Source organism: Prosthecochloris sp., from assembly GCA_015482705.2.
Lineage (GTDB): Bacteria > Bacteroidota > Chlorobiia > Chlorobiales > Chlorobiaceae > Prosthecochloris.
This window is the reverse complement of the sequence record JADMLA020000028.1, coordinates 1-57,671: the sequence shown is the minus strand read 5'-3', so window position 1 is coordinate 57,671 and position 57,671 is coordinate 1. Positions and strand designations below refer to the sequence as shown.

Annotated in this window: 50 protein-coding genes (1 of these 50 running past the window's edge); 40 read left to right on the top strand and 10 right to left on the bottom strand. The window is 45.9% G+C overall.

Annotation, left to right across the window (positions count from 1 at the left end; all coding sequences use genetic code 11):
* From QZ209_RS06915 to QZ209_RS06905, 3 genes are all read left to right on the top strand, one after another.
* Nucleotides 1-177, top strand: partial view of an HAD-IIIA family hydrolase gene (locus QZ209_RS06915; protein ID WP_294346246.1) — the 3' end only. It extends 342 nt beyond the left edge of the window; 177 of the gene's 519 nt are visible here — the last part of the coding sequence; its start codon lies off the left edge, out of view; the stop codon is at nucleotides 175-177.
* A 176-nt stretch (nucleotides 178-353) separates the two neighbouring features.
* Entirely contained in the window at nucleotides 354-2,240 is a 1,887-nt protein-coding gene (gene htpG / locus QZ209_RS06910; protein ID WP_294346245.1) for a molecular chaperone HtpG, read from the top strand.
* Between the two features lie 38 nt (nucleotides 2,241-2,278).
* Nucleotides 2,279-3,154 (top strand): VIT1/CCC1 transporter family protein, encoded by an 876-nt coding sequence (locus QZ209_RS06905; protein ID WP_294346244.1) that lies wholly within the window; start codon nucleotides 2,279-2,281, stop codon nucleotides 3,152-3,154.
* On the opposite strand, the gene QZ209_RS06900 is transcribed toward QZ209_RS06905, so the two are convergent.
* Nucleotides 3,151-4,722 (bottom strand): bifunctional aminoglycoside phosphotransferase/ATP-binding protein, encoded by a 1,572-nt coding sequence (locus QZ209_RS06900; protein WP_294346243.1) that lies wholly within the window; start codon nucleotides 4,720-4,722, stop codon nucleotides 3,151-3,153. The two genes, QZ209_RS06905 and QZ209_RS06900, sit on opposite strands and share 4 nt — an antisense overlap.
* 212 nt (nucleotides 4,723-4,934) lie before the next feature.
* On the opposite strand from QZ209_RS06900, the gene QZ209_RS06895 reads away from it, so the two are divergent.
* From QZ209_RS06895 to QZ209_RS06880, 4 genes are all read left to right on the top strand, one after another.
* Nucleotides 4,935-5,402 (top strand): universal stress protein, encoded by a 468-nt coding sequence (locus QZ209_RS06895; protein ID WP_294346242.1) that lies wholly within the window; start codon nucleotides 4,935-4,937, stop codon nucleotides 5,400-5,402.
* A gap of 58 nt (nucleotides 5,403-5,460) precedes the next feature.
* Nucleotides 5,461-5,736, top strand: a complete 276-nt coding sequence (locus QZ209_RS06890; RefSeq protein WP_294346241.1) for an OadG family protein — start codon at nucleotides 5,461-5,463, stop codon at nucleotides 5,734-5,736.
* Nucleotides 5,737-5,794: 58 nt separating this feature from the next.
* A complete protein-coding gene (locus tag QZ209_RS06885) occupies nucleotides 5,795-7,624 on the top strand; it encodes a biotin/lipoyl-containing protein (RefSeq protein WP_294346240.1) in 1,830 nt (609 codons plus the stop codon).
* Between the two features lie 96 nt (nucleotides 7,625-7,720).
* Nucleotides 7,721-9,274, top strand: a complete 1,554-nt coding sequence (locus QZ209_RS06880; RefSeq protein WP_294346239.1) for a sodium ion-translocating decarboxylase subunit beta — start codon at nucleotides 7,721-7,723, stop codon at nucleotides 9,272-9,274.
* A 124-nt stretch (nucleotides 9,275-9,398) separates the two neighbouring features.
* On the opposite strand, the gene QZ209_RS06875 is transcribed toward QZ209_RS06880, so the two are convergent.
* On the bottom strand, nucleotides 9,399-10,601 hold the full coding sequence (locus QZ209_RS06875; protein ID WP_294346238.1) for a leucine-rich repeat domain-containing protein: 1,203 nt from the start codon (nucleotides 10,599-10,601) through the stop codon (nucleotides 9,399-9,401).
* A 442-nt stretch (nucleotides 10,602-11,043) separates the two neighbouring features.
* Between QZ209_RS06875 and QZ209_RS06870 the strand changes: the two genes are divergently transcribed.
* From QZ209_RS06870 to trxB, 5 genes are all read left to right on the top strand, one after another.
* The gene (locus QZ209_RS06870; protein ID WP_294346237.1) at nucleotides 11,044-13,473 is read left to right on the top strand and encodes a glycosyl hydrolase family 65 protein; all 2,430 of its coding nucleotides are present in this window, start codon (nucleotides 11,044-11,046) and stop codon (nucleotides 13,471-13,473) included.
* On the top strand, nucleotides 13,433-14,521 hold the full coding sequence (locus tag QZ209_RS06865; RefSeq protein WP_294346236.1) for a glycosyltransferase family 4 protein: 1,089 nt from the start codon (nucleotides 13,433-13,435) through the stop codon (nucleotides 14,519-14,521). Before QZ209_RS06870 ends, QZ209_RS06865 begins: the two co-directional genes overlap by 41 nt.
* A 117-nt stretch (nucleotides 14,522-14,638) precedes the next feature.
* Entirely contained in the window at nucleotides 14,639-18,202 is a 3,564-nt protein-coding gene (gene dnaE / locus QZ209_RS06860) for a DNA polymerase III subunit alpha (RefSeq protein WP_294346235.1), read from the top strand.
* A 93-nt stretch (nucleotides 18,203-18,295) separates the two neighbouring features.
* Nucleotides 18,296-18,625 (top strand): thioredoxin, encoded by a 330-nt coding sequence (gene trxA, locus QZ209_RS06855; protein ID WP_110023540.1) that lies wholly within the window; start codon nucleotides 18,296-18,298, stop codon nucleotides 18,623-18,625.
* Between the two features lie 156 nt (nucleotides 18,626-18,781).
* Nucleotides 18,782-19,720, top strand: a complete 939-nt coding sequence (trxB, locus tag QZ209_RS06850; protein WP_294346231.1) for a thioredoxin-disulfide reductase — start codon at nucleotides 18,782-18,784, stop codon at nucleotides 19,718-19,720.
* Nucleotides 19,721-19,734: 14 nt separating this feature from the next.
* Here the strand turns inward: trxB and QZ209_RS06845 are convergent, their stop codons facing one another.
* Nucleotides 19,735-21,225: a sigma-54 dependent transcriptional regulator gene (locus QZ209_RS06845; RefSeq protein WP_294346226.1), complete on the bottom strand. Its 1,491-nt coding sequence runs from the start codon at nucleotides 21,223-21,225 to the stop codon at nucleotides 19,735-19,737.
* A gap of 297 nt (nucleotides 21,226-21,522) precedes the next feature.
* Between QZ209_RS06845 and QZ209_RS06840 the strand changes: the two genes are divergently transcribed.
* Nucleotides 21,523-21,741, top strand: coding sequence for a hypothetical protein (locus QZ209_RS06840; RefSeq protein WP_294346223.1), 219 nt, complete (start codon nucleotides 21,523-21,525; stop codon nucleotides 21,739-21,741).
* 43 nt (nucleotides 21,742-21,784) lie between these two features.
* Here QZ209_RS06840 and QZ209_RS06835 read toward each other — a convergent pair whose 3' ends face one another.
* The 3 genes from QZ209_RS06835 to trmH form a co-directional block, all read right to left on the bottom strand.
* Nucleotides 21,785-22,657 carry a hypothetical protein gene (locus QZ209_RS06835; protein WP_294346183.1) on the bottom strand — a complete coding sequence of 291 codons (873 nt, stop codon included), beginning with the start codon at nucleotides 22,655-22,657 and terminating at the stop codon, nucleotides 21,785-21,787.
* A gap of 129 nt (nucleotides 22,658-22,786) precedes the next feature.
* On the bottom strand, nucleotides 22,787-23,152 hold the full coding sequence (locus tag QZ209_RS06830) for a hypothetical protein (RefSeq protein ID WP_294346180.1): 366 nt from the start codon (nucleotides 23,150-23,152) through the stop codon (nucleotides 22,787-22,789).
* 123 nt (nucleotides 23,153-23,275) lie between these two features.
* Nucleotides 23,276-23,926, bottom strand: coding sequence for a tRNA (guanosine(18)-2'-O)-methyltransferase TrmH (gene trmH / locus QZ209_RS06825; protein WP_294346177.1), 651 nt, complete (start codon nucleotides 23,924-23,926; stop codon nucleotides 23,276-23,278).
* A gap of 102 nt (nucleotides 23,927-24,028) precedes the next feature.
* Here trmH and QZ209_RS06820 point away from each other — a divergent pair, with 102 nt between their 5' ends.
* From QZ209_RS06820 to QZ209_RS06795, 6 genes are all read left to right on the top strand, one after another.
* On the top strand, nucleotides 24,029-24,439 hold the full coding sequence (locus QZ209_RS06820; protein ID WP_294346174.1) for a hypothetical protein: 411 nt from the start codon (nucleotides 24,029-24,031) through the stop codon (nucleotides 24,437-24,439).
* Between the two features lie 293 nt (nucleotides 24,440-24,732).
* Nucleotides 24,733-25,434, top strand: a complete 702-nt coding sequence (locus QZ209_RS06815) for a PHP domain-containing protein (protein WP_294346171.1) — start codon at nucleotides 24,733-24,735, stop codon at nucleotides 25,432-25,434.
* A gap of 30 nt (nucleotides 25,435-25,464) precedes the next feature.
* Nucleotides 25,465-26,544, top strand: coding sequence for a metallophosphoesterase (locus QZ209_RS06810; RefSeq protein ID WP_294346169.1), 1,080 nt, complete (start codon nucleotides 25,465-25,467; stop codon nucleotides 26,542-26,544).
* Between the two features lie 260 nt (nucleotides 26,545-26,804).
* On the top strand, nucleotides 26,805-27,644 hold the full coding sequence (locus QZ209_RS06805; RefSeq protein WP_294346167.1) for an SdiA-regulated domain-containing protein: 840 nt from the start codon (nucleotides 26,805-26,807) through the stop codon (nucleotides 27,642-27,644).
* Between the two features lie 107 nt (nucleotides 27,645-27,751).
* A complete protein-coding gene (locus QZ209_RS06800) occupies nucleotides 27,752-30,484 on the top strand; it encodes a BamA/TamA family outer membrane protein (RefSeq protein ID WP_294346165.1) in 2,733 nt (910 codons plus the stop codon).
* 132 nt (nucleotides 30,485-30,616) lie between these two features.
* Nucleotides 30,617-31,705 (top strand): adenylate/guanylate cyclase domain-containing protein, encoded by a 1,089-nt coding sequence (locus tag QZ209_RS06795; RefSeq protein ID WP_294346162.1) that lies wholly within the window; start codon nucleotides 30,617-30,619, stop codon nucleotides 31,703-31,705.
* Nucleotides 31,706-31,799: 94 nt separating this feature from the next.
* On the opposite strand, the gene QZ209_RS06790 is transcribed toward QZ209_RS06795, so the two are convergent.
* Nucleotides 31,800-32,990 carry a Pycsar system effector family protein gene (locus QZ209_RS06790; RefSeq protein WP_294346160.1) on the bottom strand — a complete coding sequence of 397 codons (1,191 nt, stop codon included), beginning with the start codon at nucleotides 32,988-32,990 and terminating at the stop codon, nucleotides 31,800-31,802.
* Nucleotides 32,991-33,338: 348 nt separating this feature from the next.
* Between QZ209_RS06790 and QZ209_RS06785 the strand changes: the two genes are divergently transcribed.
* A complete protein-coding gene (locus QZ209_RS06785) occupies nucleotides 33,339-34,112 on the top strand; it encodes a phosphatase PAP2 family protein (RefSeq protein ID WP_294346157.1) in 774 nt (257 codons plus the stop codon).
* Nucleotides 34,113-34,129: 17 nt separating this feature from the next.
* Here QZ209_RS06785 and QZ209_RS06780 read toward each other — a convergent pair whose 3' ends face one another.
* The 3 genes from QZ209_RS06780 to QZ209_RS06770 form a co-directional block, all read right to left on the bottom strand.
* Complete coding sequence (locus QZ209_RS06780) at nucleotides 34,130-34,798, bottom strand: HAD family hydrolase (RefSeq protein ID WP_294346153.1); 669 nt, start codon at nucleotides 34,796-34,798, stop codon at nucleotides 34,130-34,132.
* Nucleotides 34,795-35,454 carry a class I SAM-dependent methyltransferase gene (locus QZ209_RS06775; protein WP_294346150.1) on the bottom strand — a complete coding sequence of 220 codons (660 nt, stop codon included), beginning with the start codon at nucleotides 35,452-35,454 and terminating at the stop codon, nucleotides 34,795-34,797. Before QZ209_RS06775 ends, QZ209_RS06780 begins: the two co-directional genes overlap by 4 nt.
* Before the next feature lie 62 nt (nucleotides 35,455-35,516).
* Nucleotides 35,517-36,974: an SLC13 family permease gene (locus QZ209_RS06770; RefSeq protein ID WP_294346147.1), complete on the bottom strand. Its 1,458-nt coding sequence runs from the start codon at nucleotides 36,972-36,974 to the stop codon at nucleotides 35,517-35,519.
* Between the two features lie 181 nt (nucleotides 36,975-37,155).
* On the opposite strand from QZ209_RS06770, the gene QZ209_RS06765 reads away from it, so the two are divergent.
* The 20 genes from QZ209_RS06765 (at nucleotide 37,156) to QZ209_RS06670 (ending at nucleotide 57,360) form a co-directional block, all read left to right on the top strand.
* The gene (locus tag QZ209_RS06765) at nucleotides 37,156-38,001 is read left to right on the top strand and encodes a lysophospholipid acyltransferase family protein (RefSeq protein ID WP_294346144.1); all 846 of its coding nucleotides are present in this window, start codon (nucleotides 37,156-37,158) and stop codon (nucleotides 37,999-38,001) included.
* Between the two features lie 9 nt (nucleotides 38,002-38,010).
* A complete protein-coding gene (locus QZ209_RS06760; protein WP_294346141.1) occupies nucleotides 38,011-38,670 on the top strand; it encodes a GNAT family N-acetyltransferase in 660 nt (219 codons plus the stop codon).
* Between the two features lie 38 nt (nucleotides 38,671-38,708).
* Nucleotides 38,709-38,960 carry a hypothetical protein gene (locus tag QZ209_RS06755; protein ID WP_294346140.1) on the top strand — a complete coding sequence of 84 codons (252 nt, stop codon included), beginning with the start codon at nucleotides 38,709-38,711 and terminating at the stop codon, nucleotides 38,958-38,960.
* A 158-nt stretch (nucleotides 38,961-39,118) separates the two neighbouring features.
* On the top strand, nucleotides 39,119-40,231 hold the full coding sequence (locus QZ209_RS06750; protein WP_294346138.1) for a putative porin: 1,113 nt from the start codon (nucleotides 39,119-39,121) through the stop codon (nucleotides 40,229-40,231).
* A gap of 173 nt (nucleotides 40,232-40,404) precedes the next feature.
* Nucleotides 40,405-41,223, top strand: coding sequence for a phosphate ABC transporter substrate-binding protein (locus QZ209_RS06745; protein ID WP_294346296.1), 819 nt, complete (start codon nucleotides 40,405-40,407; stop codon nucleotides 41,221-41,223).
* Between the two features lie 223 nt (nucleotides 41,224-41,446).
* Entirely contained in the window at nucleotides 41,447-42,580 is a 1,134-nt protein-coding gene (locus QZ209_RS06740; RefSeq protein WP_294346135.1) for a substrate-binding domain-containing protein, read from the top strand.
* A 184-nt stretch (nucleotides 42,581-42,764) separates the two neighbouring features.
* Nucleotides 42,765-43,583, top strand: coding sequence for a phosphate ABC transporter ATP-binding protein PstB (gene pstB / locus QZ209_RS06735; RefSeq protein WP_366515757.1), 819 nt, complete (start codon nucleotides 42,765-42,767; stop codon nucleotides 43,581-43,583).
* Nucleotides 43,584-43,604: 21 nt separating this feature from the next.
* Nucleotides 43,605-44,993, top strand: coding sequence for a phosphate ABC transporter permease subunit PstC (gene pstC / locus QZ209_RS06730; protein WP_294346130.1), 1,389 nt, complete (start codon nucleotides 43,605-43,607; stop codon nucleotides 44,991-44,993).
* The gene (pstA, locus tag QZ209_RS06725) at nucleotides 44,986-46,305 is read left to right on the top strand and encodes a phosphate ABC transporter permease PstA (RefSeq protein WP_294346128.1); all 1,320 of its coding nucleotides are present in this window, start codon (nucleotides 44,986-44,988) and stop codon (nucleotides 46,303-46,305) included. The genes pstC and pstA (QZ209_RS06725) overlap by 8 nt, the downstream gene beginning before the upstream one ends.
* Nucleotides 46,306-46,442: 137 nt before the next feature.
* The gene (locus QZ209_RS06720; protein WP_294346125.1) at nucleotides 46,443-47,606 is read left to right on the top strand and encodes a PstC family ABC transporter permease; all 1,164 of its coding nucleotides are present in this window, start codon (nucleotides 46,443-46,445) and stop codon (nucleotides 47,604-47,606) included.
* 29 nt (nucleotides 47,607-47,635) lie between these two features.
* Complete coding sequence (gene pstA, locus QZ209_RS06715) at nucleotides 47,636-48,985, top strand: phosphate ABC transporter permease PstA (protein ID WP_294346122.1); 1,350 nt, start codon at nucleotides 47,636-47,638, stop codon at nucleotides 48,983-48,985.
* Nucleotides 48,986-48,991: 6 nt separating this feature from the next.
* Entirely contained in the window at nucleotides 48,992-49,852 is an 861-nt protein-coding gene (gene pstB, locus QZ209_RS06710) for a phosphate ABC transporter ATP-binding protein PstB (protein WP_110023579.1), read from the top strand.
* A 19-nt stretch (nucleotides 49,853-49,871) separates the two neighbouring features.
* A complete protein-coding gene (gene phoU / locus QZ209_RS06705) occupies nucleotides 49,872-50,558 on the top strand; it encodes a phosphate signaling complex protein PhoU (RefSeq protein ID WP_294346111.1) in 687 nt (228 codons plus the stop codon).
* Nucleotides 50,559-50,811: 253 nt separating this feature from the next.
* Entirely contained in the window at nucleotides 50,812-51,558 is a 747-nt protein-coding gene (locus QZ209_RS06700; RefSeq protein WP_294346107.1) for a PhoU domain-containing protein, read from the top strand.
* Nucleotides 51,559-51,708: 150 nt separating this feature from the next.
* Nucleotides 51,709-52,113, top strand: coding sequence for a DoxX-like family protein (locus tag QZ209_RS06695; RefSeq protein WP_294346106.1), 405 nt, complete (start codon nucleotides 51,709-51,711; stop codon nucleotides 52,111-52,113).
* Nucleotides 52,100-53,380 (top strand): hypothetical protein, encoded by a 1,281-nt coding sequence (locus QZ209_RS06690; protein ID WP_294346104.1) that lies wholly within the window; start codon nucleotides 52,100-52,102, stop codon nucleotides 53,378-53,380. The genes QZ209_RS06695 and QZ209_RS06690 overlap by 14 nt, the downstream gene beginning before the upstream one ends.
* Before the next feature lie 9 nt (nucleotides 53,381-53,389).
* Nucleotides 53,390-54,673, top strand: coding sequence for a pentapeptide repeat-containing protein (locus QZ209_RS06685; protein ID WP_294346103.1), 1,284 nt, complete (start codon nucleotides 53,390-53,392; stop codon nucleotides 54,671-54,673).
* 113 nt (nucleotides 54,674-54,786) lie between these two features.
* Nucleotides 54,787-55,650: a glycosyltransferase family 2 protein gene (locus tag QZ209_RS06680; protein ID WP_294346101.1), complete on the top strand. Its 864-nt coding sequence runs from the start codon at nucleotides 54,787-54,789 to the stop codon at nucleotides 55,648-55,650.
* A gap of 109 nt (nucleotides 55,651-55,759) precedes the next feature.
* Nucleotides 55,760-56,023: a Nif11-like leader peptide family natural product precursor gene (locus tag QZ209_RS06675; protein WP_294346099.1), complete on the top strand. Its 264-nt coding sequence runs from the start codon at nucleotides 55,760-55,762 to the stop codon at nucleotides 56,021-56,023.
* Nucleotides 56,024-56,079: 56 nt separating this feature from the next.
* Entirely contained in the window at nucleotides 56,080-57,360 is a 1,281-nt protein-coding gene (locus QZ209_RS06670) for a hypothetical protein (RefSeq protein WP_294346098.1), read from the top strand.
* Nucleotides 57,361-57,671: the final 311 nt, after the last annotated feature.

The following is a 57,671-nucleotide window of genomic DNA, read 5'->3' as shown; positions in this document are numbered from 1 at the left end:
GATGACGTCAACGATTTCGGGATCATGGATGCCGTTGCCGTTGAAGGGTTGACTGCTTGTCCTGGAGATGCCACTGATTTTGTTCGTCCTGTGGTTCACTATATTTGCAAGACCAACGGAGGAGATGGTGCTTTTCGTGAGTTTGCCGAACTCTTGATACAGTTGAGGCGTTCCTGAAAAGATCGTTTTTTTGTAGAAAGTGGAAATGTAATGTGCTGTTCAGGGTTTGGTATATTATATTCCCGCTGTTAATGTTAGCCACAATTTCTCAGATAACGGCGCGGAGCACTGTTGGTTTGGGTCTGTGCATGGATAATTTTTACCCCAAAAAACTGAAAACAAGACAGAAAAGGATGAGCGAAAAAAAACAGCAGAAAGTACAGGAGTTCGAATACAAGGCAGAGATGAAACAGCTTTTGAACCTTATCGTTCATTCGCTGTATACACATCCTGAGATTTTTCTTCGGGAACTGATATCCAATGCTTCTGATGCATTGAATAAAGTCCATTTCAGTCAATTGACTGAAAACGAGGTCCAGTCCGAAGGAGAAGAGTTGAAAGTTACCATTACGCTCGATGAAAAAGAGCGCTCATTTATTATCGAAGACAATGGTACCGGGATGAGCGAGGATGAGCTGATCGCAAATCTCGGGACAGTTGCCAAGTCCGGCACACTTGGGTTCCTGCAGGCTTTAAAAGAGCAGCAACCTGACAAGAACGGTATCGATGCCAATCTTATCGGCCAATTTGGCGTCGGTTTTTATTCTGTTTTCATGGTTACCGATGAGGTTACCGTCGAGACGAAGACAGAAGATTCTCAGGGGTGCAGGTGGCGTTCATCTGGTGAGGGAACCTATACGATAGAAACCATCGATCGGGAAAAACGCGGTACGAAGATATCGTTTATTCTCAAGGAAGATGCCAAAGAGTTCGCTGAAGAGTTTCGGGTTGAAAACATCATCAAGAAGTACTCCAATTTTGTCGATTTTCCGATCTATCTCGATAACAAGAAAATCAACAGTATCACAGCTCTCTGGCAGCGGCCGAAAAGTGAAATCAAAGATGAAGAGGTCAATGAGTTCTACAAGTTTATCTCGGTTGACTATCAGGAGCCGCTGGATTATCTCCATCTTTCTCTGGAAGGTGCTGTTACTTTCAAGGCTTTGCTTTTTCTTCCCAAAGAAGCACCGATGGATATGCTTTACCAGCAGGGCGCTCTCGAGAACCATGGTCCACAGCTTTACGTCAGAAAGGTTATGATCCAGCATGAATGTAAGGATCTGCTTCCTGAGTATCTTCGCTTTGTAAAAGGGGTTGTAGAGACTGAAGATCTTCCGCTGAACGTGTCACGCGAGGTTGTTCAGAACAGCCCGGTCATGGCGAAAATCCGTCAGATTCTTACCACCAAGATCATTGGTTGGTTCGAGTCACTCGCCCAGGACCATAAAGAAAAGTTCCGTCAGTTTTACAAGGCATTCGGTCCGGTGGTCAAGATTGGACTCAATACCGACTTTACCAATCGTGACAAGCTTATCGAACTTCTGAGGTTCGAGAGTACTACAACCGAAGATGGTGAATTTGTGACGCTTCGGGAATATGTAGATCGTATGGTTGACGATCAGAAGGAGATCTACTATCTGTCAGGTGATAACCGGCAGCAGATGTTATCGAACCCGAACCTGGAATATTTCCGTAAAAAAGGTATCGAGGTGTTGCTTCTGGTGGATCCGGTCGATGTTTTTGTTATTCCTTCGATTAACGAGTATGACAAGAAACCTCTCAAATCCATTGAAAAAGCGGATATCGATTTCAAGGCCGGAGAAGATGAGGAAAAGGATGCACTCGGTAAAAACATGATCGAACCGGTTCTCAGGATTTTCAAAGAGGCTCTTGGGGACAAGGTGGAAGATGTGATTGAGTCTCACCGCCTGGTTAATTCTCCGGTCACATTGGTTTCCGGAAAAGACGACATGGATCCGCAGATCGAAAAAATGCTGAGAATGATGAACCAGTCGGATGCCTCGGGGAAAAAAGTGCTGGAGATAAACCCTTCCCATGCGGTTATTAAAAATCTCGCAAGTCTTTGCATGCTCAACGAAAATGATCCGATTATTCGAACAACCATGAATCAGCTTTATGAGGGGGCTTTGCTGCTCGAGGGTAATCTGGAAGGCACCGCGGATTTTGTCTCGAGAATGAATGATATCATCGAAGCGGCTACGAAACAGGCAAAGGCCTGAACCGTTTTTTTCAACATAGGCGACAATCAATCCATAAAGTGAAAAACCTGAAAGAAGTCAAGCCAGCGCACATTCTCGCTCTTCAGAAAAGCGAGCTGACCGAGCATTACATTTACAAGCGTCTCGCATCGAGCGTCAGCGGTGTGAAAAACAGACGGGTACTTGCCCAGATCGCAGATGATGAACTTCGTCATTACAACATCTTGAAAGGATATACTCGTCAAGAGGTAAAGCCGAGTAAGATGAGAATCTGGTTTTTTTCGATGGTCAGTTCCCTTTTAGGTTTGACGTTCGGCGTGAAGCTGATGGAAAAAGCTGAAAAAAATGCAGGAGATATCTACGGGCGCCTGCCTTCTTCTTTCAGGGAGCTGCAAGGTATTATCAGTGATGAGGAAGAACATGAGCAGGCGCTTATTGCGTTGCTCGACGAAGATCGTCTCAAATATACGGGGTCGGTCGTTCTCGGGCTCAATGATGCTTTGGTCGAGCTCATGGGCGTCTTGGCCGGTTTGACATTCGCTCTCCAAAATTCTCGTTTTGTCGCTCTCACAGGGATCATTACCGGCTTTGCAGCTGCGTTGTCCATGGCTGCTTCGGAGTATCTTTCAACAAAAGCCGAACCGGGAACGAAAAACCCCATAAAAGCGGCATTCTATACAGGAATGGCATATATCGCAACCGTCATTCTGCTCATTACACCTTTTTTTGTCGTCTCCTCTCTCTATGTCGCTCTCGGAACCGCATTCGTGGTGTCCATCTGCATTATCGCGTTCTTTAATTTTTATGTTTCGGTTGCGAAGGATATACCGTTCAGGAGCAGATTCATGGAGATGGTTGCGCTCAGTTCCGGCGTAACGGTGCTGAGTTTTCTTGCCGGGATGATAGTGAGGGTGGTTTTCGGAGTGGAAAGCTAAACTCTATTTTCACCCTGTATGCGACGCACTGTTTCTGCAATGCCTTTCTCTATCGATGAAAGGGATGATGTGTCGATGGTGATCGTTCTGTGCTGTTCCGTGGCTGAAAATGGTAAGAAACGCCGGATCTGTCGACGGAGTATGGTTTTATCAGCTTCTGACGGATCGTTGCCTGCAGTCTGTCGTTCGCCGACTCGTTTTTCGAGAAGTTTTTCGGGAGCATGGCAATGAAGGATGACGACGGGAATGTTTTTTTGTTCTCCTAAACTGACGAAACGTTTCCGTTCATCCTCATTCAGAAACGTTGCATCGATGATGACCGGGTAGCTGTTCTCCAGACATGTTCCGGCTATGTTGTGTAGTTTCGAATATGTTCTCTTCGAGCTTTGAGCTGAGTACATCGCCTTGTTTTTCTCCGGGTCGCTTTTTTCGAGAGGCTTGAGCCCGAACAGTCTTTTTCTTTCTATATCCGAACGAACATGTATTGCGGGCATCCGTGATATGAGTTTCTTGGCCACGGTGGTTTTGCCGCTTCCGGAAACTCCGCAGGTGAGGACCAGTCCAAATGGTGCTGGTGTGATATAGGAGAGTGCCGTCGAAATATAGGAGCGGTGCTCGGTAAGTGTTTTTTCTTTTTCGTGTTGATTTTTTTCTTGAAGATGGCGTATGGCGGTGACTTTCGCTCGCACCATCGCCCTGTATGTTTTATAGAATCTTAAAAGGGCGAGCCCTTTGTAATCTCCGGTCAGTGAAAGGTAGCGGTTGAGAAAGCTCGATGCATGTTCTTTGTGGTTGCTATGCTCAAGGTCCATGACCAAAAACGCTATTTCACTGAAAACATCAATCGTGCTGAGAAACGGGTTGAATTCGATACAGTCGAAAATCATCACCTTTCCTTTCCAGAGTACCATATTTCCTGTATGCATATCACCATGACACTCTCGTATCGCTCCTTTGGATTTCCGGAATAAGAACTCCGGCATGAGCCGCTTGTATTCTTTTTCAGTCCATTGTTTGAGTTTTTCAAGCTGTTTTTGTTCCTGTTGATCCTTAGTCAGACGTTCGGCTTCGGTAAAGTTGTCACGTATGGGTTTTATGATGATTTCAGGGCGGCCGTACGGAGTATCTGGCTCGGCTACACGAGTCGAATCGTGGAATGCAGCGACGATGTTGCTTATTTCGGCTATCTGTCTGCTTGTGATTTTCCCTTGTCTAAGGAGGGTATCCAGTTCAAGTTCACGGTCGAACTGTACCATTTTTACAGCATAGTCGACAATTCTGCCTTCTCCTCCGACTTTTATCGTACCGGCCTCTTGTGTGACAGGAACCACATCGAGATATATCTCACTACACAGCCTTTTATTGCGTTGGAGTTCTTCGTGGCAGAAATGTCTCCGTTTTTCAAGTGTAGAAAAATCCAGAAATCCGAGGTTGACTGCCTTTTTGATTTTATAGGCATATGTGCCTGTTAGAAAAACGAGTGAGATATGTGTTTCGACGATAGCGATATCTTCGACCCGATGAGGATAAGCTTCAGGGTTTCGAAGAGCATTTTCGACAGTAGTCATGTGTTTGTTGGGACACCTTTCAGGCATATGCCAGCAAGTGTTTCTTTTTCGTGAACGATAAGGATAACGGCTGGTTTAATCATAAAAATTATTGTAGATTCAAGGTTTATTAAAATAACAAACTGTGCTTTAACGGCAGTGAGAAAAAGGGATAAAAGTAATAGTTCATTGTTGCGCAAGTTTGCAAACAAAACAAAAAAGATTGACCCTGCATGATACAGTTGTCTAAAATTCTATGCCCTACCGACTATTCGAAAACTTCAGACAAAGCAGTACGGTATGCAATCGAGCTTGGCCGAAAAGTCGGTGCTCATGTGCGTTTTCTTCATATCATGCAACCTGAAAACATAGCCGAAAAAACAGCTTACAGTTACGGTGTCTCCAAAAAAGGCGGTAAGGCAGAGGTGGTTTCCGAAGAGTTCAGAAAGCTTTTGATGGAAGAAAAGAAAAAAGGGCTTTCAGCCGATATTCTCATACTCAGAGGAAATCCCTATGATGAAATTATTGAACAAAGTAATGCTTGGGGGGCAGATCTTTTGGTTATGGGTTCCCATGGGAGAAGCGGTCTGACCCGTATTCTCATGGGTAGCGTCGCTGAAGCCGTGTTTCATGCCCTCGATATTCCGGTTTTGCTGGTTAAGCAGAATGCCGCCGACAAGGCGATGCAAGATTACTCCTGAACATGAATGTTTCTCACACTGAGCAATAATCTCCTTAATAATCAACACCTCACATTTTATGATTACCGACGGCTTAATTCTTATGGTTGTGGGAATGGTTGTTGTTTTTCTTTTCCTGCTTCTGTTGAATGTCTTGATATCAGGGCTTTCATGGCTTCTCAAGGATCATGCATTGCAGGAAGAACAGCGGTTGCTCGAGGCAGAGGCTGCGAAAAGAAAGAAAAAGAATTCAAAAAAGATATCCGGTCCGGCTCTTGTTACAGAAGGTGGAGAAGATCCAGGCAGGATAACGGCGGTGATTTCTGCAGCGGTTCATGCGCACAGAAACAGGTGACTTCGCGCCGATTACTTTCTAACCAATAATTTATTACGAATCACGAAAAGAAAGGCTCATGAAAAAGATAAAGTTTATGGATGTGTCCTTTCGTGACGGGTTTCAGTCCTGTTACGGGGCAAGGGTAAAAACCGATGATTTTCTGCCGGTGCTTCAGGCAGCCGTTGATGCAGGTACGGATAACTTTGAAATCGGGGGAGGTGCCCGTTTCCAGAGCTTGTATTTTTATTGCCAGGAAGACGCTTTCGATATGATGGATGCAGCCCGGAAAGTCGTAGGGCCGGATATCAACCTGCAGACTCTTTCAAGAGGTGCGAATGTTGTGGGATTGGTTTCACAGTCACGTGATATCATCGACCTTCACGCTAAGATGTTCAAGAAACACGGGATTACAACCATTCGGAATTTCGATGCGTTGATGGATGTTCGTAATCTTGCGTATTCTGGCCAGTGTATTCATAATGCCGGAGTCAAACATCAGGTTGTTATCGCTTTGATGGGTCTTCCTCCCGGCCTGAATGAGAAATACTGCCATACACCGCAGTTTTATCTCGATAGACTCAAGGAAATTTTAGATGCAGGGATACCGTTCGACAGTGTCGCATTCAAGGATGCTTCTGGGACGACAACTCCAAGAATTGTTTTCGATGCTATCAAAGGTGCCCGGAAAATACTGCCTCCGGAAACGATTATTCAGTTTCACACTCACGATACTGCCGGAATGGGGGTTGCCTGTAACTTCGCTGCAATCGAGGCCGGTGCGGATATTATTGATCTGTCTATGGCACCGGTGAGCGGGGGGACGGCTGAAGTCGATCTTCTGACAATGTGGCATCGTCTTCGCGGAACCGATTATACTCTGGATATCGACCATGAGAAGATCATAGAGGTCGAGGCGATGTTTATCGACCAGATGGAAAAATATTATATGCCTCCTGAAGCGAAAGAAGTCAATCCTCTGATTCCGTTTTCACCCATGCCGGGCGGCGCGCTGACGGCAAATACGCAGATGATGCGCGATAACAATTCGCTGCATCTTTTCCCCGAGGTTATAAGGAATATGCGTGAAGTCGTCGCCAAAGGCGGTTTCGGCTCTTCGGTAACACCGGTTTCACAATTTTATTTCCAGCAGGCTTTTGCCAATACCGTACAGGGAAAATGGAAAAAGATAACGGAAAGCTATGGTAAGATGGTACTTGGCTATTTCGGGAAAACGCCGGCCGTACCTGATCCGGAAATTGTAAAGCTCGCATCGGAGCAGCTCGCGCTCGAGCCGACGACAGAGGATGTTCATGATATAAACGATAGGAATCCTGAGCTCGGTGTCGAGTACAACAAGAAAATTCTCGAAAAAGAAGGTCTTCCTGCAACCGATGAGAACATTTTCATTTCGGCAACCTGTGGGGCGAAAGGAATAGCGTTTCTCAAAGGTGATGCACCACTCGGGATTCGTTATAAAAAGGATGTCGAGGCTGCGGCTTCTGCCAAACAGGAAACGAAAGCTTCTACAAAAACCGAATCGTCAGCATCGAAGTCGTCTTCTTCTCCAGGAAACTATACGGTTACCGTCGACGGAAAGGCATATAATGTGACCGTTGCTGAAGGGAGCGGAGCAGTTCAGGCCGTTACCCCTGCTGCGGCGGCGACTCCTGCGTCAAAAGAGCCGACAGGTGAGGGCGTTCCGGTTGAAGCGGCAATGCCTGGAAATGTTGTTGCAATCGAAGTCGAAGTCGGAGATAACGTCAATGAAGGTGATGATGTCCTAGTCATCGAGGCCATGAAGATGGAGTCTCCGGTAAAAGCGCCAAAATCCGGTACTGTTATTTCCATTGACGTGTCCCCCGGAGATACGGTTGCTACAGGTGATACGCTCATGTTCATCGCTTAAGCGGAGTTGGCTGACGGTATGAAAACGCCTGTCTCTTTCTGGGGGGCAGGCAAAGATCATGGTTTTTAACTGTTTAACGGTTTATCAAAAAAATTTATGCGTACGTTCATTCTTGTGCTGCTGTCGGTAGTTTTTTTCGGCACAACGGCTCGTGCTGAGGATTTCTTTACTGAAAACGAGGCGGGAATTGTGACGCTTCAAGCTCCTATGGAGCTGGAGCTTGTCACGGTGCCCGTCAAAGACAGTCGTACTCTCCGGGTGGGGGATGAGGTTCATGTTGGTGATTTTCTCGGATTGTTTGCCGATAAGGAGCATAAAAAAATAACGGTATCTTCAGGTGTAACAGGGCGTTTGGTTTATATCCATCCTGAGCTTTATTCCAAGTATACTCGTGTTCCTCAAGGAACCGAGCTGCTCAGGATCGAAAAGCAGCCCTTACTTGTCAGCGCAAAGGGATCGCAAAGTACAGCTGAAGGCCTTTCAATAGGAAAGGTTTTTGGGAATCTTGTGGAAAGCACCGGTATTTATGCATTGATCAACGATAACAGATTGAGCTGGACGGAGGGTTTTGGCCGTTTGTTTATGATCAGTATAGGTGCTTTGCTCATTTATCTGGGGATTGCCAAAGGATTTGAGCCTTTGTTACTTATTCCTATAGGTATGGGGGCTGTTTTATCGAACATACCGCTGGCCTACATCAATGACGAGGGTGGAATTCTGCGTTATGTGTATGATGTGGGCATAGAGACCGGAGTGTTTCCGTTGATTATTTTCATGGGTGTGGGAGCGATGACCGATTTCGGTCCGATGATTGCAAATCCCAAAACCGCACTCCTGGGAGCAGCTGCACAGTTCGGTATTTTTTCGACGTTGATAGGTGCGCTTCTTCTTTCCCAGTATGTCCCCGGTATCGAGTTTTCAATGAAAGATGCAGCTTCGATAGGTATCATCGGAGGAGCGGATGGTCCGACATCCATTTTTCTTGCATCGAGGCTCAGTCCACAACTTCTGGGCAGTATCGCCGTAGCGGCATATTCCTATATGGCTCTGGTGCCGATTATACAGCCGCCTATCATGAAGCTGTTTACCAGCGAAGCTGAACGTTCGATCAAGATGAGTCAGCTTCGCTATGTATCGAAGCGTGAGAAAATTCTTTTTCCGGTTATCGTCATTATTCTCTGTGCATTGCTTCTTCCTTCTGCGGCTCCTCTTATCGGTTTTCTCATGTTCGGCAACCTGATGAAGGAGTGTGGTGTCGTAGATCGTCTGAGTGACACGACCCAGAACGCTTTGATCAACATCGTGACAATTTTTCTCGGACTCGGTGTCGGGAGCAAGCTCTCTGCCGAAAAGTTTCTAAACCTCGAAACGCTCGGTATCATCGTGCTCGGTCTTATCGCTTTTTCCTTCGGCACTTCTTCCGGAGTGATCATGGCCAAGTTCATGAATATCTTTCTCAAGCAGAAAATCAATCCTCTGATCGGTTCTGCAGGGGTCTCTGCCGTACCGATGGCCGCTCGTGTTTCAAACAAGGTGGGACTGGAATCCGATCCTCATAATTTTTTGCTTATGCACGCTATGGGACCCAATGTGGCCGGGGTAATCGGTTCTGCGGTTGCTGCAGGAATTCTGCTTTCGGTCTTTCTGTAGAGGGCTGGCATTATCAAAAAGAGGCTGTCACAAAATGGCAGCCTCTTTTATTTTGGTCAGGTAATCTCGTTAGCGCGTTAGCGATTATGCCGGGGCCTGATCCCGCCAAAGTATGTCCCTTTGCTTATTGCTTCAATATGATTTCACAGTCGGGGTGCAGTTCGAGAAACTGTTCAAGTTCTTCACTGGCAATCTGGCCAGCCGACAACTCGATTTTCTCAAGATTTTCGAGATGCATCAGAGGTGCGATCGAGGTGACTCCAGTATTGGCAAAAGAAATTTCTTCGAGTTCCGGTAGTTCTGCAAGAGGGGCCAGTGAATCGATCGGAGTCTGATTGAAGCTCAGTTCTCTGAGATTTATAAGCCCGGATAGGGGTTCTAGAGTGCCGATAGATGTCCGGCTGCAACGGATATATTCAAGGTTTTCCAAATCGCTGAGCGGCGAGAGGTCATCGATTTGGGTATTGTTGAAGCCCAGTTCTATAAGATTTTCAAGTTTTTCAAGTGGCTCGAGTGAGGAAACGTTGGTTTTGTAGCAGCTGATTTTTTCCAGTTCGGTCAATCCGGAAATCGGTGAAAGATCGTTTATCGCCGTTTCAGAACAATAAAGCTCTTCGAGATTGACGAGATTCGTAATTGGGGCGAGACTGCTTACCTCTGTGCTGGATATCCAAAGCAATTTCAGACTGGTAACGTTGCTGAGAGGTTCCAGTGAGGAAAAGTCGCAGTCGAATGCATAAAGCCGCTGCAATGCTCTGAGATCTTTAAGTGGTTCAAGGCTTTCAATCGGGGATTCGTCGCAGCGTAATTGTTGCAATTTTTCCAGAACACGTAATGGCGCAAGACTGTGTACTCTTCGGTTATCACATCTCAGATGTGTAACATTGAAAAAATCGAGCAACTCCTGATCAGAGGGGGGGTCGGAAAGTTTCAGCGTGGCTTTCACCACCTCTTTCCAGTCGGTGTTCAGTTTGTTCCACCATTCCTGCCGTTTTGAACGATCCTGGAGAAGCTGTTTGCGAGGCAATGAAAAAACAGGCGCATCGATCAGTTTTCCCCCTCTTTCTGCAGTGACATGGCAGGTGAAATCTTCGTCATTATTTGGTGTTGGTGTCTGCATTTCGCAGCAATTCAGCTTGTCGACTACACATCGGGTGTACCAGTCAGCCTTTTTTTCTTCAAGGATTTTACAATGCTTTTCCTGTGATTGCTCATCAAGAGATGAAATGTCCTCAAGAATATCGTTTCCGCATCGTGGACAGACAGCGCTTTGGTCGGTCAGAGGATAGTTGCAGACAGGGCAGTTGTTGTATATATGCTGTTTCAAAGTCGGGGTGGATGTTAAAGTTGTAAAGCAAATCAGTTACACTCAGCCCTAATTATAACAAAAAAATGAATGAACCATATGGCCAGGATGTCTCTAATAATCTGTCATGTTCCCTAATCGCTTTTTCGAGCTTAGCCTTCGGGGATTGAAATTCTGATTTCTCTCGATGCACCTGGCTTGTGTCAAGATGATATCGACCTGCAATTATTGCATAAGATTTTTTCTCTTTTGCATTGTTTCTGTGTGCTGTATACAGGACGTACAAGGACAAGGAGTGACCGTGGGAACGATAAGGCAGGGTATTTTTGTTATAGCTAAACACGAAAAAACGAAAAGTTTCATATCCTCATCGAGTATACTCTTCGTTTCTTTCGTAGCAACATCCCCCGTTGAAACGTGCAGTTACCGGTATTTTTTTCAGATTTGAGCATCTGGAGAACCTATGAACACGCAGAGTGACGATGTCCGTGATGACCGTTTCAGAGAAGATCCTGTTTTTCTGCTCGACTTTTCGCCGAAGCAGTGGCTTCTAAGACGAAGCGGTTACAGCAATCGCCCGAAACGGTTGCAGGTCAACGAAACGTTGATGACGATCGGTAATGGTTATCTCAACATCAGAGGTAGCCTGGAAGAACTGCCGCCCGGCAGTTACAGGGGAATGTATATCAATGGAATATATGACGGGTCCGAAGCGGACGTCGAGGAGTTGGTAAAATGTCCTGTCTGGACCGATGTTTCGTTGTGGATCGATGGACTGAAAGTTTCCCTGCCGGATTGCAAAGTGATTCGTCACGAGCAGATGCTCGATATGAGAAAAGGGATTCTTCATCGGAAATCAAGATTTCGACTTCCAAACGGAAAAATTGTAACGTTTGCGACAACAAAACTTGTTTTTCTGCATAAGGTGCATTGGGGTTATATGAGGGTCAGGATTGTACCGGAAAACTTTTCGGGTAAGATTAGGATACTAAGCGGTTTGAACGGAGACGTTCTCAACCGTGGATTTTTTCCGGGGGAACAACTCAAGCACCTCCACCTCGAACGTATCGAACGCGGACGTGACCTTATGTATCTGGAGATGAAAACCAGAGAGCACGGCATACGTATTTCCAATGCAGCGTCATGGCGAATTGTCGATCGTGACAGGGCTGCCATTACGTGGGAGCCAAGGATCTATGGGGAGAAGTTTACCAGCGAGATGACGCTGGATGTGAAAAAAGGTGTTTCCTATGAGTTTGAAAAATATGCTGTAGTCTATACAAGCAGGGAGATTCCGGAAGAACGAATGTTCAGCGGGACTATCTGTGGTTTGAAATCCTATCTTCGCAACGGGGCTTACAGGGAAATTGCCAGTCATATCAAACTGTGGAAAAAGTCTTGGCAGCAGGCAGATATCGTCATAGAAGGGGATCGCAACGCACAGCTGGCCATACGTTACAATATGTATCAGCTTCTGATAAACGGTCCGAGGCATCGAGGGAGTATAGGGGCGAAATTTCTCAGTTCTGAAGGATATCTCGGACATGTTTTCTGGGATACGGAAATCTTTATTTTTCCGTTCTATCTCTACAATTTTCCCGAGATAGCGAAAAACATGCTCATGTACCGGTATGAAACGTTACCCGGTGCGATAAAGAATGCAGAGCGTTCCGGTTACAAAGGAGCGAAATATGGCTGGGAAACCGCTACGACCGGAGAAGATGTCACTCCGAGATTTGCATCGAAACTTGAAAGAACCATAAATCTTATCTATACCGGTGCAGAGGAGGATCATATCGTATCGGATGTCATTTATGCCGTGGAACAGTATTTCAGGGTAACCGGCGATGAAGAATTTTTGCTCGAGTATGCTTTGGAAATGGTTTTTCAAACTGCACGTTTCTGGGCGAGCCGTGTTGCTGCATCAGGGGAAGTATTCGAAATAAAAACAGTTATAGGGCCAGACGAATTTCATGAACATGTGGATAACAATGCTTATACCAACTTCCTTGTGAAATGGCATTTAAGGCTCGCAGCAACTCTGTTCGAATATTTCAGTCACCGTGACGTTGAGGGGTTTGCGGCATTGTGCAAGCAACTCGATCTGCAACGAACAGAAGTCGGTCAATGGATGGATATCAGTAACAGACTTAAGTTCAACATCGACAGTTCTTCCGGACTTATCGAACAGTTCGACGGTTATTTCGATTTGAAGGATTATGTGATAACGCGACACGATCGTAAAGGAGGGCCGGTTCTTCCTCAGGGGATCACCTATCGAAATATCAGTAAGACACGATTGATAAAGCAGGCTGATGTGCTGATGATGTTTTTGCTTTTCCCTCATGCCTTCAGTGACGAGGTCAAGCGGGTCAACTACAACTTTTATGAAAAAAGAGCGTTGCATAAATCATCTCTCAGTCATTGTTCTCATGCGATGGTCGGCCTTACAGTTGGAAACCGCCAGCATGCGTATCGGTATTTCATGAGGACGGCATTGGTTGATCTGGAAGATTTACACGGTAACACCGAACTGGGAATACACGGGGCTGCTGTAGGTGGTACATGGCAAACTGTTGTGAGAGGTTTCGGTGGATTGACACTCAAGTCTGACAGGATTGTACTGAAACCCTGGTTGCCGAAAAGATGGAGGCGCTTGTTATTCAAAGTTCACTGGAGAGATCGTATCATCAAACTGGAAATATGTCACGATAATGTTTCGGTTTTCATCGAAGCCGATGTCGAGATACCGGTTCCGTGTACTTTTTGGGGTAGGTGCTTTACTATTTCTACGAACAAGCTGTACAAATTTAACTATGACCCGATTCTGTGTGTAAAATCTGGAGGATGTGATGAAACCCCTTCGCATTGCGCAAATAGCGCCGTTGATTGAAAGTGTTCCGCCAGCAAAATACGGTGGAACCGAAAGAGTTGTCTATTCCCTTACCGAAGAGCTCGTCGGGCGGGGACATGATGTCACTCTTTTTGCCACCGGTGATTCCCGGACATCCGCAAAACTGTGTTCATTGGTCGAGAGGGGACTGCGGCTCGACGGGAAGCAATCTGCAAGCGTTGTCAGTTCCTTACTCGAACTTGCACATGTATACCATGAGATGAGCCATGAGTTTGACATCATTCATTCACATGTAGATATCTTCACCTTACCGTTTGCGGCAACGTCGATGATTCCAACAGTACTTACGCTGCATGGTCGTCTCGATATGCCTTTTCTTATCAGAATGCTGCAGATATATACAGATATGAATTACGTTTCCATCAGTAACGCTCAGCGTTTTCCTGTACCAAACGTCAACTGGGCAGGAACGGTATACCATGGTTATCCTCCTGAATGTTTTCCATTCAATGAATCGCCATCTGACTATTTTCTTTATTTGGGACGTTTTTCTCCTGAAAAAGCACCCGATCAGGCAATTCGCCTTGCAAAGGCTTGCGGTATCCCTCTGAAAATTGCAGCGAAAGTCGATCCGGTCGAAGCGGATTATTTCAACGAGCACATCAGACCCATGCTGGACGATCCTCTCATTGAATACGTTGGAGAGGTTATGGAAAGCGACAAGATAAAACTGTTGAAAAATGCCAAAGCACTGCTCAACACCATTGATTGGCCGGAACCTTTCGGGCTTGTTATGATCGAAGCTCTTGCTTGTGGTACTCCGGTCATAGTAAGGGGCTGCGGTTCATCACCAGAAATCATAAAGCATGGCAAGACAGGATATGTCTGCAGTACGGAAGATGATTTCAAACAAGCAGTTAACGATATAGAGAAAATCAAAAGAAAGGCTTGTAGAAATGATTTTGAAAAACGTTTCAGTCATAAAACAATGGTTGACGGTTATGAAAAAATTTATTTCCGCCTGCATCAAAGTCGAACACGGCAAAGAGTACTGCCTCTGCCTCGTAGAATGGTCTCCTCGGGTTGATAAATGATTTGAAAATGTTATACTGCATTGCCCGTAGAGAAACCCGCCTTCAATGGTGTTTTGTAGTCGAAGAGCTTTTTCCTGAGCGGCTAATTTCTATGTAAAATGATGACCGAAATGGATTTTGTGCATTTGCATACACATACTCATTTTTCCATGCAAAGCAGTCCTATTTTTCCTCAGGAGCTTTTTGCCGCTTGTCAAAAGAGTGCAATGCATACTGTCGCGGTCACCGATTATGCAGCAACATTCAATATGCCTGAGCTGTTCAGTCTTGCCGATGAAGCTGGTGTCAGACTGATTATAGGGAGCGAAATATATCTTCTCGAGCGTGATGCATATCATAACGGCAAGAATTTTTCTTCTCCATCTTTGATATTGCTGGTCAAGAATGAGGAAGGGTACAGAAACCTCTGTGTTTTACTTTCGAAAGCCGCTCGTGAAGGCTTTAGCAATGGCGTGCCTCATGTTGACAGTAACTGGCTGGCAGATGCCAGTGATGGATTGGTATGTCTCTCTGCTTACTATGCCGGCCGTATAGGTAGAGCGTTGCTGGCTGGTGATTTCGAGGAGGCGACATCGTTTACGACTTTCTACAAGGATATCTATGGTGAAGATTTTTTCCTCGAGTTGCAGCGTCATCATACTCCATTCGATGAAACGCTCAATGCCGATACGATTCGACTTGCAGAAGAGAACGGTGTAAAACTGGTGGCTACAAATAACGTTCATTATCTCGAAAGAAAAGATGCTGATCGTTACCGGGCTATGGTCGCTATTAGAACCAAGGAAAAGCTATCCAGCAATCAGCTCCAGTGTCTACCGAACAGTGAAAACTATTTCAAGTCTTCAAAAGAGATGGCTGCACTGTTCGACGACGCTCATGGAGAACTTTCCAATACGCAACGTATCGCTCAAAAGTGTACGTATCGTTTTCGCAAGGAGGAGCCGAAGCTTCCTCATTTTCCTTTGCCAGAAGGATTTGACGACGAGGTTCAGTATCTGAAACATTTGACTTATGAAGGCGCAAAGGAAAAGTACGCTGATCCTGAATCTCAGGGCCTTTCGGAAAAAATGGTCAATGAGCGGATTGAAAAAGAGCTGGAAACCATTTCCAGTATGGGATTCAGTTCCTACTTCCTGATTGTCAGCGATCTTATTGCAGCGTCACGCCATATGGGGTATTCTGTCGGACCGGGAAGAGGGTCTGCAGCCGGGAGCATCGTTGCCTTTCTGACAGGTATTACAAGCATCGATCCATTACGTTATAAATTGCTCTTTGAACGTTTTCTCAATCCCGAACGGGGGTCGATGCCGGATATCGACATTGATTTTACCCCGGTCGGGAAGCAAAAAGTTCTTGAATATACCGTCGAGAAATACGGTGAAGAAAGTGTCGCAAAAGTCGTTGCGATCGGCACGCTCGGAGCAAGAGCTGCAATCCGCGACGCTGGACGTGTGCTCGAAGTACCGCTCAATGTTGTTGACCGGCTCGCCAAACTTGTGCCGGGTAAGCCTGGAATAACCTTGAAAAAGGCGCTCGATGATGTCGGTGAACTCAGGGATATGGTGAAGAGTTCTTCAAGAAACGCCAGTTTAATGGATTATGCCCAGGCTCTCGAAGGAAGGGCGAGGAATGTTTCGATGCATGCAGGTGCGGTTGTCATTACCAACGGCAGGCTTGATGAACAGGTGCCTCTGTATGTCTCCAATAAAATCGAGACGGAAGAGCGTAAGTATGCCGATGAGATGAAGCAGGACGAGCTTGAGCGTGGTGCGGCTAAATCCAGCAGTGATGATAAACAGGTTGTGACGCAGTTTGACAAAAACTGGATTGAAAACGCAGGGTTGCTCAAAATCGACTATCTGGGACTTGAAACTCTTGCCGTTATTGATGAAACACTTCATCTGATCAGAAAAAGACATAACGTTTCTGTCGACTTGGAAAAGGTTGCTATGGATGACAGAAAAACCTTCAGGATTTTCCAGGAAGGTAAGATGGCTGGGATTTTCCAGTTTGAATCCCAGGGTATGCAGAATTACATGACGAAACTTCAACCGACACAGATTGGTGATATCATCGCCATGAGTGCACTCTACCGGCCAGGGGCTCTCAATGCCAAAATCGATGAAAAACGAAATGCGGTAGATCTGTTTGTCGACCGGAAGCATAACCGTGAGCCGATAGACTATATGCATCCGATGCTCGAGGATATTCTCAAGGAGACGTATGGAGTTATTGTGTACCAGGAACAGGTCATGCAGATCTCACAGGTCATGGGTGGTTTTTCTCTGGCTAAAGCGGATAATCTTCGCAAGGCAATGGGAAAAAAGAAGCCGGAGATCATGCAGAAATTCAAGGCGGATTTTGTCGAGGGTGCGGTTGAGCAGGGCGTTCATGATAAGCTCGCCAACAGGATTTTCGACCTGATGGCCGAATTTGCCGGGTATGGTTTCAACAAAAGCCACTCGGCGGCATACGGGGTTCTCGCATATTGGACAGGATACCTGAAAGCACATTATCCGGCTGAGTTCATGACGGCCATTTTAAACAGTGAAATTGGTGATGCCCCAAGAATGAAGCACCTGACCGATGAAGCCAAGGGGTTCAATATCCCCGTTCTTCCACCATCGGTGAATAAGAGCGATGCATTGTTTGCCATCGAGGAGGTCGATGGAAAAGCGATGATACGTGTTGGTCTGAATGCCATAAAACAGGTCGGTAATGCCGCTCGAGCGGTTGTGTCATCCAGGTTGCTGAGGAAAAAAGACTTTATCAACCTATTTGACCTGACCGCATCGGTTGATTTGCGTGTTATGAACAGAAAAGCGCTTGAATGCCTCATTCTGGCCGGTGCTCTCGATGATCTTGATCAAGACAGGGCGAAACTGCTTGCCAATATTGACAAGGCGATCCGCTTCGGTCAACTTCAAAACAAGTCGGTAACGCTTGGCCAGTGCGGTTTTTTCAGTGATGAATCCAACGAAGCGATTCATGATTCACTGTACCCTGAGATGGATGCTGCACAACCGATGCCTGAAAGCGAGAGACTACAAGCGGAAAAAAAGCTTGTCGGTTTTTATCTGAGTCGCCATCCTCTGGAGCCGTATCGCCGTGACTGGGAAGCTTTTGCAAATCTTCCTCTCAGCACCAGGAGTGTACAGCAGGCAAGACAGTACAAAGTTATCGGTGTGGTTGTTTCAGTACGTCATCATCAGGACAGAAAAGGAAAACAAATGCTTTTCGGAAGCATAGAAGACTTTACCGGAAAAGCTGATTTTACCGTCTTTGCCAGTGTTTATGAGCAATATCGCCATCTTCTCAAACCTGAAGAGGTTTTGATGCTTATTGTAGAGGCTGAAGTCAGTGGAGGCATGCTGAAGTTACTTGTCAGGGAGGTTGTTCCGATAAAACAGGTTCGTGAAACCTGTATCGACAAGGTCATTTTGAAAATCGATGCCGATGACCCGACCGAACTGGAGAAGTTAGAGAGAGTCAAAAAGGTTTTGGAAGAGCATAAAGGTGGAACTGCGGTTGATTTCGAAGTCAAGGTACAGGCGGCTGAAAATATTGAACTCTTACATATATTTGCACGGAGAAGTCCTATCGATGCCGATGAAAAAACGCTCGGTGAACTTGAAAATATTCTCGGTCCTGATAATGTTAAGATTGCCGGGTAGCTTTAATAGGTATTTTTTATTACTTTCATCACTGTTTAGTTGTATTGTCATGAAGTCTGAGTTTTCTACAATCACCCTTAAAACATATATACAATGAGTGGACAATATCTGACTGCTACGGACCAGAATTTTAAATCCGAGATTCTTGACTCTGACAAGGTAGCCCTTGTTGATTTCTGGGCTGCTTGGTGTGGCCCTTGCCAGATGCTCGGCCCTGTGATCGAAGAACTTGCAGGTGAGTTTGAGGGCAAGGCTGTTATATCCAAGCTCAATGTTGACGAAAATCCGAATACCGCAGCACAGTATGGTATCAGAAGCATTCCTACCATGTTGATTTTCAAGAATGGTGAAGTCGTCGACCAAATGGTCGGGGCTATGCCAAAAAACATGATCGCCGAGAAAATCAACGCACAAATTGCCTGATTGTAATATTGAAAACCGGATTTTCCGATCCGGTTTTATCGCTTCGGCACTGCTCATGAAAAAGCTGCTGACTGCTGTTCTTTTGTAAAGATTAGCAGTCAGCAGCTTTTCTCTCATAATCTCTATATCATTTCAAACAACAAGTTACGCAGGAAAATGGAGAAAGAAACCCGAGACGTAGTGATTATCGGAACAGGTCCTGCCGGCCTTACCGCAGCTATATATGCCAGCAGAGCAAACCTCAAGCCCTTGGTGGTTGATGGCGAACAACCTGGTGGACAGCTTATGATTACCTCCGATATTGAAAATTATCCTGGATTCCCTGAAGGGATACGAGGGCCGGAAATGATGGAACGGTTTCGTGAACAAGCAACGAGGTTCGGGGCGGAGTTTATTCACGGCAGCGTCAGCGAAGTTGATTTGTCCAGAAGTCCTTTCTGTATTTATCTCGAAGATGGTGCCCGGGAAATTCTCACCAGAACGCTGATTATCGCGACAGGTGCGAACGCGAAATGGTTGGGGTTGCCTTCTGAAGAAAAATATCGGGGGAGAGGTGTGTCGGCGTGCGCGACATGCGATGGTTTTTTCTTCAAAGATAGTCAAGTGTATGTTATCGGAGGTGGGGATACTGCGATGGAGGAGGCGTTTTTCCTGACCCGCTTTGCCGAAAAGGTGACCGTTGTCCACAGGAGAGAGGAGTTTCGTGCTTCGAGGATCATGAGTTTGAGGGTGGAAAAAAATCCAAAAATCAATCTGGAACTCAATCAGGTTGTTGATGAGATTCTCGGTGATGGACAGAAGGTTACCGGTGTCAGGCTGAAAAACCTCAAAACGGGAGAGTTGAAAGAACATTCCTGCGATGGAGTCTTCGTGGCTATAGGGCATACTCCGAACTCTGAAATTTTCGAGCGTCAACTCGATATTGACGAGTATGGTTATATTGAAACCGCAAAAACGTCTACCGAAACAAATGTTCAGGGGGTTTTTGCCTGTGGAGACGTACAGGATTATACGTACCGTCAGGCAATAACGGCTGCAGGGAGTGGCTGTATGGCAGCGTTGGATGCTGAAAAGTACCTGGAATCAATACGGTAAAGCTTACGCGAGTACTATAAACCTTTCGTTACCGAGAACGAAAGGTTTTTCTCTATTCCGAATTTTTTCAATTTACGATACAGGGAAGAGCGGCTTATACCAAGTATTTCAGCGGTTTTTGTCTGGTTTCCTCCTGCCAGTTCGTAAGCTTTGAGTATTGTCTGAAGCTCGGCATTTTTCAACAACAGTGTGTTTCCTCGCTCGGGCACCGTTGTCTCCGGCAAGGGTTTGTCAGGTGCTCTTTGTTCTTGTGGTCCGGTAAGAGCGGGGATTTCGACATGTGGTTGATCGGATGGCGATCGAGCTGCTCTCTCTTCCTGTGAGTGAGCGTGAGGGAGGAGAGGAACCGAGGTTATTTCATCACCACTGCGATTTATTGCCGCTCTGCGAACGATGTTCTGGAGTTCGCGGATATTGCCCGGCCAGTCATATTTCGAGAGATTTTCGAGGACAGAGGCGCTGAATGAGATCGATTCAATATTGTTTGCAGTACAGAAGCTATCAAGAAAATGATTCGCCAGAAGCGGAACATCTTCTCTGCGATCTCTGAGCGGGGGGATGAAGAGTGGATATTCTTCAAGCCGGTAATACAGATCGGCACGGAAGGTTTTATTTTTTATGGCATCGGAAAAGTTCCTATGTGTTGCTGAAATGAGCCGGAAATCGATACTTTTTTCTTTTTTTTCCCCAACTTTTCTGATTTTTCTTTCCTGGAGAACCCGAAGAACTTTTGCCTGGATGTCAAGGCTCATATCACCGATTTCGTCGAGAAAAATCGTGCCACCATCTGCCTGTTCAAAGAAACCTGTATGGTCACTGTTTGCACCGGTAAAAGAACCTTTCACATGCCCGAAAAGCAGGCTGTCGGCAAGCTCGTTGGTGATCGCTGCGCAGTTTATGGTTACGAAAGGGCCGTTTTTCCGCTTACTTCCGTTATGAATGGCTTGAGCAAAGAGTTCTTTACCCGTTCCGCTTTCCCCGATTACCAGGACGTTGACCTCGGTTTCCATCACCTGCATTGCCTGTTCGATACATCTTTTCAAGGCAGAACTTTCCCCATAGATGCGTCTGAAGATATTTTGCTGTTTCAGCTCCTTTTCAAGAAGCTGAACCTTTTTTTTCAGGCTTGACTCGGAAAGGGCGTTACTGACCGTTATTTCAAGCCGATCGTTTTTTACCGGTTTGGTAAGGTATTCATAAGCTCCCATTTTAATACACTGGACTGCCTGACTGATGTCATCTGAAGCAGTAATCATGATGACTGGCAGAACCATGTCGTTTGCCTTGAGATACGAGAGCACCTCCATTCCGTTTTTCCCCGGCATGTTCAAATCAAGAAGCAGAAGATCGACTTTATCTGAATTCAGGGTGTGAATACAGGCTTCTCCATCATTGGCCGTAAGAGCTTTATAACCCAGCTTTGTAATGACGTGGCTGATCAGTGTCCGCATAACCGAACTGTCGTCGGCAATCAAGACATTGGGTTTTTCTCTTTTTGTATTCATTGGGGGTGAATAAACATGATTGTTGTTGCTATGTGAAATATATCATACAGGTTAGAGTGAAACAAACATGGAGAAAGTATGCTCTTGCTGCTTATTGTGCGTTGGATGCACATTTTGCTGTCTCATTTGTGGGTGTGCGTTTCCGGAACAGTTGTGTTGTTATGGCGCTATCGGCTTGATTTCTTTATCAATCAGACTCATAATAATGGGCGAATTGATGAGCTTGAAGGTTTGGTACGATATTTGCTGAATGGTTGTGAAAGGTTTTTTTGAAACTGTACATAACCGGAGATAGCCATGTTACCTATCGAAAAAGTAAGGGAAATTCATAACAAGCTCGATGCATTACAGAAACTCATCGATAAGATTCAGTCAGATATCAACTCTTTTTCCGGTTTGTTTCCTGAAGATCATCGACGAGTAGAGGAAATACTCGATGCGTTACATGAAGACATTCTTGTTCTTGAAAAAGGTGCAGAAGTGATTACAGGCATTATGGCGGGAAAACAGGAATAGGGAGTGGGGTATTGAATCAGGTTACAATGTATCCAGGAAATTCTTATTGGATATTCAATGTGATTGTGAACAGTTCATTTTTTGTTTCATTGACCAAAAGTAATTTATTGTTATCGGTGAAAACAACTGACTCTATCTGTCCCGCACCTTTCAGACCCACTTTCATTTTTCTGCCCGAGAAAAAATCATCACCAGGAAAGTCGTAAAATATCCAGAGTGATTTGTAGGTGAGCACGACCAGGATTTGTTCATCATCCGATATATCGGCAGCCGTAACGTAACCCTCTATCGGGAAAGAGGTTACACGGGTTAGGTTGTTGACTGTGTTTTTTTCTTTCCTGTCAAGACGGTAGAGGGTTGTGGATGCATCGAACAGTCTTTTGGTAAGCAGGTAGAGTTTCTTTTTGAAAATGAATGCTGCCTCGCAATCATAGATCAGCCTGTCGGGAGAAACGAGTTCCTGGTCAGGATAACGTATACGAATCAAGTCTGCTTTTTCTGAAACATCGCCGTTGAGGTGTGGTTCGGGAATTGTATAAATTTGCAGCTCTTTTCTTCGGCTGTAGTTGTTTCCAACATCACAGATATAGAGATTTCCCGAATGGTCTATCGCCAAGGCTTCCCAGTCCTTGTTTTGAACGCCAGGGATCGAGATGCTTTGGCCCGATACGGAAACTACCTTGCCTTTGGTATTGATTGGTACAATTGCCGGTGGATTTCCCGAATCATTTATTGCCCAGTATACATCTCCGTGTCGTTTGCTTTTTACCAGGCCGGAGATTTCAAGGCCGGCTTTTTTTTCTACATGACTTATTGGGTTGAGAGAAAGAGAGTGGTTGCTGTTTTCCTTGTCGCTGCATCCTGATGCGACAAAGCCGGTGAATATGGAGAAAAGCAGAGCGATTATCGGTGGCATCGGGATCATGAAAAGAAGCTCAGGAAAGACGTTGGATACGGGTTTTCGGTGTTGGTTGTTTCGACAACCTTCGAAAAAATATCATAAACATCGGCCGGAAACAAGCTCTACTCTCTGAGACGGTATATTTCAGCATTCCGTAACCGTTTGTTTTCCCTCACTGCAAATGAAACAACGGTAACTTCCCGGACCTTGTTGGTTACCGAGATGAGCATGCAGTGCCCGGAGCAGCTCATCGATTTCTCGAAGAAGATGCCGGTGTTCAAATGCAAGAGAAATGAGAAAAAGGGGAAAGGTGATGTGCTCCCTTCTCAGCTTTTTCAGAACGTTCCCCATCGCTCTTGTAACATGTGGGAACCAGTGGGTATGTTGCTGCTGTGTTTCAGTTTTGTCCGTATTGTCATCAGTAACTTTATAGTCACAAGAAAAGAAAAAGTCCTCACTGTTTGTCCATTCTATGACTATACGGTAGGGTTTCACTTCTTGCTGTGACATAGGCACAGTGGAAAAGTTGCCGGGCGGGTAAGCGTATTCTTTTTTTTATATACAAAGATTTCCCTTTGCTTGCGAGCGGGGTTTGTTACACTTCGGTGAACTGTCACCGCTAAAGGCTCAGATCTATGTGATTATTTTCCCTTTGCTGTCGAGTTCAGGGTAGGAACGGCCCAGTCGAGTCATTTTGTCGCTGATGACAGGGTAGGAAAGTTCAAAGATGCGCTTTTTCATATATTCAGCAGGAAGCCTCGGATGGTTGTAAAATCCGGCTTCAACTCTCTGACGCTGTGCTTCGAACAGGATGACTGCGGCAGCTACAGAGACATTGAGTGATTCAACCATACCTTGCATGGGAACATAAATGAAATGGTCAGCTTGTGATGCAGCACTCTCCGAGGGTCCGAAAAGCTCAGCACCCATGACGATCGCTGTTGGCTTTGCATAGTCGATGTCTCTGAAATTGACCGCTTCTTCATTATAATGAGCTACAAGTATTTGCATCTTTTGACTTCTAAGGGCTTGATAGGCGGTCTCTATATTTTCATGTAAAACAAGGTTTACCCATTTGTTCGAGCCTCTTGCAGCTTTCTGACGGTTTAGTATGACATCGTTTGATGAGACTGCATGTATGGTTTCGACGCCAACAGCATCACAGCTTCTTATGATTGCCGATAAGTTGTGAGGTTTGTTCACATTATCCATGAGGACAGTAAGGTCAGGCTGCCGTAAAGAAAGGAGCTGTTTGATTTTTGAGAATCGTTCAGGACTGATCAATGTTGGTTTGGTTTTTTGATTTTTCGGATTACGATCAAGATTGTTTGCCGTTAAAAAAGATCGAAACCTTTAATTCATCTTTTTTGAAATAAGTAACCCAACTTGTTCAATATTACGAAGATGAGGGAGTTTCTCAAGTTTTTTCTGGTATTGCTGGTTTTGTTTGCAGGATCGATTTCCATTTTTCTCCATATCCTGAAATCTGGTTTGAACGATTTCATCAAAGAGACTCTAAACAATCCTTTGGAAGCAACGGTCGATTATCAGGAGACGGATATATCTCTATTCAAGGCATATTCTGGTGTGAGCATCACCTTTCGTGACCTCCTGGTTACGACGAAGAGTGCCGAAAGTAGAGATATGTTGACAACGGTAGATCGCTTATCCGTTACTTTTGAAGCGTTGTCGATTTTTTCAGAGGAATTGACGGTTCATTCACTGAGGGGTGAACGGTCGAGGATTACTATCGAAACCGATAGTGCCGGAAACTGCAATTGGGATATTTTGCCATAAGCCACTTCCCGGCAAAATGCTCGTAACACGACCGACTTTGCTTTTTCTGTCCGCGATTTCAAGAAAAAGGATGCAGCCATAACCTTTTATGATAAGACCAATGGGAACAGTGTGCTTGCAGAAGGTCTGAACCATGACATGTCAGAAGAACGCTCGAAAGATCCCAAGTGTTTTTCACAGGGACAGTTTTCAGGAAGTTCACAAGGTTACCGATATACTGCAGAAGTTTATTCCTTACATTTTTGCTTGACAAGAGAGGATTTCATTGGTTAATGACAAGCAGAGAGAGTGCTATGCAATGGCTTTACTGTGATTTTCATATTCATACAACGTGGAGTGACGGCCAATGTTCCCTCGACAGGGTCGTTGAGTTATATGGGACGGCTGGATTTGACGTTATCGCGATTACAGACCATGTGCTCGATAGTAAAAGCATCGTAAACAGTGGAAAAAGAGAATCCGAACTCTGTGCTGTCAGTAGAGAGGGGTTTTCCGATTATCAGCAGGCCTTGTGGGCGGCTGCGAGGCGGGCGTGGGAGAAGTATGCCATGCTGTTGCTACCGGGTATTGAAATAACCAACAATACATCCCGTTATCACATCCTTGCACTCGATATCAAGGACTATATATCTCCAGACCTCGATGTCGATACCATCATTGAAAAAACAAGAGCGCAGCAGGGTATTTCCATTGCATGTCATCCGTATGTGAGAAATCATTCGGGTGAAGAGCCTTCGGTATATCTCTGGAAAAACCATGAAAGGCTTGCGACAAAGTTCGATGCCTGGGAGGTAGCTAATCGTGATGATCTCTTTAATGTTGTTGGTTTGAAAAAGTTTAATTATATCGCTAATTCAGATTTTCACGAAGAACGACATTTGCTTTCCTGGAAAACGCTGCTGAGATGTGAGAAAAACATCGAGGCAGTCAAGGAGGCAATAAGAAACAATGACAGAGTATCCCTTTTTCTTTACAGAGGCGGAAAAATCAAATGATCTACCGTTTTCAAGCGGGCCGAGCCGGGTATGAAGCTGCTTAACAACAATGACAAGCATCCGCATCTCGAACGTCTGCTGAAAAGGTCAAAAAATATTGATCTTGACGGAGAATCGAGGATTCTGATCCTGAGCGACTTGCATATGGGCAACGGGGGGAGACGTGACGAGTTCAGGCACAATGCTCCCCTTGTCGATGCTGTGATGAGCAAGTATTATCTCCCGGAAAAGTATAGTCTCATTCTCAATGGTGATATTGAAGAACTTTTTAAATTTCCTCTCGATGATATCGTTGCTCAATGGCGGCATATTTATCAACTCTTCCTTCGTTTTAACGAAACAGGCTTTTTTTTAAGAACCATTGGCAATCACGATGCTTCGCTCCAGGATGAAAAAGATTACCTTTTGGCGCCTTTTTTGCTCGAATCACTGAAATTGTCCTATCGTGAAGAGAATATTCTGGTTTTTCACGGTCATCAAGCGTCGGTTTTCCTCTGGGAAACATATCCGGTCGTCAGCCGTTCGATAGTCTGGTTTTTACGCTACGTAGCTAAACCGTTCGGTATCAGGAATTTCTCGATCGCTTACAACAGCCGTCGCCGCTTCGCGATTGAAAAATCGATTTATGATTTTTCCAATAACGCGAAAATTGTTTCGGTTATCGGTCATACACATCGACCTCTTTTCGAATCGCTTTCCAAGGTTGATTATCTCAACTATCGGATCGAGGAGCTCTGCCGTGCATTTCCTGCCGCACAAAAGCAAGAACGAGAAATAATAAAAGATAAAATATCGACTCTCAAAGAAGAGCTGGCTGCCTGTTACGAGCAGGGGAAAAGAATCGGCTTGCGGAGCGGGGTATACAATAACCTGACTATACCCAGTGTTTTCAATTCAGGGTGTGCGATTGGCAAAAGGGGAATCACCGCGCTGGAGATAGATCACGAAAAGATACGCCTTGTTTACTGGTATAACGGTAAACAGAGCCGGAAATTTTTAAGTGATCGAGACAGCCGTCCGATACGGCTCGATGGAACAAGTTATTACAGGATTGTGTTAAATGAAGATCACCTTGATTATGTTTTTTCCCGTTTACATCTGTTGGCGTGACGTAAACTTAGGATATCTACAGGGGCCCCAGGATATGTTTCGTAAAATCAAAACCTCTGTTTGACAGGTCAACCAAGAGAATGACTGAAAAGGGTATACAAAAAAATATTATAACTAGGGTTGAGCGCTTGATTTCGCGGATTAATATCTCGAGTGCCAGCTAAACCTGATATCCATACATGAGAAGATTGCAGTTCTTTTTGTTTCTATTCATTTCATTTTCTGTATTTTTTTATGACTCTTTGTCTGCAGAGGAGTCAATGCTTGCGAGGTATGATCTCGATAATCCGGAGAGTCATGTGAAACTCGCTCCGGTGCTGAAAGAAATTTCAGGAATCGCCGTGACCGATGATAATCGATTGTTTGCCCATGATGATGAAAAAGGGACGGTTTTTCAGCTCGATATGAAAAGTGGCAAAATTATCAAGCATTTTTCACTCTTTGAAGAACGCTGGTTCGGACAGGATCCGGTCATGGAAGACTTTGAGGATATTGCAGTTTCAGGCAAACAGTTTTATATGGTATCCAGTGCCGGGGTCATTTATGGGTTTCGAGAGGGAAATGATGGAGAAAAGGTGGATGCTGTCAGGCATGAAACATTTCTGAATGATCTCTACGATGTCGAAGGGCTTTGCTATGATCCGGAGTCAGATGCTTTGTTGCTGGCCTGTAAAGAATACCCGAAAGAGTTTTCATTGCAGCGGCTGGTCTTCGACAAGGAAAATTCAAAGCGTAAAGAGAAGCCGGTTTATTCGTTTTCACTGAAAAGCATGTCGCTTGACAAAACCCCCAGATTTCTTATTGACAGCAAGTTTTTGAAAAAAAAGAGCGCTAAGAAAAAATTCAAACCTTCGGCTATCGAACGGCACCCTCAGTCGAAGACATATTTTGTCCTGGCAGCAAGGGGAAAGCTTCTTGTGGAAATAGATCCCCAAGGGAAGATTATCGATGTCGCCCGTCTTCCGTCAAAAGATCATGCTCAACCGGAAGGCCTTGCTTTTACTGCCGATAACGAAATGCTCATCAGTAACGAAGGTGTTGGTGGGAATGCAACGTTGCTTCGGTACTCGATGCGAAAGCAGCGTCCAGCCATACAGTAAGCCGTTTATTAATTTATTTTTACGAAACCTGTCTATTTCTCGCTCGTACTCATGATTTCAGGCGAATCAGGGAAGGATTCAATATCGGGAAGATTATGAGATTTTCATTGAAAAGATATATTGCGGCGGAATTGGCCATCATCGTGACCTCGTTATGCTGGTTTTCGATTGGCAGTGCACAGCCCAAGAAGATCCCCCAATCTGTTATTGGCGATCGTAAAAGTGTCAAGGTCGTTCCTGGAGAACACTACAGTGCAGGAGCTTTGCACCGTATGCTTCTCGGAGATCATTGGCGTTCGCTCTGGGCTTCTCCGATGAATGTCGAGGTTCTTGACTTACAACGTTTTGCCGGTGGCCTGAAACCGTATAAAAAAGGGGGAGGCTTTCAAACAATCAGCCTTCGTTTCAGGGCTTCTGATGGAAAAGAGTATCGTTTCAGGACAGTTGACAAAGATCCGGCAAGGGGAATGCCGGAAAAGTTACGCGGTACGGTGGTTTCAGCTGTTGTTCAGGATCAGGTGAGTTCATCGAACCCGGCAAGCGCTGTTATTGTTTCTCCTCTGCTCGATAGGGCTGGAATTCTCCATGCTCCTTCCAAGTTTGTCGTTATACCTTATGATCGTGAACATCTCGGGAAGTATTACGAAGAATTTGCCGGTCTCCTCGGCACGATTGAAGAGCATCCTGACGAAAATGACGGTCCGGTAAATGCGTTTGCAGGGGCGGACAAGGTTGTCAAAACCTATACCATGTTTGAGGCGCTTGAAAAAGACAACCGGAACCGGGTGGATGCCGAGGCCTATCTCAAGGCTCGTCTTATCGATCTTTTTATTGGTGACTGGGACAGGCATACCGGCCAGTGGAGATGGGCTGGCTTCAGGGAAAATGGAGGTATTGTTTGGAAGCCGGTACCTAAGGATCGAGACAATGCCTTTTCACGTCAGGATGGTGTGTTTTCATGGGTGTTAACCCAGATTATTCCACGTATAGAGGGTTTCGGTGATGACCTCGATGAGGTTTACTTTCTATCCTGGTCGGGTCGCCCTCTCGATCGTCGTATTTTTTCCGGGTTGTCACAGACCCAATGGAAAAATGTGGCAACCGAACTGCAAGCTCTCTTAACGGATGAGCTTATTACCGACGCTGTACGTCAAATGCCGCCTTCGATGTATGCAGAGGAGGGAGAGAAAATCGAGTATGATCTCAAGGTCAGGCGCGATTTGCTGAAAGATGCGTCGGATGAATTGTATCGAATCTATGCAGAGGATGTCGATATTTACACCAGTGACAAGCCGGAATTTGCAAAGATAGAACGTAAAAGCGACGGTACCGTTGCCGTGAAGATTTACAGAATGCAGGATGATTTGGCGTCCCGTGATGCAGTCCCTTTTTATTCGAGAGTATTCGAGCCGCAGCACACTTCCGAGATCAGGCTGTATCTGGAAGGTGGAAACGATTATGCCGTTATCGATGGTATCCTTGCTGAAGATATCGATGTTCGGGTTATCGGTGGAGAAGGTAAAGACAAAATCATTGACAGGGTGGCGGCTTCAAGAGGCGGTTTCAGCACGAGAGCCGGAAACTATTTTTATGATCAAGGGCCGGAAACAGTGTTCGGCAAAAGCGAATTTACGGCTGTTGATAACAGTGAGATCGACAAACCGATTGACGAACGCGCAAAATATGATTTCAAGACCAGAGATTACGGGCGTGAACTGGACGCGTCGATTGCGAACCTCAGATTGGACTACGCTCCGGAATATGGTGCTTTTCTTGGGTGGGGGGTCGTTCTCGAGGATTATGGGTTTCGCAAGGATCCATACAATTACAATATGGAGCTGAGCGGTGGTGTTGCTTATGATCCGGGATCCGAGTTTCGCTATAAGCTCGAGTACAGGGGGGATTTTCGTTCATTTATCGATGATACGGAACTGCTTCTCGAAATTGGAACCACCGAGCTCGAGGTGATCAATTTTTATGGTTTCGGAAATGAATCGTCCTTTGATACATCTCTGTATGATGAAGATGATTTCGAGATAAAGCAACAGTTGACCTGGATACGTCCGACGCTGCATTTTCCCGCCGACTCCGAATTTCAGTTCAGGACCGGTATGGAGGCAAAATTCGTCGATCTCGAGGTTGATCCGGGTTCACGGCTGGAAACCATGGCACCCTATGGCATCGATGAAGATTTTGTCGGCAGGATTATTGCTGGTTTTCGCTATGACAACCGTGACTGCGGTAAAGGAATCATGCTTTCACCAAGAAAACAACTCGGTAGACTTGCACGTGCAAGGTCTTCGTGTGCTACAGCTGCGTTGAGTGGTATGGTACTGGACGTTGAAGGAGGGTACTATCCGGAGTTTTTTGGAAACAGTAATTCATTTTGGAAAGTGAAGGCCGAAGGGACAGCTTATCTCCCTTTGCCGTCGTTGCCTTATTCGAGGCTTGTTTTGCGGGCAGGAGGGGAAAAAATCTGGGGAGATTTTCCGTTCTACGAAGCAGCGTATATCGGAGGTTCGGAATCGATTCGTGGTTATGACAAACAACGTTTTGCAGGCGATGCTTCTCTCTATGCCAATTCCGAGTTCAGGGTTTACCTGGGTACGTTTAAATTTCTCGTTCCCGTTATGTTCGGGCCCCTCGCTTTTATAGAAACAGGGCGGGTTTTTTACGATGGTGGAGATTCCGACAGATGGCATACCGGATATGGTGGTGGACTTTGGTTTGGCTTTATCGAGCCGCGTTATGCTTTGAGCATCGCCGTTGGCAGGGGTGTTGACAGTGCGAGGCTAACCGATGATATCGGAATATACGTGAGAACCGGATTCAGTTTTTAAGTAATTCTCCTGGCAAGTGGTTTGTTATAATTCTACCTTGTTTTTGATCCGCATTCCCCCCTGAGGAATTCCTCAGGGGGGACGTTTGTTTTGGCTCTGGGCACGAGTTGTCCAACTACATGATTTTTTATTATGCGAACACCTCTGAAGATATCCAGAAATCTGAAAAGTATAGGGCGGATCATCTTCGGTTTCATGATGGCGCTTTATATTTATCTGGCTTTTTTAAAGGCACTTAGCCATACATGCGAAGAGTTTGTATACTCTAACGACTACTTTGTTTTTGTCCTTTTCACCGCTGTTGGATTTGTTGTGGGTGCCGTTGTTGCTGTATCGGATGTTTTTTTTCTTTCCAGGATTACCAGTAACCTCAATTTTCTTCTGACTCTTTTTGTCAGAACGGTATTCTATGTCATTATCGCATTGATGGTATTAGTGTTTTTTGTGATTTGGGAAGAATATCAATTACTTGGCGGGACAAACGTTTTTTCTTCTGAAAGATGCCTCAGAACATTTTTTTTCGGGGAGTTTTTTGTGCTGATTTTGTACTTGACCATAGTCGGAATCGTAATAAATTCTTTTCGGCTCGTTGTCCAGAGAGTGGGAGAAAAAAATTTCTGGAATGTCGTTGTGGGAAGGTATCATACTCCTCATGAGGAGGAAAGGGTTTTCATGTTTCTTGATCTGTACAGTTCGACCGCCCTTGCCGAAAGCATGGGGCACGAACGTTACCACAATCTTCTTTATGATGTTTTTAATGATATTGCCGAACCGATTACAACATATGGTGGTGAAGTCTATCAGTACGTTGGCGACAGCGTTGTTATTACCTGGAGAATTCAGGATGGCACAAAACGGCTCAACTGCATTCGCTGCTTTTTTGATATCTTGAAACGTATTGATAAACGGGCCGGGGAGTACGAAAGGCGTTATCAGCACGTTCCGCATTTGAAAGCAGGTTTACATGCAGGCAAGGTAATGGCGGGTGAGGTCGGTGTGGAAAAGAGGGAAATTGTTTTTCACGGAGATACGGTCAATACAGCCGCAAGGATTCAGGAAGAGTGTGTTGCAATGGGTGAGCAGATTCTTCTGTCGGAAGAGCTTCTTTTTCTTTTTCCTGCAAGACAGCTGAAGAAATTCGCTACACGTTTTAAAGGAATCATTTCTCTCAAGGGCAGAATATCGCAAATCGCTCTCTATACCATCAGCGAAGTGGAGTAAGCCCTTGCCGCATCTGTTTTTTTGTGCTTCATGTCGTGCGTCATATGTTCGTATCGTTCTGTACAACCGATGATAAGTACTGTTTCGTGTGCGTTCAGTTGGTGAATGCGTAAGCATAAAGACTGATTGAAATAATCAGGCCAACCATGAAAATTTCATAGGAAAGTTTGAGATACTTGTATTTTTTATCGAGGACTTTCCCGAGATAATAGGTATCACGTATCATGTTGGTAATATAGTACGGTTTATCCTTCAGCATCTCTTTGACTCCCCATTCGTATTGATCGAGATCGAGATTGACAAAAGATCCGAAAAACAACAGATTCGCTTTTCTGTTCTTGATATCTTCTATGGTTGTTTCATGTCGTGTCACTTTCGGGCGTGTGGCGAGCACGGATGTGATAATTGTTGCAACGCAGGTGAAAAGCATCAGAAAAGTCGGTATGATGAGATCGGGAAGCTGATCGAGTTTGCGGACAAGAAGAGAAATGATGATTGAAAAAATAAGTGAATTTGTCTGGATCATAATGTTTGCTTTCTGATCCACGATAGCGCTGAAACTCACATGATTTCTGGAAGATGTCCGGTAATACACTTCCATATTTCGTTCGACGCCCCTGTTTTTTGTTGCATTTTCCTTGTTTTTCTTTTTGGCTTCTTTCTTCTGTTGCTTTCGGAGTTGTTCTTTATGTTGTTCATGTTTCAGCAAAACAAGGTTTTCCTCTTTTTTGCCCTTGAGACTTTCTTGTGCAAATGCAGTGAAAAAGCTGTGTTGGAGAAAAAAATCGATATTGAGCTGAAGCCATTCACTATCGGAAAAGGGCAAACCTCTATTATTTTCGAGTTCGATTCTGAGAAGCTCGCTTTTCTTCTTATAGTGGTCTGAGCCAAGGTTTGCAAGATCGGCATCACAGACAATCTCCTGAAGCTGATTCGAGGGAGACTGTGGGATTTTTGTCGCATGAATACAACCCTTGATGATTTCTATCGTTTCCTTGTCAACGCCTTTCTCGACAAGAAAACTTTCGGCGATTTCAGCACTTTTTTCTTCATGTTCAATAGCGGATTCTATATAACCGACATCATGAAACCAACATGCAATCATGACAAGCAGAACGGACCGTTCGGGCAGGCCTGTTCCTCGCGCAATCTCCCGTCCGACTGCGACGGTCTCTTTAGTGTGTGTTAAATCGTGATAAACGCCTGTGTTACGCTTTCCGCTTTCTTCGAAACGCTGTGAAACATAAGCTGATACTTTTTCGAGAAGTGTGTTATTGACAGTCATTGCGCTATATTGACGGTACTGTTGACAGTATGGTATCTTCCTCTATTAACTTTTTGTTCAGCGACATGATTCCATTTTACGATGACACGATGGAATCGCAAAAATCTGACCCTTTTATCAGGAGCCTGGTTTCTTCGTTCTCAATGTAACTGTGTGCTGTCTCGAATGTGCAATCGATCACGACTGTTAACCGAGGTACCTGTATAAGAATTTAGGGACTACTTTCGAATAAAATCAAAGGGATTTTTTGTTATAGGGACTGTAATGAATGTTATGAGCTGTTTGTCGAGACTTTCCTGTTGTTTCACGGTAATGTTTTTTTTGCTCTGCACATCGTTTTTTCTCGGTATGTCGTCAGCCGAAGCCGAAAACCGTTCGACAGGCGAAATACTCGAAGATGATGTCGCTCGTTTCACTCATGATTTCAGGGATATCTTTTCTTCCCCTGTACATTTTGACGGCAGTGATTGGATGACGGTTTTTGCGGTTGCTGGTGCAGCAACTGCCTCCATGGTATTGGCCGATGACCCTGTTCGGGAGTATATGCTCGGCAATCGTTCCGGCTTTATGGATGATTTGGTTTCTGTCGGTGATTACTATGGAAAACTTACTACCGGTTACTACCTGGGGTCGACTCTCTACGTCGCCGGTATTGTCAGTGATGATGAATGGGTTCGCTACACAGGAAGGGCTGTACTGGAAGCACACACATTTTCGTTGCTTATCACGGGAATTCTGAAAGCGGTTACAGGACGGTCAAGGCCTTACCTCTTTGAGGGAAACGAACGGTTCGGCTGGTTTGAAAAAGAGAACAGCAGGTGGTCTTTTCCTTCGGGCCATGCAACTGCGGCATTTGCAATGTCATCGGCATTGAGCAGAAGAATCGATAGGCCTTGGGCAACAGCGGGTCTTTACGTTTTGTCAGGTATTACCGTACTGGATCGGATATATGACGATAAGCACTGGCTTTCCGATACCATAATCGGAGCTGCGATAGGTACGGCTGTTGGACTTGCTGTGGGAGAAATGATCAATGAGGAAGAAGCCAAACGAAAAAAGGGCGGTTTGGAGTCTTTGAACGAGCGTCCGGTCGAGCTTGTCCACTTCTCGATGAGTTTTTAGAGAGGGGGGGGGGCTCCTTACGTGTCGTTTCCGGAAAGAACACTGATTATTGCCTGGGGTTTTTCGACTAACAATTTCGCACCGCTTTCGAGTAACTCTTCTTTTGTTCTAAAGCCCCAGAGCACACCCAGGGGAAACATTCCGGCAGCGTTCGCAGTCAACATGTCTACATTACTGTCTCCTACGTAAAGAATTTCCGACGGATCGGTTTCCATTTCCTTCGCCATCAAAAGAGCTCCTTGCGGGTCCGGTTTGTGATTGATTCCGGGATGATGCCCCGTAACACAATCGAAATTCCAGCGGGAGAGCAACGTTTCGACGCATAGCTTTGTGAACTTGTCCGATTTGTTTGAAAGTACACCCTTTTTGATCGAAGTAGTATCCAGCCAGTCAAGCAGTTCACTGATTCCGGGGTACGGACGGGTATTGTTTTTCCAGGTTACTGCATAATGTGCCAGCATTTCCTGCATAAGCCTATCGAGAAGTTCGCGCTGATTTTGCAGATCGGATGGAAGAGCTCTTCTCACCAGTTCACTCATGCCGTACCCGACGAGGTATCGGAACCGCTCGACATCGTGTGTTGGATAGCCGTTCTTTGCAAGTACGCTGTTGAGTGTATCTGCAAGGTCTTTAAGGGAGTCGAGAAGTGTACCGTCAAGGTCGAAAATAACTGCTTTGAAGTTCATTGTTCTTTACTCTTTCGTGCAACGACCAAAAAAACAGTATACGTTTTTTCGATATTTACACGGTTGATTTTTGTCAGTGCTGCAGCAGTTGAGAAAGAAATATCGGTGAACCCGTGCTGTAACAACTGTGTTTTAAACAGGCTTCTCCTGAATCCGTGATGGACTTTTTCGTTACCGTCGTTATGAAAATAACCGTCTTCTTCATCAAGGTCGGCAACAGCCAGATAACCACCCGGTAAAAGCAGCGAATAGAGTTTGTACAATACCCCGTTGACGTTTGCAATATGATGAAAAGTCATGTTGCTGAAAATGAGGTGGTACTCTTTTTTCTGTTCAGGTACGTGAGGAAAGGTAAAGATATCGGAAACAACCGGTTGTATGTTGGAAATGCGCCGGCTACGGATTTTTTTGTTCAGTTCATCAATCATCCCTTCCGACGTGTCGAGGGCGGTCAACGAGGTTATCATGGAGGAAACAGGGCATGATAGCAGCCCGGTTCCACAACCTATTTCCAAGGCATTCCAGTCTGCCTGAAAAGGAAGGCGTTTTTCCATCGATTGCATTACATGCCGGGCAAGGTTCACTCGCCGTGGATTTACATCCCATGTTTCAGCGGCGGCATTGAAATGGGGGCGGTTGTCTGGGTTCTGTATCAAAAGAGAGTTCTGCTTACTCTTGCAATATGCCAAGCAAAAGAAGGTAATAAAAAAAAAATCCGTTACAGAAAATATAAGAGTATCAGAAAGTTGATGGTTATCAGAAAAGCGGCAATGAGGTTCATGAGAAAACCGAGTAGAAGTAAGGTCTTGATGGATACATTTTCAAGTCCACCGAATGCAAGAGCATTGACAGGTGTGGCGATGGGGCTCATAAAGGCACCTGAAGCCGCAACCGTGACAAGCAAAAGCAAAAGAAGTTGTTCAGAGTGAAAGAGTGGTTGCATGGCGACAATCGCCGGGGTGACGACAAGCAAAACTGTGGTGTTATTGAGTATCTCTGTGGCGAAAATGGTTGACAGGGCGGTAACAGCATAGAGGATGGCCGGGTTGTTGGAGAAAGAGGTCGCCCAGGCGCTGTATTTTTTCAGTACGGTAAAAAGCCATCCGTCAATATTCTGAGTTGATGGATTGTCTCCAACTGATATGACAAGCAGTAACAATAGAGCTGTAAAGGTCATCAGAAGGATACCGAACCAGGGGATTTCAAGCATAATACGGTTGATCGATAGTACGGAATTGAAGTTGTGTATGGATAGAGATCCGAAGCTTTCTCCAAAAAGCGGTTTCCAAAAAAAATTGAGCATCCGCAACAGAAATGTGTCGAGCATGGTGTAAGCATTTCCTAATGGGACCTTGACTCTTTTTTCAAGCTGCTCCAGTGTTTTGCTGACAAAGATGAGGGGAAACGCCGCTAGAAACAGGAGTAGAAACGTGAGATTCTTCAGGACATTTCTTGGCGTACGGGCTTTGCGGGGAAAGATGAACGCAAAAAAAAGAATGGTCCCAAGATATCCGGTAAACAAAAGATCAATGATGTTCATCCCTGCTACCAGAGGATCAGGTGAGAAAAGAAACTGGGCAGCGCTGAGAAGGAAGATAACGGTGATATTGCCGACAAAGAAGATAAGCGGTTTTTTCGGCAAGAGAGAACCCATCCTGTGCGGTGTCGGTAAAACCGATGGTTCAAGGTTTGATGGGGTATGCGCCAGGAGAAGCCATCTTCCGGCAAGGACGAGCGTGAACGAAGCCGGAACGCCGACCATTATCCATGTAAAAAAAGTGATATGCTCCGCTCCGGGAAACGCTTGAAAATTTGCGAAGCTGACTGCGGCAACATTCAGTGGACTTCCTGTCAGAGAGGCCATTCCTCCTGTATTCGCTCCGAAAATCAATGCACAATAGAAAAGGGCTGCGAGTGTCTTGTGATTTTTCACGTTTCCGAAAATAGCCATCAGTTTTCGTACTACGGGCAGCAAGGCAAGAACGACAACCGTATTGGAAAAGAAGATCGACAAACTGTAGGAGAGAAATAATGTTGCCGTTAGGAGCCCGCCTGTTGTAGTGCGCGAGTGACCGAGAAAGTAAGTGGCGAGTTTGACATGGGTTCTGGCTGCAATCAGTATCTGTGAGAGTAAAAACCCGATTGTCAGGATGATTATGTTTTGTAACCAGCTCATGCGAAGACCGTCTTGGGGATGGTTCGGTGATTTCTTTCTGACGCGTACACTTCAATGTATGGTTAGGGGAATATGCCAAATCGCTCGTGCCATGAGTTTACACAATATTTACCGAACCGTAACTATTCGGCAACATTCTTTTGAGTATCTCTTTAGGTAAGCACAACAAAAGAGATCCTTCATGAAAAGCATTTTCAGAATGAGCTATTTGCGCGAAAATCTCTTCGGCAAGCTCCCGTTTCTGAAACCGGTCGAATCAATGATTTTGAGGTTTTTCATGATTCCAACTCTTCTTTTTGTTCGCGTACAGGGCCTTGAACACATAAGGAATAGGCGTGGGCCTATGATTTTTGCATTCAACCACAATAATTCAATTGAAACGATTCTGGTCCCGGCTTTTCTTGTTTATCACAGTGGTGGACAAAAGATCAGCTTTGTCATCGACTGGATGTTCGGGAAAATACCATTGATAGAGCAGCTTTTCGAGCAAACAGATCCGGTTTACGTTTATCACAAACGTTCTACTCTCAGGTTTCTTGAATCCCAAAGGCCTAAAGCGGTACGACCCGCTGACGTTGTTTCGGTTTGTTGTGAAAAACTCGGTGATGGCAAACGTATCGGTATTTTCCCCGAAGGAAAACGAAATAAAGATCCTTTCAGGCTTCTGCAAGCAAAGCCGGGTATTGGGCATATCGCTCTTCGGTCGCAAGCCCCTGTCGTTCCGGTAGGAATCAATTGTGTATCAGGGGGAAAGAATAAAAAAGTTCGCTCGTTAGGCAAAATTTCTCTCAACATAGGTGAACCTTTGCGTTTCGATGACCTTGCGAAAGCTTACCGCCAAGCGGACTCTTCCGACTTTTCACCATTGCCTGCAGACCGTGAGCGGCATATGCTTGCCCGAGCTGTGACAAACAGGGTGATGTCCGTAATAGCAGGATTGTGCGGTAAAGAGTACCCTTTTTCGGCACTTGCGGTACAATCACGATATACAGCAACAGTGATTCAAAAAATAGCAACCATACCATAAGGAGGTCATATGTCCTGTATAACGGTTGAAAGGGTGTTGTCCAACGAAGCACGCAGGGATGCTGTTCAAATTATCGAGCAGGTGTTCAAAAAGGAAAAAAAGTGGATCCGTAAAGCACAGGAACAAATGCCCAAAGCCCTCGAGGAAACCGGCACGTACTCATGGTTTCTTGCGAAAGTTGACGGTCGGCCGGCAGGAGTGCTGAGATTAATGTATGATCCGCCTCTCGAACTGCCTAAGGAGTATGATGTCAGGTTGCTTCCCGGTGTCGATATCGAGAAAATGAAGCAGGAGGGTCGTTATGTGGAAATCGGCCGCTTTATGATCAGAAGCGAGTTCCGAAAAAACCCGAGAATTGCTCTCCGCCTGATGCGCACGGCTACAAAAGAGGTCATTGAAAGAGACTATACTCATTTTATTACGGATGTATTCGAGGGAGAACCAAACTCTCCGCTTAATTTTCATACAAGGGTTCTTGGATTCGAAGTTATCGGCAAACACCTGTTTGGTGATCTGAACTGCAGCTCTACCCGTATCATTCTCACTCTTGACATCGTGAACGTGTACCGCAGAATTCGAAATAGCCGAAGCAGGGTATACAAAGAACTCACCGAAGGCATACGGGGAATTCTTGACCGAAAGCTCTCGGCTGCCGGATCGCGAATGTAAACAACTCTTCAGAGTTTTAGGTAAAAGCGAGGTGATCTATGTTGAAACTTGAGGAACTGAGGGACGCGATCAAGGGAGAGATTTTTGTCCAGGAAGATATGGCGAAACACGATATCAAAAAGGTTGAAGGTGTTGCCGATATTCTGGTCAAACCTGCAGGGAAAAAGGATCTCGCAAAAGTTCTTCAACTACTCAAGAAGTCCCGTTTTCCTTATGTCGTAATCAACAAGAAAGGTAGAGTGATTTTTCCTGACGAACGATATCATGGTGTTGTTATCGTAACGGATTGATATGCCGGATTTTGCAGACAAAGGCATTGTAACGATATCGTTTCATACCTGTAACAGTTCCTTAACACAATGAGTTGTAGATTATCCCCCGACGAGGGCAAAAGCAGCAAATGCCCATGTTCCTTGTAGCAAAACCAGAAAACATAATCTGTTTTATCATGAAAAAATTTATTGCGCTTTTTGCTTTTCTGCTCGTTTCGGGATGGAGCACCGCTCATGCAGTCGATTGGAACTGGAAAGGTGACATTCGTTATCGATACGAGTCGAAACTGGATGAATCCAAAGACGAAGACAACAGCAGGGACCGTCATCGTCTCCGCGTTCGTCTGGGAGTATTTCCTTGGATCACCGAAGAACTGAGTGCTGGTGTCCAGCTTTCATCCGGTTCCGATGATCCGGTTTCACGAAATCAGACACTCGGTGACGGATTCGCTCCGAAAGATATAAGGCTTAACCAGGCATTCATCGACTATCATCCGATGTTCCTCGATGGTCAAGCAAATTTCATCTTCGGTAAAAGGGAAGTCAAGCAGACGCTCATACGCGTCAACGACCTCGTCTGGGACAGTGATCTGACCCTCGAAGGTATGACGTTGCATTACGGTAAGGACGGCAAGAAGCAGCGCCAGGGTTTGAACGCCGTAGCTGGTTATTACTTCATCGACGAGATCAAAACGGGTAAGCCATTTGATGAAGAAGATCCATATTTCTGGGCAGCTCAGCTCGCATATACCGGTCAGGCCGGAGACCTCGGTTTCATGCTTGGGGCCGGTTACTATGATTATGTCAACATCGAAGGTATGGCTGAAGGCATTTTAGGGGATTGGGCTGACAGTTTCTATGGTAATTCCCATAACGGCGTGTATCATTTCGACTATGATATTCTCGAGATCTTTGGTAATGTCGGAGGTAAATTCGGTGGCGGTCTTCCTTGGAATGCTTATGGCCAGTACGTTATGAACGTTGCTGACGATGTGGATGAAGATGACAAGGGATATCTTGTCGGCTTCAAGTTGGGTAAAGCAAAAAAAGTCGGTCAGTGGGAGATCGATGCCAACTATACCTATCTCGAGAAAGATGCTGTTCTCGGGGCATACACGGATTCCGATCGCTTTGGCGGCGGTACAGACGGTCAGGGTTTCGAGGTTGGTGCTAAATACCATCTTGTTCAGAACATGACTCTTGGCCTGAAGTATCTCGGCCATGAAAAGAGAATCGACAGTGAAGATGATGTTCATATTCTGCAGGCTGACATGGTCGTTAAGTTCTGATGGACGAACAATTGTGCCTTGATTTGTGTTGCTGTTCTTTCTTCGTTAGGTGAGCTGCAATGCTCACGATTGTTACCGTTACCGCTTCTCCTTCGAACGGGAGAGGCGGTGATTTTCGGGAGAGACTGCAAAGCTTTTCTATTTTTATAATTTCATAATTAAGAATGAAGATGATGAACAAGATGAAAAAAATGCTGATGCTTGTTGCGGTTTTCTGTTTCGCCGCAGCCGGACCTGTTCAGGCCAAGGATGCCATTGTCATGGACGGTTCAACAACAGTCGGCCCGATCGCAAAATCTTTTGCGGCGTATTTTACAAAAAACACGGGAGTTCAGGTTACCGTCAGTGAATCAGGCAGCGGTAACGGCGCTAAAAGTCTCATCAATGGGGCTTGTGATATCGCCAACATGTCCCGTCCGATGAAAGAAAAAGAAGCTAATGCTGCAAAAGCAAAGGGAATCGATCCTGTAGAGCATGTTGTCGCTCTCGACGGACTGTCGGTTGTTGTGCATCCGAGCAACTACGTCGCCGCACTGAAAATCGAGCAGATCCGTGACATTTACACCGGCAAAGTTACCAACTGGAGTAACGTTGGGGGGCCAAATGCAAAAATCGTCGTTATCCAGCGTGAGTCGAACAGCGGTACCCAGGACTCCTTCAGGAAACTTGTTGTCGGTAAAGGCAATCCTGTTACCAAGCGTGCTGAAACTCAGGCCAGCAATGGTGCTGTTAAAAGCCGTGTTGCATCGACTCCTGCCGCTATTGGCTTCATCGGCCTTGGTTTTGTCGATGACTCGGTCAAGCCTCTTATTGTTAACGGTGTCGAGCCAAGTGAAGAAACCGTTAAAAACGGTTCCTATCCGGTTGCACGTCCTTTGTTCATGTACACGAACGGCCAGCCTTCTGGCGTTGTCAAGGAGTTCATCGATCTGCCGAAAACCGAAGACGGTAAACGTATGATCAGCGAGCTTGGTTACGTTAATCGCTATTGATCGGCTGTAAATGGATTGATTGCGGTTTTTTCTGACAGTAAGAGCCACCCCTTGGTTGGGGGTGGCTTTTTTTATTGTGTTTGATACAGTTGTGTTACAAAACTGTCAACAATTACTCATATAAATAGAGAAAAGTGGTTCAAGTTGTAACTACTACAACATACCAGTCATGGTACGTTCTTGCTGTTATTCTCTATTTCAAAAAATATAAAAGGGGATGGAAATGAAGAAAACTGTTTCTTTGGCAGCGTTTTTGCTTTTGCTGGCAGGTTCCTTGTCGGTGATCGGTTGCGGGTCCAAAGCGGATCAGCCCGGCAAGAAAGACGAGGCTGTCCGTCAGACTGGCCAGGCAAGCGAAGGTGCGCAGTCCGCACGTGGCTACATCAGTATTGTCGGTTCCTCGACCGTGTATCCGTTTGCAACGGTTGTTGCCGAGCGGTTTGGGAAAACAACCGATTTCAAAACTCCAAAAATCGAGTCTACCGGTTCCGGCGGTGGTTTCAAGCTCTTTTCTGCCGGGGTAGGAGTGGAACATCCGGATATCACCAACGCTTCCCGCAGGATCAAAAAATCCGAATGCGAGAAATGTGCTGAAAACGGTGTGGCGGAAGTTGTCGAGATAAAGATCGGCTATGACGGTATCGTTATGGCAAACTCGAAAAAAGCCATGCCATTCATGTTGAGCCGCAAGGATATCTTTCTCGCTCTTGCAAAAGAAGTTCCTGCTCCCGGTGGTGCGGAGGGTGAACTCGTTGTCAACCCGTACACAGCATGGAAAGAGGTAAACCAAAATCTTCCGGAAATAAAAATCGAAGTGCTCGGTCCGCCTCCTACCTCGGGAACTCGTGATGCTTTCGTGGAGTTAGCTATGGAAGCGGGGGCAAAGGAGTTCGGTTGGATAAAAGCGCTTAAAAAAGAAGACAAGGACAAGTTCAAGAAAATAAGCCATACCCTCAGGGAAGATGGCGCGTATATCGAGGCTGGTGAAAACGATAACCTCATTGTTCAGAAGCTCGATGCCAATGCAGATGCTCTGGGTATTTTCGGTTTCGGCTTCCTCGATCAGAACAGCGACAAGATCCAGGGTACTTTTATCGATGGTGTTCAGCCTGCTTTCGATGCTATTGCCGATGGTTCATACCCTCTTTCACGCCCTCTGTTTTTCTATGTCAAAAAAGCTCATGTAGGGACTATTCCGGGTGTGGGTGAGTATCTCGCCGAGTTTACATCCGAAAATGCATGGGGCGATGAAGGGTACCTTACCGAAAAAGGCTTGATTCCGATGCCTCAGGAAGAAAGAGATGTATTTGCGAAAGCTGCAGCGGAACTCACTCCGATTTCATGTGACGAATTGTAGTTCGCAGGTGTTTAGAAGTAATGTTACATCGCTTTTCTCATGGCCGGCAGATACACTGCCGGCCGATACTATTCTACCCTTCGCGATAGTTTGAGATTGTTTTTACCCAATGGGAAAAAACTCTTAGGGTTGACGGTAGGTATATACTTTGTCGGTTATGCAAGATGTACTGAAAAAAAAGAGCATGGAAAAACGTATTCTTGCTCCAAGAGACAGCCGTGAAACAATTGGAAACATCAATGTTCCCAATCCACGAATGGTTTGTCGAAACGTCAATGTCTATTACGATGACAAGCAGGCGATTCGAAATGTATCGATCGATATCGGGTCGAACGAAGTACTTGCGATGATCGGTCCGTCAGGATGCGGGAAATCAACCTTTTTGCGCTGTCTGAACCGGATGAACGATACTATCGAGAGTTGTCGTGTGAACGGTCAGATTTTTTTCGACGGTTCGAACATCTATGATCCCTCCGTTGATGTCGTTCCTCTCAGGGCACAGATAGGTATGGTTTTCCAGAAACCAAACCCTTTTCCAAAATCAATCTACGAGAACGTCAGTTGGGCTCCTATAATTCATGGGCTCGTCGAGACGAAAGCCGATGCGGATGAGATTGTCGAAACCTCCTTGCATAAGGCCGGTCTATGGGATGAGGTCAAGGATCGACTCGGCCAACCGGGTACAGGCCTGTCTGGAGGGCAACAGCAACGTCTTTGTATCGCTCGTGCAATTGCCGTCAGTCCGGAAGTTATTCTCATGGATGAACCCTGCTCGGCACTCGACCCAATAGCAACTGCAAAAATCGAGGACCTTATTGACGAGTTACGTGAACAGTATACCATTGTGATCGTAACGCATTCCATGCAGCAGGCGTCAAGGGTCTCGCAACGAACTGCGTTTTTCCATCTCGGAGACCTGATAGAAGTGGGTTCGACAGGGACTGTTTTTACCAAACCGTCCCATCAGTTGACCGAGGATTATATTACCGGTCGATACGGCTGAAGAATCAATCGAGCTAACCTTATGATTGTACCAGTTCTTCTTCTGATACTGCTGGCATTGTCGGTTGCAGGGTTTTTTCTTGGTCGAAAAAAAGCTTCCGCTGTGGCAAAATCAGCGGGGGGGCGGCATAAACTGCATTCGCGTCCGAACTACTATGGGATTGTAACAGGATTGTGGTGCTGTCTGCCGGCCTTTTTCCTTTTTTTACTCTGGCTGATTTTTGAGCAACGTATCGTCACCTCTCTCGTAATCGCGGATCTTCCACCCACACTGCAGCAGCTTCCCAGAGAGCGTCTCGTGCTGATTGTGCAGGATATTCGGAATCTGGCGACTGGAAACATCGTGTCAGGTGAGATCACTCCCGAGATGAGAGACGCTGCGGCACATTTCCTGGAGTTGCAGGATATTGGCACCATGATTACCAGTGTGCTCGTTCTTGTTGTTGCTTTGGCGGGTATACTGTTTTTCTATCGACGTATAACACCGGAACTCCGGGCCAGGAATCAGGTGGAGATCGTCATCAAATCGCTTTTGATTGTCTGTTCCACCATTGCGATTTTCACTACGGTAGGTATTGTGCTTTCTGTGCTGTATGAAGCCATTCGTTTTTTTCGTCATGTGCCGGTTACGGATTTTTTGTTCGGTCTTGAATGGAGCCCGCAAATGGCGATCAGGGAGGAGCAGGTTGGTTCTTCGGGTGCATTCGGAGCGGTGCCCGTTTTTGCGGGGACACTGCTTATTTCTGCCATTGCCATGATGGTCGCCGTTCCAGTCGGTTTACTGTCCGCTATTTTCCTGTCTGAATATGCAGATAAAAAAATCAGAGCTGTTGTAAAACCCCTCCTGGAAATTCTTGCGGGTGTTCCTACTGTTGTCTATGGCTTTTTTGCCGCTCTGGTCGTTGCTCCTTCCATACGGGCGGTCGGTTCGCAAATCGGTCTCGATGTTTCTTCGGAAAGTGCTCTGGCGGCCGGACTGGTAATGGGAATCATGATCATTCCGTTTGTTTCTTCACTTTCGGATGATGTCATAAACGCGGTTCCCCAGTCATTGAGGGATGGAGCCTACAGTGTAGGCGCAACCAGATCGGAAACCGTCAAGCATGTATTGATTCCTGCAGCATTGCCGGGTATCGTCGGCGGAATTTTGCTGGCGGTATCACGGGCGATAGGTGAAACCATGATCGTTGTCATGGCGGCGGGTCTTTCTGCCAATCTAACGGCGAATCCTCTCCAGGCCGTAACGACCGTGACGGTTCAGATCGTTACGTTACTGGTGGGTGATCAGGAATTCGACAGTCCAAAAACTCTTGCAGCGTTTGCACTCGGACTGGTGCTATTCATTGGTACGCTTTTGTTGAATATCATTGCCTTGACGGTAGTGAGAAAATATCGGGAGAGATATGAGTAGCCAGAAGGAACAGCGTCCGGTTGCAGGCAATCGGGGCTACATTCGACAAAAAAAGGAGCGAACAATCGATATCGTCAGCAGAAGGTTGGCGCAACGATATAGAAAAGAAAAACGATTCAAGCTCTATGGTTTGTTTTCCATTATACTCAGCACGGTATTCCTCGCTGTTCTGTTAACGAGTATCGTCTCGAATGGTTACAGTGCTTTTTTTCAGACATACATCAAACTCGATGTGACCCTCGAATCAACGATGCTGGATCGTGAAAATCTCGGGAAGTCTGACTTTCAGGGAATTATCAAACAATCGATCACCAAGCTTTATCCTGAGGTCGCGGATCGGAAAAGCAAGCGTGAGCTTTATGCGCTGTTCAGTTCGGGTGCTGCTTTTCAGCTTCGTGAAACGGTTATGAAAAATCCGGGGCTTGTCGGAAAAACGATACCTTACTGGGTACCTGCTGATGATGATGTTGATATGCTTATGAAAGGGCATAGTAAAAGGGGGGTTCCGGAAAACGAGAGACGTCTTGACGACAGGCAGCTTGGCTGGATAGACAAACTGGTCGATCAGAACAGAATAGAAAAAAAGTTCAACGTCACTTTTTTTACGGCCGGAGATTCGAGAGAGCCTGAACTGGCTGGAATCTGGGGGGCGGTGAAAGGCTCTTTTTTTACATTGCTCGTTACCCTGGCGCTTTCATTCCCTATAGGGATCGCTGCAGCCGTCTATCTCGAAGAGTTCGCTCCGAAAAACCTTGCAACGGATTTTATCGAAGTCAATATCAACAATCTTGCTGCTGTACCGTCGATTGTTTTCGGTTTACTCGGCCTTGCCGTTTTTCTTAACTTTTTCGGCATGCCAAGATCGACCTCCCTGGTGGGAGGGTTGGTTCTCATGCTCATGACACTGCCGACAATTATCATCGCCAGCAGGGCAGCGCTGAAGGCTGTTCCTCCGTCAATTCGTGAAGCTGCTTTAGGCGTTGGTTCTTCAAAAATGCAGATGGTTTCGAACCATGTGTTGCCTCTCGCTCTTCCCGGGATGCTGACCGGTACCATAATCGGAATGGCGCAGGCGCTGGGTGAAACCGCACCATTATTGATGATCGGAATGGTTGCTTTTATCGTTGACATCCCCGGAGGTTTTACCGATCCGGCCGCTGTCATGCCCGTTCAGATTTACCTTTGGGCTGACAGTCCCGAAAGAGCTTTTCTCGAGCGAACATCGGCCGCCATCATGGTTTTACTTGCTTTTTTGATCATGATGAACGCTGTGGCGGTCATCATGAGAAGGCGCTTCGAAAAGCGTTGGTGAAAGTGATGGTGTTGTATCAGATGTAACAGATTTGTAACATGGCGGGCATTGTCAGCTCCAGCAGGAGAGTATACATTACAGTACATTTTTCGAGTGCCTTTCTCATTATCTTTTTTCAGATTTAAAACGCGTGTTGTATGGCTGAAGCGACACTGGATGGCGGGAAAAAATCGGATGCTTTTGTGCTCACTCCCGAAAAACTTCGCAGACAAAGAATCGCAAGGTTTTTCGGTGAAGGCTTTCTGTTGCTGGTGGCGTCATTTGTCGCTATCGTCGTTCTCTTCATTTTTTACTTCGTCGCGGTTGACGCCATTCCTTTCTTTCAGCAACGGGGGTTTGTGGAATTTTTTTCCAGCACCAACTGGTATCCGGCTGACGAACCCGGGGAGTTTGGAGCCCTGGCCATTATCTATGGCAGTGGTATGGTGACCATCGGGTCTGCACTTATTGCCGTACCTCTCGGAATATCTGCAGCTATATGTCTGAGTGACGTTCTGCCTTTTTCAATAAGGCAGTATGCCAAGCCGGTCATTGAAATGCTCGCAGCGATTCCTTCAGTTGCTTACGGCTTTTTCGCGCTTGTTATTTTCGCTCCTCTCCTTCAGAATTACGGTGGTCCGATATTGATGTGGGCATGGTGGCTCATTGCAGGTCCTTTTGTGATTCTTGCCGTCATCGTTGTTTCCGATCTGTTGACTTCGGGAGACAAAGGAGGGGCGAACCGCGAGACAATGCGGTTCATAGTGACAGCGGTGCTGGGAGTACTAGCGGTTCTCTTTCTTTACTGGGTGGGAAAGACACTCAATGCGATCCAGATTCTCAGTGGAACAAACGCTCTCAATGTTTCTCTGATTCTCAGTTTCATGGCATTGCCGACTATAGTCAGTGTTTCTGAGGATTCTCTGCAGGCGGTCGGCCGGGAGTTGAGAGAAGGCAGTTATGCACTCGGGGCAACGAGAGCCGAAACAATAGTGAAAACGGTGCTGCCGGCCGCCAGCAGCGGTATTCTCGCAGCGGTTATACTCGGTATCATGCGTGCCATAGGTGAAACCATGGTTGTATGGATGGCATCGGGTAACTCTTCGCATATTCCCGATCCCTGGTATAATTATCTTGATTCTATACGAACCCTGACGGCGACCATTGCCGGTGATATGGGAGAGGCGGATCAGGTTACCGGTTCGGCCCGCTATCATGTTCTTTTTGCGATGGGACTTCTGCTTCTTGTTTTCAGTTTTATCAGTAACCTTGTCAGCGAGCGAATCGTTGTTCGGCAGAGGAAGATTCTTGCCGGAGAGTAGGCCACTGTCACTCAATTATCATTGAACTCATGGATCTCGGAACCAGAAAAATACTTGACCGATCGTTTACCGCTGTCGGTGTTACTTCGATACTGTTAATGGCTATGGCTTTGTTGGTCGTGATTGTACCGATTTTCTCCAATGGTATCGGGGCGATATTTTTCAAGGGTACGATCGAGCATAGAAAGTTACAGTACAACGAGTTCCGAAAAGGAAATCCGGATGTTCTTCAGCAACAAATAACCGAAACCGATTCTTATAGAAACAATGCCTTCAGTATCGTCGAGGCATTCGAGGCCGAAATGGAGGGCATGGAGCCAGGTGAAAAGAAAAAAGAGTATGCCTCTCAGTATACAAGCGTCAGAAAGATCCTCGCTCATCTTCTCGGCCCGCTTCCGGGGGATATGGAGCCTATTCTGCTGCGTTACCAGTATGGAGCTACACGCTGGGAAAAAGCCGAGGAGGCTCTGCACGAACTCATGTTTGTCACGAAATGGGATTACTCGGATCCCACAAAGATGGCAACACAGTATTTTGTGCCCAGAGCTGATGAATTTGCCGGGACGGCATTAGCCGATCTGTTTCCTTACATGGAAAACAATCTCGAGAAAATGCTGCTTCCCGAACAGACCTTTTACTGGGGGTTCATTACCGAACGTTCGCTCGATGCTCATATTTTCGGGGGGATCTGGGCTGAGATTCAAGGTACTTTTTTCCTTGCGGTCGGTGCAATGCTGTTTGCCTTTCCTCTTGGGGTGATCGCTGCGATATATTTTACGGAATATGCCAAGGATAACTTTTTTACCAGTATTCTTCGCAGTGCCAACAGTACACTCGCAGGTGTTCCGAGTATTGTTTTCGGTCTTTTCGGCCTAGCGTTTTTTATCAATACCATGAAAGTTTCCGAGTCGAAAAGTGTTCTTGCGGGTTCACTGACACTTGCGATTATGATTCTACCGACAATAATCAGGGCTGCTGAAGAGGCGATTCTGGCGGTACCGAAAACCTACAAAGAAGCATCTCTCGGGCTTGGTTCGACCAAGTGGAGAACTATTGTAACCGTTATCCTGCCTGCGGCTTTACCCGGGATCATAACCGGAGGAATCATCAGCCTCGGACGTGCAGCTGGAGAAACCGCGCCGATAATTTTCACTGCAGCGGTCAGTGTCGGTGCTACAATAGGTCTTGCCGATGTGTTCAATTCGCCTACACCGGCCCTTTCATGGAACATCTATAATCTTGCCAGTGAACATGAGGCTGCAAATGAGATTCGTCATGTACAGTATGGCATGGTACTTGCACTCATATCGATCGTGCTATTGCTGAATTTATCGGCTATATTGCTGAGAGCCCGGATTTCTCAAAAATTAAAAGGTTAAAGAGTAATGCAGATGACCGCAGAAGAAAGAGAGGTAAACAAGGTCGCAGCTAAAAGTGGGGCGAACCGGGAAATTTTTCTTCCTCCAGAAAGAGAAAGGGTCAAGGATGGAGGAAAACCTCATGTAAGTGCAAAGAATTTCTCGATTTTCTATGGAAATTTCGAGGCGGTAAAAAAAGTCAATGCCGATATTCTATCGAAGTACGTCACTGCTATCATCGGACCCAGCGGTTGTGGAAAGAGCACGTTTTTACGAGCAATAAACCGTATGAACGATCTCATTCCCTCCTGTTATACAACCGGAACGCTTATGTTTGACGGTGAAGATGTCTACGGCAGGTATACCGATGAAGTCCAGCTCAGGAAGAAAATCGGAATGGTTTTCCAGAAACCGAATCCTTTTCCGAAGTCAATTTTTGACAACATCGCTTACGGACCTCGACTTCATGGCGTGAAAGATAAAAAAATGCTCGAGGAAGTAGTAGAGAAAAGCCTTCGTAAAGCGGCATTGTGGGATGAAGTGAAGGATCGTCTCGACAGAAACGCTCTCGGGTTGAGCGGTGGCCAGCAGCAGCGTTTATGCGTTGCCCGTACCCTTGCGGTTGAACCGGAAATATTGTTGCTCGACGAACCCACATCGGCTCTTGATCCTAAGGCAACGGCTAAAATTGAAGATCTTATCGAGGAATTGCGGGGAAGTTATACTATACTTATCGTGACTCATAACATGCAACAGGCATCCCGTGTCTCCGATTATACCATGTTTTATTATGAGGGTGATCTTGTAGAATATGCCCCTACCAAACAGCTTTTTACCAATCCAAGAGATCAGGTGACCGAAGATTATATCACCGGAAGGTTCAGCTGAACACAAAAAAACTACTCTTATGGCGGACAGACCCGTTCACGAGCACATAAAGGATTTATCCAACTCCTTGGTTATCCTTTCCGACAAGGTTCTCAAAAACTTTTCGGGAGCGATGGCGGCTTTGTTCAGCAGTGACCTGGAGGGCGGCGATCATATAAAACTTGCTGATGGTGAAATCGACGCCTCGGAAGTCAGACTCGAGGAACAGTGTCTTGTTTTTCTTGCGCTTCAACAGCCGGTGGCAAGGGACCTGAGAACCATCATCACCATCCTGAAAATCAATACGGATCTTGAAAGAATCGGCGATCTGGCTGTACATATTTCCGAAAGAATTCCAGAAATCGATCGGGCGTTTCTCAGAGATTTTCATTTTGAAAAGATGGGAGAGCTGGCAAAAGAGATGGTCCAGAAGTCTATACAGGCTTTTGTCAACAAGGACCGTCAACTTGCTGAAGAGGTATGTGAAATGGACGAGGAGCTCGACGCGATCCATCGGGCGGTTTTTAAAAAGGTGTCTGCAGAAATACGGCATGCAGAGGCCGACGCCACACAGTATATCGTCGCGATGAGTATTTCGCGATACATTGAAAGAATCGGTGATCATGCAACCAGAATTGCAAGAGAAGTTCTCTATCTCATCACTGGAGAAATTATTCGTCATTCCGAAAGTTCCTTCGAAAAGCTGATCCAGTCTTTGAAAGATTAATCTTGCTATACAAAGCCCGGCATCATAGTTGTCTTTGATGTCGGGTTTTATTTTTTTTTTGCAATTGACCCATTTACTCAGCTAAATTGTCACCACTTGGATTGAGCTTTCAACTTGTGCTCGATACATTCATATTGTGTTGTCCGATGAATTTGCTCCTGGAAAACGATGTTGTAAGAAACGTTTTTTTACTACAGAGCTTCCGGAGTGATTTCGTCATCTCTTTACAAACAGCTTAGCATACACTGAAACAATGAAACTTTTCGGGAAAAAAGGTGCCGGTAGTGGTGGCGCGAAAAAGGGAATAGAAAAAGTTGCTCGTCCAGACGCTTTTACAATCAAGATCGATCCGGCCAAGTTCAGACTCGCGACAAAACCCGAAGGGCCTGTTCATGAGCAGCTTGAAACACTGAAACAGAAGTTGACAAAACTATCCTCGAACGTCGAGAACAATCTGATGCTCGTTATTCGTGCGTCAACCAAGAAGAACAGCGATCTTGCTCAATCAGCGTTCGAGTTCGACAAAGAGTATATTCAAAAAGGTAAATTTGAGGTAGAATATCTTTGTCTTGCCTATAGTTGTTTCCAGGATCTTGGTGAAGAAAATAAGAAAGTGGTCGATACGGCTCGCGAGATCATGCAGAAACTGGAGGTTATCGGTCAGTATGCGCTGAATATCGCGGACAAGACCGAGTATGTCCAGTTGGCAAACATCGAGGTGCTCCATAAAGATGAATATGATCTCAAGCCTATGGGGGATATAACAGCCGAGATGATCAAAAAAGCCGTCGAAGCTTTTGCGAGTGGCAACAGTAAGCACGCTTCCGAAACTCTCGATATGATGAAAGAGATCGATGAGATTTATGAAAAAGCGGTTACAAAACTCAGGGATGAGGTGACTGACCAGAACATCACAAACTCTACAGGAATACTCTCTGTTGTCGAGCATGTAAAAATGTCGGCAGATATATCGTGCGATATATCCCGTATGCTGTTGTAGGGGTACAATACAATCCCCAATATCATCGCCAGATCCGGTCACATCCGGATCTGCACAAGCTGCATGTTTTGTTCATTCTCCTTTTCCCCAACATGATATCCTCGGGTTTTCCTTATCTTCCTTCATTTCTCCATCACGCATATTTTGCCCATGAACAGGTTTAAAGAGAATTCTCCCGTCCTTGTAACAGCCCGTCTGGTTCTGGCTTTTTCATGGATATACCAGGGGGCGGTACCAAAACTTATCTGTCGTAGTCCTGGAGAGATAGAGCTATTGGAACATGTAATCAAAGTTAATGAACTGGCCTGCACTCTCATCGTCTGGATGGGATACGGGGAAGTGTTGTTCGGATTTCTTCTTCTGTTTACCTCCCGCAGTTGGGTCTTCCTGCTGAATATTTTAGCTTTAGTCATTCTTCTGGGTTACGTTGCCGTTTTTCAGCCTGAACTTTTTACCTTGCCGTTCAATCCGCTGATCCTCAACGTATCTCTTATCGGTATGTCCCTGATAGCTTACGGTGAACTCAGAAAAAACAACTATCGTGCAGAGCGCTGACAAAAACAGGTTTACAATCGAACCCGCTACGATTGTAAGGATATACCTTTCGGTATCTGTTTTCATAATAGCATTCGCCGCCATTCTCGGTGCTGCAGGTGCCTGGGCGGAAAGCGAATTTCTCAATACGGTTCATCCTTATGTTTTTTTCGTCGGTTTCGGTAACCTTGCGATTCTTATTCTCAATCGTTATTTGATTTCGGCAGTCTATCCGGAACTCGAGGTCGATCCTGAAAAGCAGATGCGCTACATTTACGGAGTAGTGTTTTCCCTGTTTTTGGTTGTTCTGGCAGTGTACATGAAATGGCCGCTTCTGAAGGCCTTTGTGGGTTTGTTTCTGCTTTTCATCGTCACCATTGCGGCGAAGGATATTTTTGCAGCGCTTTCTATAGGTAAGATTTGGCACGAGGTATCCGTTCGATACTATATTTTTGATGTGCTTTTTTTGTTTGTTGCCAACCTCGGGCTGTTTGCTTTGGGAGTTAAAGAAGCATTTCCTGAATCGGGCATCGTTCCTTTTTTTGTGACCCAGTCAACCTACTTTCTGGGTTCCTCTTTTCCCTTGAGCATCAGCGTCATGGGATTTCTTTATACGTATGTTTGGCGTCGTTCGTCCGGTAAAAAATTGATCAGGAATCTATTCAGTATCTGGTCTTACATTTTCGTTGGCGGTGTTCTGGTATTTCTCATTGCAATCCTCTTGGGAAACTATCTTGGCATGATGTTGGTGAGTCATACTCTCATGCTCGGTGTCTTTGTGCTTTTGGTGGGTTTTGGCCGCTACCTGTACCGTTTTTTTTCTACGCAATTCCAGCATCCGGCACTTGCTTTTTTACTTTCCGGGCTTGCGATGCTTCTGGCTGCGAGTGCTTACGGTATTCTGAATATCTATTTTTTCAGATGGTTCGGCGCTGTGCCGCCAATTGCCGAAGAGAGGATGTGGATTTATCACTCACATACCCATGCTGCGCTCTTGGGATGGATATCATTCTCATTTACTGGGATGATCTATATCGTTGTCCCTGCCATTGTAAAATCGAACTCGCTTGAACTGTTGCGTTCCGAAAAAGCACTTTCACGCATTCTCGACACAGCGACTCTTTCCCGGGCTTTCCGTCAACTGACAGTAGCTCTTGTTGCCGCAACGTCTGTTTTACTCGCGTTCTATATGGAAAGTAACTCTCTTCTGGCGTTCGCTGGTGTTGTTTTCGGGTTCACGGTATATTATTCAAGAATAAACCTTGGAAAGGCCTTCAAAGGCCGTTAACGAACATTCATGAAACAATTCTGTATTGTCTGGGTCTTGTTGTGCTGTATGTCGATGCTCACTGTTTCGGGGTATTCTTACGACAATGAGCATTACAGTGCATTACAGCGAGGAGTCAAAAGCTGGAATGCAATGAGGGCCAAAGAGCCGGAAACCCGTTTTGATTTGAGCGGGGCGAACATGAAAGGCAAAAACCTCAAAGGCATCGATTTTAGTTATATGAACCTGACTGGAGCGATTTTTGAAGGTGCGGATCTCAGTGAGGCCGATCTCCGCGGAGCGGTTTTCGACAAGACGGTTTTCAAAAACGCTTTTCTCTATGAAGCTCTTCTTCGCGAGGCATCCTTACGTGATGCGGATCTGGAAGAAGCCGGCCTCGATGGGGCGGATATGAGAGGCGCCGTTCTGGACGGAGCCGTTCTTCGCCAGGCAGAGCTTGCCGGCAGTTTGTTGAGAGATGCGAGTCTCAGGGGAACAGATTTACGTGCAGCGAACCTCAGAATGGCTGATCTTGGGGATGCGAACCTCGATGGCGCTTATTTATGGCGTGCGGTTCTTGATGGCGCCAATCTTGAAGGAACTGTTGTTACGCCTGTTACCATCGTCGAAACCGGAAGCTTTGCCGACCGGGCGTGGGCAGAGAAAAAAGGGGCATCGTTAGCGAAATCTGAACATAGCGTTTCGGGAACAACAACCACCGAAAAAGAAGTGGTCGAGCAGCGAAAGAGCGCTGAAAAGATATTGGCAGAAAAAGAAGAGACGCTACAGGACGATCAGGATACGGCAAAGGTATATCTCGATAAAACATGGCCTATAAATCCTGTTCAGCAGAAGATACGTTTCGGGGTTACACGAGACAGTGTCGGAACACTCTTGTATGACGTGCATCAGCGGGAGCTCTTGGTCGATAATGTTTCCCGGTGGAACAAGATGCGAAAAGAGCATCCGGAAAAAGCCATACGTCTTGCTGAGGCAAAGTTGAGCGGAAAAATGCTCGATGGAGCTGATCTGCGAAATGCGGACCTGAGCGGGGCCTTGTTGAAGCGTACCGATCTTGTCGAAGCAGATATGAAGGGGGCAAATCTGAGAGGTGCCAATCTTCGTGAAGCTGATCTTACGAATGCCGATCTTCGGGGGGCCGATCTACGGGGAGCATATCTCTGGAGAGCGAACCTGAGCTGGACTATGTGGGAGGGTGCGACAGTCGATGCTCAAACCGTTCTGGGGACTGGCAAGAAAGCTACACCAGAATGGGCTAGACAGACAGGAGCGCTTTTCCGGCAGGGGGATTGAGAAGAAGCTCCCGTCACTGTTACTGTTAATACTGATATTTCCTGTTATCTTTTTACGATATCGCATATGAGAAAAAGCCTGCGATCCGGGAGAAATGAAAACTTGTGAGAGATATGAAAAGAAGAGGCGAACCGCTAGTGACGGTTACCATTCCTATGTATAATAATGAGAGATTCATTAGACAAACGATTGAATCGATTCTCGATCAAACATATTCGAATTTTGAACTGCTGATATATGACGACAATTCAACGGATGGATCATACGAGATAGCCGCTTCTTTCAATGACCCCAGGCTACGGGTTTTCAGAAACAAAAGGAATCTCGGACCTGAAGGAAACTGGAACAAGTCGATAAATGAGGTTAGGGGCAAGTACGTCAAGCTTGTATGCGGAGATGATGTTCTTTATCCGGATTGCCTTGAAAAGCAGGTTGCGGTTTTCGAAAAAAGCGTTTGTTCAGGCATAAGTCTCGTCTGCAGTCAAAGAACAATCATCGATCCGGAAGGCAAATCACTGATCAAGAAAATAAATCTTGTCGACAAGGGCCGGCACAAAGCTGTCGATATTACCAGAAAGCTCATTCGCATGGGAACAAATATTCTGGGAGAGCCTGCCTGTGGTCTGTATCCTGCATCACTTTTGCAGTATACTCATGGTTACAGTGCAAGGGTACCCTATACCATCGATCTTGAGTTCTGGATGCAGTTACTCAGGCTCGGTGATCTGTATATGATCGACGAGTCGCTCTGTGCGTTCAGGATTTCCGATGAGTCATGGTCGTCGAGGATTGGTGATATGCGCTATCATCAGTTCATAGAGTTCATGGAGCAGACAGCATCGGAAAAAATGTTCGAAGTGACAGACCTCGATATGTTCATCGGAAAAATCAATTGTGCCGTTCACTCGATGACCAGTACCGTTGGGTTCAAGCTGTTTGCCGGAACTGCTCAGGAAGAAGGTGGTTTTTTCAGTTGACAGGATAGCAGCTCCGGCTGTTTTTTGCCCCATGGTACTGGTATGAGACGTAAATATTGTGGATATTGAAAGGTAATAGACTTCTCGGTAACCTTATTATTGTGTGGTTATGTCAGTACAATCAGCAAAAGATTTTTTGGAAAAAATTACATCGGATGATGCATTTCGCCATTCGTTGATCAGCGAACTTGCAAAAGTCCGGTCTGAACTTGTTTCACAGGCCGGTTTTGAGTTCAATGAAAAAGAACTCGAAGAGGCAAAAAGCTCTTTGCCGGCAGGAGTCCTGGGTCAGATACCGGGCTGGTTTTGCGATATGGAAGAAAGCGGTAAGCCGTACAAGGGTCGAAAATGTGGAGGAGGACTTTGGCATTAGTCGACGATATTTTAGTGAAAAAGACGTCACCATCAACCTGATTAACTCCCTCGGATATGAAACCAATCTGCATCAACAACTACTGTTTTGACCATGTCCATATCTGGATTCAGTACCATTATGCGATTCCTCAGTTTGTGGAAGTGGCCATCGAGATCTTCTATCCTCGTGACCGTCAGGCTAACGGGCTTGTGATGTTTAACCATGGTTTTCTTATCGGTGTCGACCTGCTGTTTTATCCGAAAAAGATCCTCGGTTCATTGATCAACGACAACCCTCTTTTCGGCGTTCATCCATCGTACTATTATAACTACTCCAGAGCTCTTGCCGAACAGAACTGGGCCATGGCATATGTCACCGCCACGCATATGCAGATGCAGGGTGTTCCCTGGACCGATTTCGGAGGTAACCCGAGAGTGGGACAGGAGGCGTTCGCAGCGGCCTCGTATCTTATCAAGTACGGTGTGACCGATGAGTTTTACAAGGCAGAAAAAAAGTATAAAAACACTGCCATGTATAAACCGGAGGATGTAGAAAAAGCACGTTTTATGCGCTCTAACAACGTGATCTTCGCAGGACACTCGGTTGGAGGTGCACACGCACAGGTTCCCGCTACAGGTTTCGAGACCATGCAGCAAATTGGCAGTGACAGCTGCCGCCCGTTCGATCCTGTGATCTACGACAGGGAGATCTTCCCGAAATATTCTGAACGCATGTCCAGATGGGCTCCGGAAGAAAGAGCGGACCCGGTAGGACTTGTACAACTTTCTCCTGTTGATCAGAAAATGCCACTCATCGGTCCGGGCATGGCGGAGTACAGGAAGGTCCTGTCGGAAAGACAGCTGCCTATTCTCATGGTAGTCGGAGAATGTGACAGCGCCTCTTTGAAGGATTCCCAGCCTCCTGCATGGTCTCCCGATCCCGATACGATATCACAATTTTCCCAGCTTGCCCCGCAAGGTGGCGACTCATGGGCGGTCGTGGCCAATGTGAAGAATGGCAGTCATTGCGGTTATCTGACTAAAAAGAGTGATTTGTGCAGCCTGGCTGATGAAGATTCGGGACTTTGTCCGGAAGGAACGAAAACCTGGAAAGCCGGCGGAGAAGAAGCTGCATTCACCACGGAGCTTTTCAAACAGTTCATCGGCATGTATCCCGACGGCCAGGGATTTCCAGGTGACTTCAAAAAATGGATTCACAGCGATTTCATCAAGTGGCTCAACCGAGAAAATCCCTACGGTAAGATCAACCTGGTGCCGTTTTCTGACGATACTTATATCGATTATGCCTCTCGAGGAGGCTGCCCGCCGTTGGAAGGAAAGAAAGAGAAAAAATAGGGGAGTCCCGAATATACCTTCTCAGAAATTCAGTGGTCAAAGAGTTGTTGGACTGTTGAGTTACAGAAGGTGGTCTCAAAAGCACTCTCTCAAGACTGTCGGTCTCCGCATATACGTTTCAGGCACGGAGTCATGTCTACCCTTGAAATAGGTGTAAGGATTTCAAGGGGATGTGACATTAACCGTTGCCATTTCTTCTTAATTTTCCCCTCAATATTCGGGAAGGAACTGACTGCCTGAGCGAAAGCTGGAACGGCTCGGTCGATCCCTCAAACACCTCATCGAGATTGTCGAAGCACTCAAGGAAAGGG

Bases quoted from the DNA above. Each gene is read 5' to 3' on its own strand.
- trxB (WP_294346231.1), top strand. From the start codon at position 18,782: ATGGAGAAAGAAACCCGAGACGTAGTGATTATCGGAACAGGTCCTGCC.
- QZ209_RS06795 (WP_294346162.1), top strand. From the start codon at position 30,617: ATGCGAACACCTCTGAAGATATCCAGAAATCTGAAAAGTATAGGGCGG.
- QZ209_RS06870 (WP_294346237.1), top strand. From the start codon at position 11,044: ATGAACACGCAGAGTGACGATGTCCGTGATGACCGTTTCAGAGAAGAT.
- pstC (WP_294346130.1), top strand. From the start codon at position 43,605: ATGATTGTACCAGTTCTTCTTCTGATACTGCTGGCATTGTCGGTTGCA.
- QZ209_RS06675 (WP_294346099.1), top strand. From the start codon at position 55,760: ATGTCAGTACAATCAGCAAAAGATTTTTTGGAAAAAATTACATCGGAT.
- QZ209_RS06895 (WP_294346242.1), top strand. From the start codon at position 4,935: ATGATACAGTTGTCTAAAATTCTATGCCCTACCGACTATTCGAAAACT.
- QZ209_RS06805 (WP_294346167.1), top strand. From the start codon at position 26,805: ATGCTTGCGAGGTATGATCTCGATAATCCGGAGAGTCATGTGAAACTC.
- QZ209_RS06885 (WP_294346240.1), top strand. From the start codon at position 5,795: ATGAAAAAGATAAAGTTTATGGATGTGTCCTTTCGTGACGGGTTTCAG.
- QZ209_RS06840 (WP_294346223.1), top strand. From the start codon at position 21,523: ATGTTACCTATCGAAAAAGTAAGGGAAATTCATAACAAGCTCGATGCA.
- QZ209_RS06830 (WP_294346180.1), bottom strand. From the start codon at position 23,152: ATGTCACAGCAAGAAGTGAAACCCTACCGTATAGTCATAGAATGGACA.
- QZ209_RS06770 (WP_294346147.1), bottom strand. From the start codon at position 36,974: ATGAGCTGGTTACAAAACATAATCATCCTGACAATCGGGTTTTTACTC.
- QZ209_RS06900 (WP_294346243.1), bottom strand. From the start codon at position 4,722: ATGACTACTGTCGAAAATGCTCTTCGAAACCCTGAAGCTTATCCTCAT.
- htpG (WP_294346245.1), top strand. From the start codon at position 354: ATGAGCGAAAAAAAACAGCAGAAAGTACAGGAGTTCGAATACAAGGCA.
- QZ209_RS06755 (WP_294346140.1), top strand. From the start codon at position 38,709: ATGTTGAAACTTGAGGAACTGAGGGACGCGATCAAGGGAGAGATTTTT.
- QZ209_RS06765 (WP_294346144.1), top strand. From the start codon at position 37,156: ATGAAAAGCATTTTCAGAATGAGCTATTTGCGCGAAAATCTCTTCGGC.
- QZ209_RS06745 (WP_294346296.1), top strand. From the start codon at position 40,405: ATGAACAAGATGAAAAAAATGCTGATGCTTGTTGCGGTTTTCTGTTTC.
- pstB (WP_110023579.1), top strand. From the start codon at position 48,992: ATGCAGATGACCGCAGAAGAAAGAGAGGTAAACAAGGTCGCAGCTAAA.
- QZ209_RS06790 (WP_294346160.1), bottom strand. From the start codon at position 32,990: ATGACTGTCAATAACACACTTCTCGAAAAAGTATCAGCTTATGTTTCA.
- QZ209_RS06785 (WP_294346157.1), top strand. From the start codon at position 33,339: ATGTCGTCAGCCGAAGCCGAAAACCGTTCGACAGGCGAAATACTCGAA.
- QZ209_RS06845 (WP_294346226.1), bottom strand. From the start codon at position 21,225: ATGAATACAAAAAGAGAAAAACCCAATGTCTTGATTGCCGACGACAGT.
- QZ209_RS06890 (WP_294346241.1), top strand. From the start codon at position 5,461: ATGATTACCGACGGCTTAATTCTTATGGTTGTGGGAATGGTTGTTGTT.
- QZ209_RS06720 (WP_294346125.1), top strand. From the start codon at position 46,443: ATGGCTGAAGCGACACTGGATGGCGGGAAAAAATCGGATGCTTTTGTG.
- QZ209_RS06815 (WP_294346171.1), top strand. From the start codon at position 24,733: ATGCAATGGCTTTACTGTGATTTTCATATTCATACAACGTGGAGTGAC.
- QZ209_RS06750 (WP_294346138.1), top strand. From the start codon at position 39,119: ATGAAAAAATTTATTGCGCTTTTTGCTTTTCTGCTCGTTTCGGGATGG.
- QZ209_RS06780 (WP_294346153.1), bottom strand. From the start codon at position 34,798: ATGAACTTCAAAGCAGTTATTTTCGACCTTGACGGTACACTTCTCGAC.
- QZ209_RS06680 (WP_294346101.1), top strand. From the start codon at position 54,787: ATGAAAAGAAGAGGCGAACCGCTAGTGACGGTTACCATTCCTATGTAT.
- QZ209_RS06685 (WP_294346103.1), top strand. From the start codon at position 53,390: ATGAAACAATTCTGTATTGTCTGGGTCTTGTTGTGCTGTATGTCGATG.
- QZ209_RS06810 (WP_294346169.1), top strand. From the start codon at position 25,465: ATGAAGCTGCTTAACAACAATGACAAGCATCCGCATCTCGAACGTCTG.
- pstA (WP_294346122.1), top strand. From the start codon at position 47,636: ATGGATCTCGGAACCAGAAAAATACTTGACCGATCGTTTACCGCTGTC.
- QZ209_RS06880 (WP_294346239.1), top strand. From the start codon at position 7,721: ATGCGTACGTTCATTCTTGTGCTGCTGTCGGTAGTTTTTTTCGGCACA.
- QZ209_RS06670 (WP_294346098.1), top strand. From the start codon at position 56,080: ATGAAACCAATCTGCATCAACAACTACTGTTTTGACCATGTCCATATC.
- dnaE (WP_294346235.1), top strand. From the start codon at position 14,639: ATGGATTTTGTGCATTTGCATACACATACTCATTTTTCCATGCAAAGC.
- trxA (WP_110023540.1), top strand. From the start codon at position 18,296: ATGAGTGGACAATATCTGACTGCTACGGACCAGAATTTTAAATCCGAG.
- QZ209_RS06700 (WP_294346107.1), top strand. From the start codon at position 50,812: ATGAAACTTTTCGGGAAAAAAGGTGCCGGTAGTGGTGGCGCGAAAAAG.
- QZ209_RS06695 (WP_294346106.1), top strand. From the start codon at position 51,709: ATGAACAGGTTTAAAGAGAATTCTCCCGTCCTTGTAACAGCCCGTCTG.
- QZ209_RS06835 (WP_294346183.1), bottom strand. From the start codon at position 22,657: ATGCCACCGATAATCGCTCTGCTTTTCTCCATATTCACCGGCTTTGTC.
- pstB (WP_366515757.1), top strand. From the start codon at position 42,765: ATGGAAAAACGTATTCTTGCTCCAAGAGACAGCCGTGAAACAATTGGA.
- pstA (WP_294346128.1), top strand. From the start codon at position 44,986: ATGAGTAGCCAGAAGGAACAGCGTCCGGTTGCAGGCAATCGGGGCTAC.
- QZ209_RS06760 (WP_294346141.1), top strand. From the start codon at position 38,011: ATGTCCTGTATAACGGTTGAAAGGGTGTTGTCCAACGAAGCACGCAGG.
- QZ209_RS06865 (WP_294346236.1), top strand. From the start codon at position 13,433: ATGAAACCCCTTCGCATTGCGCAAATAGCGCCGTTGATTGAAAGTGTT.
- QZ209_RS06740 (WP_294346135.1), top strand. From the start codon at position 41,447: ATGAAGAAAACTGTTTCTTTGGCAGCGTTTTTGCTTTTGCTGGCAGGT.
- phoU (WP_294346111.1), top strand. From the start codon at position 49,872: ATGGCGGACAGACCCGTTCACGAGCACATAAAGGATTTATCCAACTCC.